Source organism: Phascolarctobacterium succinatutens YIT 12067, from assembly GCF_000188175.1.
Lineage (GTDB): Bacteria > Bacillota > Negativicutes > Acidaminococcales > Acidaminococcaceae > Phascolarctobacterium_A > Phascolarctobacterium_A succinatutens.
The window spans coordinates 26,211-70,845 of the sequence record NZ_GL830884.1 but is presented as its reverse complement, the minus strand read 5'-3'; the positions used below and the strand labels follow the sequence as shown (position 1 = coordinate 70,845).

Genomic DNA, 44,635 nt, shown 5'->3' with positions numbered 1-44,635 from the left:
TATTACTGATATATAAAATGCTTTCCTTTCCTTATTTTTTTTACTAAGCCTAGTTTTATTAGTCTGTTAATAGCAACAGATGCGCCAGACAATGTGTTTATTTTAGTTATACTCAAAATCTGCGCTGTAGTTATAAACCCATTTGTTTGAATATAATCATATATCAATTTATCTGTATCATTTTTCAACGTTATATTGCCGGAAGATCTATTTAAATCTATTTGTTCAGCAGGTATAGTATACTCTTGATTAATCATATAACTTGTCCATCTGCCATTTTTATTGATCAGCAACATTTTTTTCCGAACCAACTCTGCAAGCATATGCCCGACTTCTATACTATTTAAATGCAACATCGCCTGCATTCTACTATTACTAACGCATCTTTCCAAATAAGCTGTTCCTAAAATTATTTGTTCATATTTTCCTAAACGCATATAAACCCAGCCAAAATGTTTCTGTAAATACTCAGAACATTCTTGCGGCATCAGTGATACCATCCAAAGCTTTAATTCCACCTGATTTAAGTCATCATTTTCCTGCAAATCTGGCTTTCGCCAATTTTCTTCACTCCAAGCACTTAAAATAGTAGGAAAGCCAGAACCAATATTGTCGCCGTAACCTATCATTCTAAACATTGCCTGAATACGGGGATTCCTTGCAACTGAATGTCCACCATCATATATCGCTTGAATCGGTAACTTTAAGTTGCCAGGATTAGAAAATTCAAACCCTTCATCTGTTTTCACAACTTTAAGTACACCATTAACTAAGTAATCGCTATGTATAACCATATTAATTACAGCTTCACGAATAGCTTTATGTACAGGCGTGTCGTCAATCCTTACTAATCCTTCTAATTTAAACGGTCGTTTTATACCAAAAGCAAGTTTAGGCATTACTATACGCACGAAATTATATAAATTGTTTTCCCACATTCCATCATATGTAACACGATCACTCCATCTGCTACCTAATGTAAGGTTGCTTTTATCTATATAATCCATACGAATATTGCCAAACCGCTCAATTACCGCCGTTCCTTTACCAAACATTAATAATCCAGCAATAGTAAGACATTTTTCTTTAGTAGTTCTATCTGTACCATAGCAACTCATCTTCTCCAAAAAATCAGCATCATCAAGGCCATTCCACACATGAGTAGGATTTCTATGTTCAAACTCAATTCTATATGAACGTAAAGAATTAATATCTATATCATCTAAGGTAAAACCTGCCAAAAAACTCCCATCATTACCAGAATCGTTAGAATCTCTAAACATTGCCCTAACTTCATCTGCTGTACAATGATAGTCACCTTCGTGATTACGTTTAAAAGTTCCCTTCATAGGATTTTCGTTAATGTATACAGGTCTATATTTATATTCCGCACGAGGTACATGAATAAAAATAATATCCGCCCCTTTAACATTGCATACACCTACATCAGAATCCATTAAAATATTACTGCTAACTTTACAGCTGTTTATCGTATTCCAAAAATTTACTACTATTTGCTGTGGCTTCTTTATATTTACAAAACTAAATCTCTTGTTAAAGTCAAATTCTCTTATATTCTCCTCCACACCAAATAAAATTATGCCACCATTAGTATTTGCAAATGAAGAATAAGTTTCCCAAACAGATTTAGGCAACGTTGTTTCTGCTTTTTTACATTCAAGATTAATATGCTCTCCATATTTTAGCAAGTTAAGTATTTCAGTTGCATCCATTCCGCTAATCCTCCATTCTTCGCCATAGCCACTATTACTATTAAAATTCAATCAGCTCATTCAAAGCCATATATCACAATAATACTATTATACCATATCCCAACAGAAAAAAGCGCAGCACGCTTTCGCTTGCTGCGCTCAGATTGCATATTACACTGTTATAAATTATACGTTGAAGCGGAACTCGACAACATCGCCGTCCTGCATAACGTAATCCTTGCCTTCCAGACGAACCAGGCCTTTTTCACGTGCCGCAGCCTTACTGCCGCAGGCTACCAGATCATCAAAGGAAACGATTTCCGCACGGATAAAGCCACGCTCAAAGTCAGTATGGATTTTGCCTGCTGCCTGCGGAGCCTTAGTGTTCAGCTTAATAGTCCAGGCACGGGATTCCATTTCACCCGCAGTCAGGAAGGTCATCAGGCCAAGCAGCTTGAAGCCTGCTTTAATCAGGCGGTCCAGACCGGTTTCCTCCAGACCTGCCATTTCCAGATATTCCTTAGCCTCTTCTTCCGGAAGCTCGGCAACTTCGCTTTCCATCTTAGCGGAAACAACGATAACCTCAGCATTTTCTTCTGCAGCATATTTCTTTACAGCCTGCACATGCTCGTTACCGGACGGATCAGCAACCTCGCCCTCAGCAACGTTGGTGATGTACAGTACCGGCTTCATGGTCAGCAGATGCAGCTCGCCCAGGAGCTCCTGCTCTTCCTCGGTCAGACCAAGGCGGCGTGCAGGCACACCATCAGACAGGCCGGCCATAACCTTTTCCATTACAGCCTGCTCCAGCTTAACCTTTTTATCGCCGGTTTTTGCCAGCTTCACCAGGCGCTCCTGACGCTTTTCAACAGTTTCCATATCAGCTAGGCACAGCTCGGTGTTGATGATATCAATATCACGCAGAGGATCAATGCTGCCCTCAACGTGAGTGATGTTGCCATCCTCAAAGCAGCGTACAACCTCGGCAACAGCGTCTACCTCACGGATGTGGGACAGGAACTTATTGCCCAAGCCTTCGCCCTTGCTTGCGCCCTTTACCAGACCGGCAATATCTACAAAACGCATAGCTGCTGGAACAATCTTTTTGGATTTAAACATATCGCTCAGAACATCTAAGCGTTTATCAGGCACATCAACAACGCCTACATTAGGTTCGATTGTGCAGAAGGGATAGTTTGCTGCTTCTGCGCCAGCTTTGGTAATAGCATTAAACAGGGTACTTTTGCCTACGTTAGGCAGGCCAACGATACCTACTTCTAAATTTGTACTCACGTAAATCGCTCCTCGTCATATATATTTAGTGCGTTAAAAACTCTATATCTAATATATTTTACAATAATATGCTTTGATATGCAATGTTTAGACGCAAAAAGCGCCTTTCCGCAGCATAAAAAAGAGACAGTCCGCAGACTGCCTCTGATTTTTGACTTAAGCTTAGAAATATTCCAGCTCTCTCTTGGCAAATGCACCGGTTACCGGGTTCATGTCAGCATCTACTTTATATCTTGCAGTAACGAACTCTACATCATAATGTACATTGTTGCCTTCTTTTTCGGTTTTGATAACAATATTTCTTGCATCGGGATATGCTTCCAGAACGATTTGTCTGATATCCTCAGGAGTTTTTACCATCATCGTGCTGCCGGCAATATTGCTGCCTTTAATTTCTACTTCCTTAACTTTGGTAGTTGCCAGAACAACCTCTACCTCGTATTCCAGATAATTATCATTATCGCGGAAGTTCAGAACAGCTTCGCCGTCTTCTTCCTTGTAGCCATAAAATACAGCAGCAGCAGGAACCTCGGCGCGTGCAGCATCAATAACCATCTGCTGATGGCTTTTAGCCGGTGCAGCAAAAGCTACTGCGCTCATTGCCAGCGCAGCCAGCATAGAAAGCAAAACTAATAATTTTTTAAACATTGGTATTCCCCCTTTGAAAAAATATAATCAGCTTACAGGACTTATTGTCTATCCAAAAGTCTGTTAGCGTAAGCACGCATAGAAGGATTTGCCACAGCCTTGAAATCTGCAGGCGGCAAAGCAAAGGCAGTTGCCTCATCCACGGTGTTGGAAACCTCCAGTACCTTAAAGATAGGCAGATAGCTTACTTCGTATCCCTTCCAGTCGGCGGTATCCTTTGCATAATAGAAGTTCAGGCTGTTGGTGCCTTTAGTCATCTTATCATAATCATAGCCGGTAACTGCATCATTACCACCCTGCGGACGTACATTGAACCAGCTGATCAGGGTTTCGGCAAAGGGCATGCTCATGCCCGGCAGCTCGGGAACTCTGTCATAGTTTTTATTGAGATAGTCAATAGTATACCAATAACCGTTCTTCACAAAGGAAACGGTATCCTTGATTACCTTGCCGTCACCATCGGTAGTAGTGATACGCTCGGCGTTAATGCCATTGGCTTCATTGTATTCCGTACGGTTGGTGCGCTTTTGCTGTGCAGTCGGCAGCTTGGCATAGGCTTCGGCAGTCAGTACCTCACGCATATCAATGGTCTGAGTTACAACCAGATGTACAGGATGCTTATCACTGTTCAGGGTTTCACCCAACAGATGGATGGTACGCTGACCGGGATTATAGGCAAAAGCCATTGCTGTGCAAAGCATCGTAAAAACAAAGGTCAAAAATAAGGTTCTTAAAGATGTTTTCATGCAATTCACCTCGTATGTATAGTACTACTAACATTATATCATGTTAATGCCTGCGTAAATAAGTAAAATTTTTGTGATTTTTACATAAACGAAAACCCCGCAGCCTAACGGCTACGGGGTATAAGTTTCGTTTAAACCGCCGTGCGAATTATTCGCAGGTGAACGGCAGCAAAGCAACGCAGCGAGCGCGTTTGATTGCTACGGTCAATTGGCGTTGGTGCTTAGCGCAGGTACCGGAAATACGGCGCGGTAAAATCTTACCACGTTCGGTGATATAGCGTTTCAGCTTATTTGCATCCTTGTAATCGATTTCTTCAACTTTATCAACACAGAAGCTGCAAACTTTTCTTCTAGGTCTTCTGCCTCTTTCGCGTTTCATTGCATAACCTCCCTTAAATTAGAATGGAATTTCCTCATCAAAGGGAACCTGTTGTCCGAAACCACCCATACCGCCGTCTTGAGCCGGCGCAGCAGAGCGAGTCGGATTGCTATGAGCAGCAGCGGCATCGGCTTTGCGCTCAATGAACTCGAAGCGATCAGCGATTACTTCGGTTATCCAGCGTTTGTTGCCATCCTTGCCATCATAGCTACGGATTTGCAGGCGGCCTTCAACAAGCGCGCGCTGCCCTTTGGTGAGACTGTTACCGCATGTCTCAGCTTGTTTACCCCAGATTACTACCGGAATAAAATCAGCTTCTCTTTGGCCTTCCTGATTGGCAAAAGGTCTGTCTACTGCAAGAGTAAACTGACAAACAACTTTACCGGTCGGCGTATAACGCACTTCCGGATCTCTAGTAAGTCTGCCCAACAGAATAATCTTGTTCATTGATTATTCACCCTTTCTGATAATCATATGGCGCAGTACTTCATCGGTAATTTTCATAACACGATCAAGTTCCTTAACAGCAGCGGCGTCAGCCTGGAAGGTTACGAGAACATAGATACCTTCATTCAGGTCCTGGATCTCATAAGCAAGGCGTCTTTTGCCCCAACGATCGGTTTTTTCTACATTACCACCGTTTGCAGTGATGAGTTTCTCGAATTTAGCAACAACTGCTTCACAAGCCTCATCCTCAACAGGTTTAACGATGTACATGACTTCGTATGCGTTCACGAAATCACCTCCTCCTTTGGACTTTGGCCCCCGTCTCTCCGGGAGCAGAAGAAGTATATATAGTTATATACAAGCTTAATAATTATATCATTGCTTACGCTGCTTTGCAAGCTTTTTTGAAAAATTTTCCTGCTATTTCTGCTTGCGGCATTCAGGACAATAGCCATACCATTCCAGGTTATGTCCTACAATGGAAAATTCCGTTTTATCCGCCAGCTGTTCCTCGAAATCAGCAATCGGGCAATGGTCTACCTCCACAATCCGATGGCAGCGCAAGCAGATAAGGCGGTGACGGTGCCCCAATGCGTGCAGCACAAAGCCGTACTTGTGCGCATCCGCCAGAAAGCTCTTTTCCGTCAGTCCCTTTTGCGTAAAATTTTCCAGGATGCGGTAAACCGTAGAGAAATTTATCTCCGTGCCCTGCTCACACAGCTGCTGATAAATATCCTCAGCCGTCAGCACGCCCTCGCTCGCCAGCAGCAGCTGCAGAATAAGCTGTCTGTGACGGGTATTTTTTAATCCGTAGCGATGCAGATAATCGCGATAATCTGCCGCAGAACTTGTATCAGTCATCTTTCTACCCCTTCTTTATAAGACAGCACGTATTTCTTTATAAATGATAATCAGCAGCAGCAAAGCCACCGAAACCAAAGCGGTTACACCGCCCGGCGCCGCACCCAGCCAGTAGGAGGTCACAAGGCCTGTGATAATAGCGATAAAGCTCAGCACCATGGCTGCCAGCATCGTCACCTTAAAGCCCTTGCCCAACTGTAATGCCGCCGCTACCGGCAGCGCAATCAGCGAGCTGATAACCAGAATGCCTACCACGCGGATGGAAACAGCAACCATAGCTGCCACCAGCAGAGCAAAGATATAATTAATCAAGCGCGTTTTTACGCCGGCAATTTTGGTGCCGTCCTCATCAAAGGCCAGCATAACCAGCTGCGGATACAAAAAGTAAACAGCAGCCAGCGAAATTACGCACAGCACTGCTACCGCCAGCACATCGTCAGGCGTTACGGTCAGAATGCTGCCGAACAAAAAAGCTTCTACATTAGTATGTACCATACCGCTGCTGATAATTGTAATCGCAATACCGACAGACAGCGATAGAATAATCACCAGTATAAGCTCCGCATAGCGGCGGAAGCGCTGACGCAAAACCTCAATCAGCACGGCAAACACGGAGGTTACGGCAAAGGCGCTGATAATCGGGTTCACCTTCGCCAGCAGGCCAACCGCTACGCCGGCCAGCGATGCATGTGCCAGCGTATCGCCAATCATGGAATAGCGGCGCAGCACCAGGAACATACCAATCATCGGACACATTAAAGAAATCAGCACAGAAACCAGCAGTGCGTTCTGCATAAAAGCGTATTCCAGCATTATTCCGCACCTCCTACATTATCCTGCATATATTCCTGAACATATTCCTGCGGATTGCAGAAATGACCATGACCGTTCATGACATGATACATTTTATCGGCATTACGCGCCGCAAATTTCAGGTTATGCTCTACCGTGATAATGGTAATACCCTGCTCATGCAGCTCCTGCATAAATTTATACAGCTCCTGCTGGCTCTTGACATCAATGCCTGTAGAAGGCTCATCAAAAATCAGCAGCTGCGGACTGCCCAGCAGTGCTCTGGCAATGAGTACCTTCTGGCACTGGCCGCCGCTCAGCGTACCAATTAAACGGTCACGCAGGTCATAAACATGCATCTGCTCCAGACAGCGACGTACAGCCTGCTTATCCGCTACTTTTAATATCCTGCGATAATATTCCATTACCTCATATACGGTTATCGGGAACTGGCTGTTGAGAGTTTCAAAGCGCTGCGGCACGTAGCCGATGCTGCTAAAAGTATTCTTCAATTCACCTTTTGACGGCTCCAAGAGTCCCAAGAGCAGCTTTACCAGCGTACTTTTGCCGCTGCCGTTTTCGCCGACAATAGCAATATACTCGCCGTCATTTACCTGCATATTGATATCGCGCAGCAGCTCGCTGCCGGATTCATAGGCAAATTCTATATGCTTCAGTTCTATCATAGTGGCTCCTTCATTTACTCACGGCAGCCTACGCTGCCTTTTTGTTGTAGTAAATATTATAGCCCTCGCTCGGCAAATATGCAAGTCATTTGCATTTAGCTTGACAAGAAAGTTCACGGGTGTTATGATAAAATTCGTTATAATATGCAAATCATTTGCGTTTATTTGTGCTTAAATGAGGAGGAGAGCCTATGAAAAAGCTCAGTATTATTTTTTGTATTTGCACTCTGCTGCTCTGCAATCTGCTGGCAGGCTGCGGCAGCAAGGAGCCTGCACCTGCTGCGGACTATAAGCTGCGGGTTGTTGTAACCTTTAATGCTATGAAAGAATTTACCCAGGCAGTCGGCCAAGATAAAATTCATATAACTTCCCTGATTCCCGACGGCACAGAGCCGCATGATTTTCAGCCTACTACTAAAACTATGCAGGCGCTTAGCAAGGCAGACATCCTGATTTACAACAGCACAGGCATGGAGCGCTGGGTGGAGCAGGCAACGCAGGCCGCCGCCAATCCCAAGCTCGTCATTGTAGAAGCATCCAAGGACACCGACCGCATCAGCCTTACAGAAGCCGATGAAATCAGAGCGCATGGGCAGTATGACCCCCACACATGGCTGAGCCTGAGCTGCGCGCAGACAGAGGTAAAGAATATTGCCGAAGCACTGGCAGCCGCAGACAAAACCAATGCTGATTTCTACCGTAAGAATGCCGCAGAATACAATCAAAAGCTGCAGGCACTGCTTGCTGCCTATCAGAAAAAATTCAGCAAGCTGGAACAAAAGGACTTTGTCACCGGCCATGCTGCCTTTGCTTACCTATGCCGTGACTTCGGCCTGCAGCAGCAAAGCATCGAGGATGTTTTTGCCAGCGGCGAGCCGAGCGCACAAAATCTGGCCAAGCTGACAGCCTACTGCAAGGAGCACAATGTAAAAACTATCTTTGTTGAAGAAGCGGTAAGCCCCAAAACATCGGAAACACTGGCGCGTGAGGTTGGTGCCACAACGCAGGAAATATATACCATCGAAAGCAGCAACGGCGAGAAAACCTACCTTACCCGCATGGAAGAAAACCTGGACGCTATTTACAAGAGCCTGAAAAAGTAAAAAGGCTGCTATCTTAGCAGCAAAAAAAAATTATCTACGCACAGCAAAACGCCGCGGCTTACGCAGCAGGTTGATAGCCTGCCGCAGCCACGGCGTTTTTACGTACACATCGCTCCGTCGGCCGAGCCGGCAAAGCTGATTCACTTTTTATTTTTGGGCAGTACATCCTCATTCTTGGCCGAATAGGGATTGATATTTTTCAGCTGCTGATTGGGACGGAAATTATCGCGCGCCGACGAGCCCCAGATAATCATCCAGGTCAGAGTAAAGCCCATCAGGAGCCACAAAACAGCCATAGCCGCCGCCGGATACCACGAAAGATTGAACCAGTAGCTAAAGCCCCAGAGCAGCACCGCAATAAACCCCCATTCCCAGTTCACTATCAGGTTGGCAATAAAGCAGATAAAAAAGCCTGAATTTATAGTCGTTCTGCGCATAATAACCTCCCTTTTACAAAAAGCGGCCGCGATAAACAATCGCAGCCGCAAAAGTTTCAGCTCATTATAATATCAGTAGCTGCCACCGCCGCCGCCATGATCATCATCAGAAGAGCTTTCGCTTACAGAACCATCATCACTGCTACCACCGCTGGATTTAGACTTCGGAACAGCAGAAATGTTGGTGTACAGATAAGTATCATTGCTGTGCGTCAGCGCAAAGGTTTGCTTATCCAGATAAGCATTTGCTTCAACAGCCTCTTGGACATTGCTCATACCACTAATAAGCAGAGCACGGCAGCCATAGGCAACAGCACCGCCGATACCGGCCGCAATTACTAAAGCAAACCAGTTGAAGCCTGCATTAGGATCCCACGGCTCGCCTTCCTTTTCGTAATACTCAAGGAGCTCGCCTGCTTTTTGAGCATAGGTAATGTAGCCTTGGGCATAATCATTTTTCTTGAACTCTGCAACCATCGGCTTGCTCATATACTCAATGCCTTCATTGCCAACGATAACCTGCTTCAGCTGTTTATCGGTAGCAATGTACCATTTACGGGTATTGGTAACCTGCAGCAATACCATATTGCCCTTTTGACCGTCATTATAAACGTCATCGAGCAGCTTATTGGCATATTCGCCGGGAACGGCACCGCCAATTGTCTTCATGGTTACAACAGCAATGCGCACATTATGCGCCTGCTCCTGCTTGTGCAGCTCTGCCAGAACCTCCTGACGCTGCTGCGGCGTAAGAACCTTGGCGTTATCCACCAGGCTGGGCGCAGCAAAGGCTGTTACACTGGCTAACATAAGGGCTGCCAGCATGGTTAAGATTGCAAATAACTTTCTCATTCCGGCACCTCCTTATAACATGAACTTCACAATGAAGTAGCTGATAATTGTTACAATAATAAAGGTCAGGGCAGTGTAATTACGCAGCTTGCCATAGTCAATCGGCAGACTGCCGACAACCTTACCCGTCTGACCGTTCATCATAAAGGTATAGGGCTTACCCTCAAAGCGTGTGGACAGAATCCATACCGGCACCATTGCATAATGCACGGCATTTTCATCCTTGATAACTGCGCAGTCACCGTTGCTGGTTACACGGGTATAGCCTGTAACGGTATCTGCCAGGCAACCCTCGGCACTTTTGACAACGCGTGCGTCCGCGCGTGTTACAGCAGCCTCGGCATCCACATCATACTTATCTGCCAAAAAGCCTGTCAGATAAGCGGTGCTGAAGGGAACCATCTCTTTGTAATCGAATGGCTCGATGCTTTCCATAAAGGTATCGTCCATCTTCTCGCTGCCATCTACAGGGATGCGCTCAAAGGACATGGTGCCTTCACGCTCGCAGTTATAGACAACGGTAGTAGTGATAACCTCATCATCGGTTTCATAAACACTGTCGCTGGCACCTTGATAGCTGCCGCTGGCGCTAACCTTGGAGTCAAACAGCCAGAACGGTACATACATCGCCTGGATATCCTCCACACGATTGTTGGCCGTAAAGGAGTTAGGCAGCAGGGTTCTTCCCTTATAGAATTCCTTGAGGGCAGCAACAGCCTGCTCTTTGGTTTTCTTGAAGGGGATGATGAAGTCCGGCTTCAGCATACCTTCGAAACGGCTCGGCAGCATGGTCGGGCTGCCGCAATAGCAGCATTCTGTTGCCATGGTGTTGCCATCGCTCACAATCTGCGCACCGCAGCTGGAGCAGGTAAACGCCTTCATCTGCTCTGCTTCGTCAGCTTCCCATTCACTGCCGGCAGCAGAGGTATCCCACTTTGCCTCCTTGGCAGCCTGCGCTTTGGCAGCAGCGACTTCCTTGGCGGCATACATTTCTTCTATAGTCTTAACTTCCAGTTCGGTACCGCAGTATTCGCAGGTCACCTTATCATGACCGGGCAAAAACGTCAGCGGCGCGCTGCAGTTAGGGCACTTATAGCCTACAGAGGTTTCAGCCATAATATCACCTCGTTAAAATATAGTTATGCAATTTTGATTGCTCCCGCTCCCCCTTTAGTCGCCTATTTCGACATCTTGCCTTCCACTCATGAAAGGTGGTTGTACATCGCAATTAAATATCGTTCCATTCAGAAGCAATTTTCCCGTGCCTGAGGGCACAACGCAAATTTCGTGTGGAACCAGGACGAAGCTTCGGTAAAATTTGTCAGATAGTAACAATATGTTACGTCCCCTCGCTTAGCGGTTCGTGTCAAACCAATCAGCTGCGCTCTTTGAGCTTGCTTCTTGGGACACTATCGCATGGCGCACATGAGCCAATAAGCATCGTCCTGTGGACTCGCTTCTTGGATGCGCACGCATATGGTTCCGGACACTTATTTGCTAAAATTGCTATTCCTTGCACGATATGTTAATTGCTCTCTAAGGCTTTCGATTCACCCATTGTTTTTTTGCTAACCGTCTTGCCTTCCCCTCGGGGAAGGTGCCGAACGCAGTGAGGCGAAAGGGGGCAGCATAGGAGCATACATCATGCTTACATTCGCATCTGACGCAAGCTATTAATATATGAGGTTATTGTTTGTCGTTATCGTCGAAAATATCGCCGCACTCAGGGCAGAACTTAGGCGGATGGTGCGGATCTGGCGGCTCCCAGCCACACTTATCGCACTTGAACAGCGGTGCTCCCTCAGGCTTCTTGCTGCCGCATTCAGCGCAGAACTTGCCTTTGTTTACAGCGCCGCAGCTGCAGGTCCAGCCATCCTCTGCCGGTTTATCTTCCGGCTTCTTGCTGCCGCAGTTAGCGCAGAACTTACCGGTATTGTTAGTGCCACAGCTGCAGGTCCAGCTTCCCTCTGCCGGTTTCGGCTCAGGCTTCTTGCCGCCGCAGTTAGCGCAGAACTTACCGGTGTTGGTAGTGCCACAGCTGCAGGTCCAGGAATCTGCTGCCGGTGCTGCTGCCGCAGGGGCGGCAGGGGCGGCCGGCGGCGGAGTAGGAGGTTGCGGCTGTTGCGGATAAGGCGGTTGTCCGTAAGGAGGCTGTTGGCCGTAAGGATTCTGCTGAGCATACATCTGCTGCTGTTGTCCTTGGGCAAACAAGCCAGCCACATTTGCGCCACCGGCCATTCCGGCCATATTCATGCCAACAAAGCCGCCCATTGCACCCATGCCGCCTTCATTGCCAGCTGCAATACGCATAGCGTCTGCAGTAGCACCAGCCATAGCTGCTGCTGCACGGTTCGGATTGCTGAGCATCTGGATATCTTTCAGACGTTGAGCATCTTCCTCAGACATGGTTACGCTTGCCAGTGCGAAGGAATAAACCTCTACACCGCGGCGGTCACGCCATTGGTCGCTCAAATCTTCGTTCAAAGCGTTAGCGATTTCTTTGCCATGACGCGGCAGTGCGCTGTAACGCATACCGTTTTCTGTGAGCGTACCGAGGGCAACGCCCAGGCTCATCATGAGCTCGCTCTTCATCTGGCTGTCAATCTGGTCACGACGATATTCGTCAGTGATATTGGAGCATACATTGGTGTAGAACAGCAATGGATTGGTAATCTTGTAGCTGTATTCACCGAAGCAACGGATGCCAACTTCCCAATCAATGCCTAAGTTGTTATCAATCAGGCGTACAGGAATCGGCTGAGCGGTGCCAAACTTGTTGCCGTAAATTTCCTTCATATTGAAGTAATATACGCGCTGATCCTTGCCGGGGTCACCGCCGAAGGTGAAACGTTTACCGATCTGACCGAAAATTGCCTTTACATTATCCTTCAAATCGCCGGTAAAGATAGACGGTTCAGTAGAAGTATCATATACATATTCGCCGGGCTCGTTACACATATCTACAACCTTGCCTTGCTCAACGATAATCATGCACTGACCTTCGTTGACAGCAACAACGCTGCCATTACTGATGATGTTGTCTTCTGCAGAAGTGTTGGAGCTGCGTCCTTGGCTGGACGTACGCTTCATGCCCTTGGTTACCAGAACCTCGGGAGGCATGCTTTCGCAATAGAAAAACTCTTTCCATTGGTCGCCCAGTACGCCGCCTACAGCGCCCATTGCCGCTTTAATTAAACCCATAATACAACCTCCTTTTGTATCACTAAAAAATTAACAATTATATTTTATCAAAACCCGCTTAATATTAACAGGTCTTTGAATAAAACAGCTGTAAACTTATCAGCCAAGAAATTGTAAAATATTTATCTTATCCTTATCTGTAGTAAAAAACTATTCACTAATACTTTGATTTGTGATAAACTAATTGTTAGACAATCTTTGTAAATTATCTGTGCAGGTAAGCTGTTTTCCGCTTCCTTGCCTTAAGTTTAATATAAAAATTGCATTTCGTCACTACACTAAATGGCGATTTCGGGTAGGATAAGGGTAAATTTTCCTTATTTTTACCTTTTTTCTCTAAAAATACTCTTTCAGGAGGTTTTTTCATGTCCGTTGTATCAAAAAAATTTTCTGCTTCCTTATACAGTATGTTGGTGCTGTTACTGCTCTGTCTTGTTACCGCTTTCAGCAGTGGCTGCGGCAGTAAGGCATCACTCGACCCAGCCAAGCCGGTAACGCTCACCATCTGGCACGTTTACGGCAACCAGACCAATTCCCCATTTAATGATACAATCGAAAAATTTAATGCCTCTGAGGGTAAGGCCAAGGGCGTCATTGTCAAGGTTGCTTCCGTGAGCAGCTCCAATGTTATCGACAAAGCTTTATTCGCCTCTGCCAAACAGGATCCCGGCGCTGTGCCGCTGCCCGACCTTTTTACCGCCTATCCGCGTGTTATCCCCGCAATGCACGATAAGCTGCTGCATTGGGACAAATATCTTGATAAAGAAGATTTAGCTGTTTACCAGCCGGAATTTTTAGCCGAAGGCTATCAGGATAAGGAGCTGCTGATGCTGCCGGTAGCAAAATCCACCGAGCTGCTTTTTGTAAACCAGACATATTTTGACCGCTTTGCAGCGGCAACAGGTGCCAGCACCGAGGATTTTGCCGATTATGACAAGCTTTTTGAGCTCTGCCGCAAGTATTATACCTGGACCGGCGGCAAAAACATGTGCCAGCTGGACGATTTCTATAACTATTACCTGACGAGCATGGCTTCCTTAGGCGACCCGTTAATCAAGGACGGCAAGCCGGACCTTGCCAGCCCCAACTTCAAGCGCATCTTCCGTGCCGCAGCCGAGCCTGCTATCGCCGGTGGTCTGGGCATTGAAAAGGGTTATGCGGCCGATGCCTGGAAAACAGCCGATTTAATCAGCAACGTCGGCTCCACCGCCGCTATTCTTTATATGCGTGATTACGTCACCAATCCTGACAACACGCGTGAAACTATCGTTACCAACTATTATCCCTGCCCTGTTTTCAGCGGTGGTAAGGTAACACTGCTGCAGCGCGGTGTAGGATTATTAGCCATCAAAAGCACAGACGAACGCAAAAACCTTGGTGCCGTTGTTTTTGCAAAATGGCTGGCGCAGGAAAACAGCAATTTGAATTTTGCAATGCAAGCGGGCTACCTGCCAACCAATAAGGAAGCACTGCCCAAACTGCTTAATAATCCGCAAGATGTGCATAACTTCAACTATCGCAAGCTGTATACCTGCATGCAGCAGGTATACAAAAAAGGCACCTGGCTGCATCTGCCGCACAAGGCCGCCAAAATTCAGCAGAATCTGGAATACGGCAGCAAAAACATTCTGCGCGCTGCCCATCAGCAATATTTACAGGAAATTGCCGGTGGTGCCAACCCACAGCAAACGCTTGATAAATTAGTAGAAGAAAGCTATCAGAAGCTGCTGAATTACAAGCAATAAGCCAAAAAAATCCTACCAAGGAGGCTCTTAATGCTCAATAAGCTCACCAAAATAAAAAGATTGCTGCTTATAGGCAAGGAAATATGGCATAACAAACGCTCTATGCGCGGCCGTTTCATTATTTACCTGCTGTCACTGGTGCTGCTGGCAGGTTCTGCTATGCTGATCCTGTTAAACGTTATCGGCATAGTACAGCCGCCTAGCCATGATATCGACCGCTTTCTTGAATATGAGCTTAACACCCGTACCAACGATATCAAACGCCAGATGAACGCGCTGGCTGCGCACAATATCGATTTGTCGCAACAGCTGCAGAATGATATCGACCGCGTTATGCTGGAGCAGGGCATTTACAATAATTATGATGCCTTGAACAACAATCCCGAGGCTTTGACAGCGATTCAGCAAGCAACCTACCAGACTCTTGCTGCCAAGATGCAGCAGGCTCCGGCCAGCGGTGCCTTGTATCTGATTAACGCTAGCGTCAACACGAATCTGTTGGAACCAACCTATAACGGTCTTTTTCTCAAATTTACCAATATCTATTCCGAAAACACTCTTTTCAATGAAACATGTATGTTCCGCGGCAACCCTCAGGTTGCCCGCAATAACAACATCAGCCTTTACAGCACCTGGCAGCTGGAGCTTAATGTCCACGCTTATCCGCAGGCCGATAAGCTTTTGCATGCCAAGGAAAATAATATTTCCCAACAATATATCCTGACAGACGTTGCCCACCTCAAAGAAAGCTGGGAGCAGTCTCGCCTTTTCCTAATGCCTATTAACAGTAATAACGGCAGGATTATCGGTATCTGCGGCTTTGAAATCAGCAGCGTTTACTTCCAACAGCGCACCAAGCAGGCCAATTACAAGGGGTATCCGCTGATTACCGCTATTCTCGATAAAAAGGCGGACAACGAATACCAGGGACAGCTTTCCAATCCGGCCTCCTTCGTCAATGCTACTATAAAAATGAGCTCCTACGGAGAGCACGAATTCTTTACCGCAGGTCAGGAAAGCTTCATCGGCTACACCGCACCCCTGAAAGTCGGTGCCTCTGAGCACAAGGTAGCAGTCATGCTGCCTGCCGACAGCTATTATCATCTGCAGCAGCAGGCTAAAATGCGTCTGCTGATAATGCTGGGTATTATTCTGCTGCTTTCATTGCTGTCTGCCGGTTATTTCAGCAAAAGATATGTAGACCCGCTGGTAGCGGATTTGCAGCAGCTGCAGCAAAACCCCGACGCTCCTCCGCAAGCCAATGTGCTGGAGCTTAACCAGTTCTTTGAATTTCTGCAGAGTCATTCCGAGCAGCAGGCCGAAAAGCTGCGCCAGCTGCAAAGCGAAAATAATCAGGTACAAAAGCAGTACGGACTGGCTGCCATGCGTCTGCAGGAGGCACAGGAAAAGCAAAAGCAGACCGCCAACCAATATATTCATCTGGAGGAACAGCTTGCCGCCCTGCAGAATGAAATTCAACAGGTACGCCTGCAAATGGAGCAGACGCAGCAAGAAAAGCTGCAGGCTCAGCAGGAACGCGAACAAGCGCAGCAGCAGTTCAACTTTGCCCAGGCTGCTTTGGAAAAAGCCATTGAAAAGAAGCTGGAATCCGTCGATCCCGACAGTTATCAGATGTTTATCGGTAATCTTACTACGCTGACACCTAAGGAGGAGGACATCTTTAACCTTTATGTACAAGGCTGCTCTACCAAAGATATTATCAGCCAGCTTGGTATTACCGAAAACACCTTAAAATATCATAATAAAAATATCTACAGCAAGCTGGGTGTAAAAACCCGTAAGGAGCTGCTGCAGTATATCGAACTGATGCGCAACGCAGAGCATTGACGCACCAAAGCAAGCAAAAAGCCTCCGGCGAGTTTACTCGTCGGAGGCTTTCGTTATTTAGGGGTTACTATTACAATATTAACTTTATCGCTCATTTTATCGCTCATTTTTATTACATATATAGCCATACACACTGCTAAAACCAAATATCCAATTTAAGCTATAATTCAAACACCCTCAAAATATATCTTTCGGGGGTGTTCAAATCTTTATTTCTTAAATTTTACAGCTTCTGTAATGCCTTCTACCCTACATTACAGCTGCAGGATGAAGAATTCATCTTTAATATTTTTTCTGTCATTGCTGAGGGCAACCAGAACTCTGTTATCAGGCATATTTGCCAGGTTTACACATGCACCGATGCTGGTTTCCTTATTATCGGTCAAATCCTTATAACTTACGGTACCAACCAGAGTGCCGGTGTTCTTTCTGTAAATCTGCAGCTGCTGCTTGTCTACAGAGGAATCGCTGACTACCAGATATTCATCAGTCAAAGCTATATCGGTTAAGGAATTGATGGCATTGCTATCTTCACGTTTTTCCTTGCCGATGACGCGTTTTTGCTTGCCATTAAAGTCATAAACGCTTACCAAGCCTACATCCTGGGTGCCGATACGCGCATTGCCGCCAACATAGAAATCACCGTTTCTGTCTGCAACAACGCTCTGCGGAATATTGATTTTATCCTTGTCGGCAGCATCACGGCTTCTGGATTCCTTACGTACTGTGCCCAAATCCTTGCCTACTCTGTAGCCATTGCGAAGATCAACCTTTCTCATTTCGCCCTGGTTCATCCAGATCAAAGCCTTGTCAGCATTGCCCTTAGGAATTACAACAAGGTTATTGAAGCGTCCTTGTGCCTCTTCAATACGTTTGGTTTCACTATCGAAATAGTTGAGTCTCATCCTCTTATTGGTATAGAAAATGCCTCTGGTTCCGTCGGAAGAAATCTTAGCATTACCGGACATAGAATCAACATTATTGTCCAACATGCGCAGACCATCTTTATCCCACCGCATCTGAACGAGTCTGTCCTTAATATTGGCATAAATCATATCTCTGCCGACAACAGCCACCCTCATACCCTTGCTATAAGTATTTTGCAAATGCAGATTAGAATTATTCTTCAGAGTAAAGAGCTTAAAGGTTTTAATACCGACCTTAACATCCTTATTCGGCAGATCTTTCAAATCAGCAGCAATCGGTTTCGGTTTAGGGGGCTCGCTGGTGCCTTTGTCGCCCCCGCCGCAGCCGGCAATAAAGCTGCATGCCAGCAGTCCGGCCAAAATTCCCATCGCCATACGTTTCTTCAACATAACAATCATCTCCTCATTTTACTATGGAAAAGCTTTTTATTTGATTACAATACGGCCATCGCCGTAAGGATTAGCATATTGCTCGCCAACCTTGCCATTCAGATGATTCTGCAGATATTCCATAATCGTATCTGCGTCGCTCATCATTTCGTCCTGCACCAGATGCGCTCCCTTGAACATCGTCATGCCGTCACCGCCGGATTTCAGCATATAGGAGGTGCCGCCAACGGTGTATTTTTTCTTAACGTCTAACGGTTTGCCGTCAATTTTAACATCGCTTACGCGACGGGCACCGGCAACACGCACGAAGTTGCCCTTGGCATCAAGCTCGATAGAGGAAGGAACAGCGCTGTCAATCGTGTAGCTCAGTCCGGATACCTGCATAAAGCCGCCGCTTTCTTCAGGATAGCTGATAGCGCCCATCTCCAGAGCATCCAGAATCTGTTGGCCGTTTACCTCTAAAACTACGCACATGTTACCGAAGGGGAAGGCCTCCAGCAAATCGTTGTAGCTGATTACGCCGGTTTTGATTTCGTTGCGGATGCTGCCGCCGTTTACCAGAACTACGTCGCAATCAAGCACTGCTCGATAGGCATCGGCAACAAAGTCACCCAAGCTGCATTCACGGTTGCGCACGATGCGCCCACCGGTTGCAGGATCATTGCTGCGCAGCTGTACCAAGGCTTCGCCCACAGGCTGCTTCAGCAAAGGCTCATAGGTCTTTATTTCCTGGGCAATAACTCTTGCGATATTGGCGTCCTTGTCGTTGGATTCGGTAATCAGCTGACTCTTCAGCTTGCCGTTGGGAGTAATTACCAGCTCGCCTACAGTTTTCAACTTAGTACCGGTCTGTGCCAGCAGCACGTCCTTACCTACCTTATTTTTAACCATACGGGTGAAACGCTCGTGAGAGTGTCCGTCGATAACAGCGTCTACGCCCTGAGTGTTTTTAGCAACGCTTTCGCTGCTCCACTGCGGAGTAGTGCCGTCCATGCCCAAATGACCTACGATAAATACATAGTCCGCGCCGTCCTTGCGTGCCTTGTCGACATTCTTCTGCAGCTGCTTGTACAGTTTATTACCGGTTTTATCCTCGCAGAAGCTGTAAATATACTTGCCCTTCTCATTTTGGAAGAAGGTAGGCGTGGAGGTTGTCAGGCTTTCCGGTGTGCTCGCACCCACAAAGGCTACCTTGGTATCCTCATACTGCATAATTTTGTAGCCCGGCAGAACCTGCTTGTTGTTGCCTGCATAAACAAAATTTGCGCAATAATAGCCTGCACGCTGCAGCGGCACCAGCTCCAGGAAGCGGTCCATGCCGTAGTCAAATTCATGATTACCGGGAATACAGAAGTCATAGCCCAGATAATTCATAATATCGACAACTGCCAGACCACGGGACAGCTTGCCGATAGGTGCGCCCTGAATAGCATCGCCTGCATCCACCAGCGCTACGTTCGGCGTTCTTGCCAGGGCATCCTTTTTAATCTGCGCCAGACCGGCAAAGCCTATATTATCATTAATACCGCAATGGATATCATTAGTATGCAGAATAACAATGTCGTGCTCCAGCGCCCACGCCATCAGCGGAGCGGAAACAGTCATCGCTGCAGTCACCAAAAACAGCGATGTTTTTTTCCAGAACTTTTTCATATACACCACTTCCTTCCATCTTTTGTAATTATATTATAAGCAAGAAGCAGCAAAAGCGCCCCACCCCAAAGGCTGATTTCGGGTAGGGTGAGGCAAAAAAACAGGCTTTTCAGCGTATTTTCCGATTATTTCGGCCTTAGCATACAAAAACGCAGCCTACCGGAAGCACCGGAAGGCTGCTGGTTTTATTATGCTATTGTTTTTTCAGCTGAATTATTCTCAGGCCCACGGATCATCTGCTGCCGGAGTCTGGATACCGCTAAGCAGTCCCTTGTAATCCCACAGGAACCATTCGCCGGTAGAAGCCTTTTGGCGCACAGTCATCGGGCGCGGGCTGTCGGCACCGCCGCAGGAAATCAGGAAGCGTGCATAGCCTTCCTCCTGATAGGTATAGGCATTGGTTTTAATCTCTACGGTATACGGCATATCCGGCTGATAGTTATTCGCCGGAGTTGCACCCATAAAGTAGGAGCGCATCAGATACTGTCTGCCGCGGAAGCGGTCTGCGAGGAACTGTTCATCTCTTTTAGGTACCGGTCTTGGTCCCAGCAGCTTGTTGAGCATAGCAATAGCCTCTGCCGGATTGGTTTCGTAGCGAGCCAATGCTGCCACGGTATAAGCCGCTACCTGCTGAGCATCTGTTTCCGGTCCGATTTCAGCTGCCGATTGCGGCAGATTCTGGAAAATGACACGTCTGGTTTTTTCCTGTTTCTCCACTTTATTCACCGCCCTGTTAATAGTATTATCAATGGTTCTGTCGATCATTCTGTCTACGCCGATTCTTCTGTTCCAGTCAAGAGCTTCTGCAGATTGCAATTGTCCCGCCAAAAGCATTACGCAGCAAGCTAATACAATACCTTTCTTCATTTGTTGCACCTCCTCAGAATTATCCTACGCTGTTAGATACGCAGGCATGTTTCCTTACAAGCTCATTGTACAACGGAATGTGCTAAAGCACCCCACCCAAACTGCCGATTTCGGGTAGGATGAGTAAAATTTTTCTGTTTTTCAAGGAAATTTCTGCCTAAAGCAGCAGTTCAGCATTGTCATACACAGCAATCTCAGTAACCGCATAAGCGCCACCATCATTGCCAAAATCGTGCGCAAGCATCTGCGGCTTACTCATCAGCCAAATCGTAAATTTTCCTTACCGTGCCGTCATCGGCAACATTATAAATCAGCCTGCCGCTTTTCTCTACCAGATAGCGCGCATCCTTAAATTGCACCGGATTAGGAGCATCTGGATCTCCCGCCTTAGTCATAGTATGATAGCTGTAACGCTTGTCAACATCCGGATACAAAGCCTTTTCTTGTTCCCACTGATAATCCCAGAAGCTGAAATGGCAATTGTTTCTGTCCAGCAAATTAACATTCGGCTCCAACACCAGCTGCAAGAACAGCACCGCTACGTTCCAGGGCATTTCCGTTTCACCCTGCACAAAGCGAGTACCTCTTTTGTTGCTTCTTTCATAGGTACCGGCCAGGGACGGCAGCACCCGATTATTACCCTCAGGCTCACCCAAAATCCAGGCACCGTACAGCTTGCTCTGCGCCTGATAGCCCTGCGGATTACTCAAAGCATACTTTTCATAAAGCGGCATACTATATCTGTACCGAGAAGGATAACCCATACCATTTTCATAGCTTGCAAGATTCGGCACATGCAGATAACCGATAAAACGCTCACCGTCATGCGCAAAACGCACCACACCGCTCGCCTCGGTCTCAAAGCGGTAATGGTCATCCTGCCATTCAACGCTGTGCACCTTCAAATCCATTAAAACGCCGCGCGTAGTTTCATACTCCATAGCACCACCCTCAACATGAGTAGCAGGATTATACATCTCATAATAATCAGCCCGCGCAACCGACATCCCCCCGCACAACAGCAGCGCACCGCACGCCAAAGCACATAAAAGCTTCTTCATAAGCTCGCCTCCAAACAACAAGCAAGCACCCGCAAGAAAGGTAACACACTACACTAACGCACACAACCCCCTTCCGCCTCACTACGTTCGGCACCTTCCCCGAGGGGGCAGGCAAGAAGGTTAGCAGAACACCAGCACGAGCAATTAACATATCGTGTAAGGAATAGCAATTTTAGCAAATGAGTGCTTGGAACCATAGAAGCAAGGGTACGTAACATTCTTTTACCGTCTGACAAATTGTACCGATGCTTCGTCCTGGTTCCGCACGAAATTTGCGTTATGCCCTAAGTCATAGGAAAATTGCTACTGACTGAAACGATATTTAATTGCGACGCACAAGCAACCCATTTTTCAACATCAAAAAGACCCCTGCTCCGCAATATTAACTTACGTTGCAAGGACCTCAAACTCAACTCACAGCCTCAACCCATAGCATCATTGCTGCACAACATCTTAATCTCACCATCAACCGTCACACGATACGCATCCCACAAATTCGGATGCACATAATAAGTCATAACCAGCTCATCATTCTTATTATAAACATAAACCCCAAAATAATCGCCGGCATCCTGCGGCAGATACGAATTAAAAACGCTGTTCGGATCCTCGGCAAAACGACTGCCATAGCCAAACCAATAATCCTTACTGCTCAAATCCAAACCGGTATTCTTCACATTCAGCTTACGCAGAAAATACATCGCCATAGTATAATCCTCTTCCGCCTGCATTCCCTCAAACCTATAAGTACCGCCGATATCAGGCTCACTCACCTTAGTAATACCCATCTCGCGTGCATCAATCGTCGGCAGCAGCACAACCTGCTTACCATCTTGCACTCTGGCCTCGCAAACAAGCGGCTGAGAGCCATAACCAAAATAACGTGTATCCTCACCATGACGGCCCACATCAAAAGAATAATCCTCTAATACCAGCGAACCGTTCTCCAGCATACCCACGCCCTTAAACATCGGCGCATTACCGTCCTGCAAATCATAAGTAACAACAGAAGCAAAAATGCCGGACTGCGTATAAATCAGATGCAAAGAAGCATTATCCCTGCCATTCGCACCATAACGCATATACGGATATGCACCATAAGATGCTGCCATCGCTGTTGCGCTGACAAGCAGCAGCAGGCAGAACATCAGCAAGCTAAATAATCTCTTCATCGCCGCACCTCTATCTCTCAACCTCACTCAGCAGCAGGCTTCCGTCCTCACCACTGATAGCAATACCGAAAACACGCTCCCTGCCCAAAGAATCGCGCACCGCAATACCGTTGCGCGGGAAGGACTCGGAATCACGCATCACAATAATAATCGGCTCCGTCGCACGCAGGAAATCCTTATAATAAATAGACTGCACGTTAAAAACAGGATAGCCCTCAGCGCTCACCTCACGCAAATCCAGCGCCACAACCTGAAAATCAGGGAAATCCACCGAACTCGTCACTACAGCCTTCGCCGGCTCAAAAGCATCCGGCATTCTCACAACCTCGCAGGCCGCAGGATTAACATGAGCATCCTTCAGCCAGCACACATGCAGCATGCTTTGAGTAGACTCCGGCGCACTGTTGGCCTGAGCACTGCCCCAACCGCCAAACAAACCAATACCAAGCGCCAATAACATTGCACCTAAAAATCTTTTACACATAAAAAACACCTCCAAAGTTTTTTACATCAAATATTAAATTCCTTCAGGAAATACACCTTACTCAATCTCCTGCAGATAAATACTGCCGTCCTTACCGCTTTGCAGAATCGCAAACCTGCGCTCCCTGCCTGCATCATCCTTAAAGCTGATACCGTTCTTGGGAATAGTTTCCAGGCTCTCCAGATGCAGCACCAGCTTTTCATCAGCCATCAGCAAATCCTTGCTGTAAACGCTCTTGCCGGAAGCAAGCTCCAGCAGGCGGAACTCTTCCAGATTTCTCATACTGCGGAAAATTACATCCGCACCCTTAAATGGATTAGGCACGGAAACCTGCTCGTACTTGGAAAGATCAAACTTTGCATCCTGCAGCTCATGTACGCCCATGCATTCCAGATACTGCATCGCCAGGCCCTTAAAGCCTCTCTGCTTGCATTCCTTCAACGGCAACAGCTCAAGCTTCACGCTGTCACCGGCCATCTCTGCGCCCATATCAAAGAAATCATCCGCAGTCATATTCGTCTTTTGCGAAGCAGCCACATCATCTCTGCCCACATCGTTACGGTAGACATCAAGGCCGTTGACAGCCGCATTACCGTTCTTTGAACGGGTAAAATACATATCAACGCATCTTTTATTACCGTTCGGCAGCAAATCCTCCAGCACCAGCACATAGTCTGTATTACTGCTGTTGCCACGCATCAGCAGCATATTGTTCGGCAACAGCTGCAGATTGCTGCGTGCCCAGCCCTCATCAACAAATTTTATCTTACCGTCAACAAAGGTATAGACAGCATAGATATCCTTGCCATAATAGCCCTTGCCCTGCTTTTCGTTATCCAAGATAGCAAAAATCAGCTCCGGCACCTTGTCATTATTGATATCCTGCAGCGTATAGCCAAGCATGTTCAACGCATCAACGTAACCCATACGATCCCGCAGCTCATAAATTCCGGTCATGCCCTGCTGCGGCACTTTACCCATATCGCCATCATTCACAAAATTATAGATCCCCTCCACCAGCTTGCCGTATTCGCGCTCATAGGCAGGCACCTTCGCTACAGCTGTTGCAGCTTCCTCCACCTTCGTGGCCTTGGGCTGCGTTGCTGCAGCCTGCTTATCCGAACCGCAGCCATTCAGCAGCATTGCCAATGAAGCCAGCAGCATTGCTCCAACTAAAACATTTTTACAGCTTTTCTTCAACATCTCCATCCCTCCGCTTCCCACTTTGCAGCTAATCTTTTATACCTATATTGTACTCTAAAAAAAACTAAAGCGCCCTACCCGAAAGTACAAATTCGGGTAGGGCGCGAGCTTTAAATCACAAAATTATTGCTTACAGCTTGTTGAATACATCCTCAACCATCTTCCAAATTTTAGCGCGGTCTACAGCGTAAACAATCTTCGCATTCTGAGCACCCTCAGGAGCAGCGCCACGGAAGCCCATAGTCTGACCGTAGCCATAGCCGTATTGGTCATCAACATCAATCGGCAGAGTTTCGGATTCCAGAATTACGGACGGATCAATAGCAACTGCTGCTGCCAGAACGTCCCAAATGTAGTTTTTGAAGGACGGATCCTTGCGGAACATCGGGGTAGCATAATGGCTTTCCCACATAGCCTTGAAGCGGTCGCTCTTAATGCGGCTTTCCAGATCCTTAAAATCATTGTGGCTCATCAGTTCCTTGCTGCAAACATCCAGCGGCAGGAAGATTTGCTCCTTCCAAGGAGCGCGGTAAGCCTTTTTAGCGGTTTCCGGATCAATCCAAACGTTGAATTCGGAGGTCGGCATTACGTTGCCTTCGCAGAAGAAAGCGCCTGCCATATAAACAACGCGTTTAGCCAGCGGAGCAATTTCCGGAGCCTTGTCTAAAGCAGCTGCCAGATTAGCACCGCTGCCGATAGCAACGATGGTTACTTCGCCAGGATGCTTTTTGATAGTATCAATGATGAAATCAGCAGCATGTTCCTTTTGCGGGTTCATAACAGGCTCATCATTATAATTCTTGCGGTATTCAGCCTGCCAGGATGCCGGCTGAGGATAGCCTGCAGCGCCCAGATGGGAGTCATGGCCACGGCCGTAAATGCGTTTTTCTTCCTTCATGTTAGCGAAACGGTCCTTGCGGACGGTTTCATTAACGCCCATATATACAGGGATATCGGTGCGGCCGATGCCCTCCAGCTGACGGATAGCGGAAGCGGTACCGGTTTCAACCCAGGTATTGCCTATAACGATGGTAACACCCTTCAGGTCCATTTTGGGAGATTCGGCAAGCATCATCATAGCGATGCCGTCATCAAACAAATCTACCATATCTGCGTCCAGAATAACCTTTTCGCGTGCTGCAGCCTCAGCAGACAGCGGAGCAGTCATAGCGCCAACGCCCATGCACATGGAAAGCAGCAGGCAACCACATAAGCTGGTTAATTTTTTCATTTTCATATTCATTACCTCCTAAAATCTCTAATTCTATAAATTTCCGCACAGAATGCAGATTTTACCTTAATCAATCTCCTCCAGATAAACACTGCCGTCCATAACCTTCGCCCGAATCGCAAACTTGCGCAGGCTGCCGGTGTCGTCCCTGAAGCAGATACCGTTCTTGATAACATTTTCATAGTCAAGCTCAGGATCAGTTTCAAAGCTTTCCAGATGCAGCACCAGCTTTTCTTCCGGTTTCAGCAGTCCTTTGCTGTAGATAACTCTGCTGCTGTCACTCTGCAAATCCAGCACTTCAAAGCTCGCCAGAGAAGTATTACTGCTAAACAACACTTCTGCTCCCTGGGAGGGATTATCCACATAAACATGCTCATATGCGGAAAGATCTACCCTATTATCCTGCAGCTCATGCAAGCCCATACAGTTAAGATGCTGCATTACCAGTCCCTTAAAGCCACGGCTGCTGTATTCCGCAAGCGGTAAAAGCTCGAGCTTTTGGGCACCAAGGTCAATATTCATCATATCGTCAAAGTGCATGGAGGTTTTTTGGGTAACAAAGGTATCATTTAAATCTAAATATTTTCGGTAAACATTACATCTGCCATCCTCAACCTTTGTATAGAAGGTTTGTCCCTGACGCAAACTGCCGTCCCGCAGCAAATCCTTCATTTCCAGCATCCATTCCATATCGTTATCGTCGATACAGGTGCGCTTGCTCAGCATATCTTGAGGAAGCAGACGCAGTCGGCTGCGCGACCAGCCCTCGTCAACAAATTTTATCTTACCATCAACAAAGGTATAGACAGCATATATATCCCGGCCATAATAGCCCTTGCCCTCAGGATAATCAATCAGGCCAAAAATCAGCTCCGGCACCTTATCATTATTGATATCCTGCAGCGTATAGCCGACACTGCTTACGCCCTGACCAGGATCATTATGACCCTCCAGCTCCTCAAAGCCTATCAATCCCTGCGCCGGCAGTCCGGCAGTATTACCCGTGGTCAAATAATCGCAGACACCCTCCACAATTTTCATATATTCCTGCTCGTAGGCAGGCATAGCAGCGGCTTCTGCCTTAGGCATAGCGAGCAGCGAGTCTGCTTTTTTGTCGGAGCTGTCACTGCCCAGGAGCATTGTCAATCCGGTAAGCAGTAATGCTCCCAGCAAAATGTTTTTCCAGCTTTCTTTCAGCATATCAATCCCTCCGCTTCCTGCTGCCTGCTTTACAGCTGATTGTTTACAACTATAGTGTAGCCTAAAAAGAGTAAAAGCGCCCCACCCGAAAGGGTGATTTCGGGTAGGAGGAGGGGGGATTTTTGGGATATTTTTGAGATTTTGGAAGGTTGAGAGAAAAATGACATGTTTTTCTTCGTCCTTTTGGTATACTTCTTTCGTCCCCGAAAGAAGTAACAAGAAAGGGGCGCGCTTTGCGAAAGCGCGGGAAACAGTCGCTTTTTGCATCGCCGCAAAAAGCTTAGCAAAAAAGGCTTTGCCATATCCTCTTTGGTTTGCAGTACACCAAGTTCTGCGTACTGACGCAAGCAATTATATATCGCAGTGAAAACATAAAACTCCAGTAATAATATTTTGTACAAAAACCTACGCTATTAGTCTTGCCTGCCCCTTGCACTCTTCGAGTATAACACGACCAACATTTTTCATTACATGAAAAATGGGTCTTAGTATAGGTAAGGTGCCGAACGTAGTGAGGCGGAAAGGAGCTACGAGCAGACGGAAGGTTTGTGTAAGCTATGACTTTGGGAAGAAAGGTAATCCTCTCCTTGGGGAAAGGTGGCATCGCGTAGCGATGACGAAGAGGGGTCCATCATACATATGCTATTAGTAAGTTTATAAACAACAATCCCCTCTCAGTCGCCCCACCACCCAAACGCAAAAGAACCGCCTTGCGGCGGTTCTCTGCCGACAGCGCTGACGCTGCCAATTTTAGGAAGTTTTTGTATGAAGGTTTATCAGAAAGTGAAGGTTACGTCAGTCCAGAAGCGATGATCTTTAGAACGATCAATATAGTCAGCAACACCAAGTGCTTTAGCCAGCTTAGATTCGGTGTTGTAGTATGCAACATTAGCTACAATGTTTTTAGCAAGGGTGTAGTTAGCGCCAACACCAAAGCCCTTGAAGCCAGTCATACCAAAGGTGTTAGCATCAGTAGTGTGTGCAACATAGGTTTGTGCGCCTTGGTCATAGTATTTAGCCCATGCGCCCCAGCTGCCTGCATCCTCAGCCTTAGCACCCTTATAGGACAGGCCGATTACATAGCCGTCGTCATCAAGATATTGATCAATAGCTTTGCTAATATCGATGTTACCAATATTATTATATTTGTCAGCAGACAAATCGCCCTTCAGATACATAGCGGACAGATTGAAATGACCGATGTCATAGCTCAGGCCTGCATGCCAGATGCCGTTATCAATATCGGTTTTACCATAAAAAACAGGGGGAGCATCGAGAGATTCTGCAAAACCGGTACCCATATCTTTAAATTGAGTATAGCCGGCAGTAGCCTTCAAGCCCTTAGCCAGCTCGCCTTCAACAGCCAAGCCCCAATACTTGCCACCGTTAGTAACATCACCAGTGAACACTTTGTCGTCATAAGTAGTAATCGTAACAGGAACTACAGTAATATCATCAGTTGCCTTGCCTGCAAAGCCTTTTAATTTAAGCTTGTTGCCATAAGACAGCTCCAGACCATCAGCACGGGTATCATAGATATTGCCATCAGCAATTACCAAATTGTAACGGCCTGCACGTACTGCCATGCCACCCAGCTTACCGTCTACATAAGCGCGTTGGAAGCTTGTATTTTCATCACCAGTGTTATTATTCAGGTTCTGCACATTCTGCAGCATGCCGGTATATGTCCAGTCATCATTAATCATGCCGTTAATCCAGATGCGGGAACGGATATCTGCTGTATGGTTAGATTTATTGCCCCAAACTTCATAATACTCACCATGATCCGCTTTTGCCATTGCACCGTCTTGGTTAACATAACGGAAGCGAACTTCACCGGTAATCTTAACGTTATCAGCCTTTTTCTCCAGGTTAGCTACGCGCACGCCCAAATTGTCCAGCTCGTCAGCAAATTCTGCTGCCAGCTTGTCAACGTTAGCGCCTTTTGCCATTGCTTTAGCAACGATTTGCGCCATTTCATAGCGAGTCATCAGCTTGTCACCGCCGAAGGTGCCGTCGCCATAGCCATCGATTACGCCTGCAGCTGCCAGCTTGCTGATGCTGTCATATGCCCAATGGCCGGCAGGAACATCGCTGAACGGGTTAGCAGCGTAAGCAGAAGCGGTTACACCAAGAGCCATTGCCATTGCGAGTACTAAAGATTTTTTCATGAGAAATTCCTCCTCTTTAAGTAAAGTATTCTTTTACCTTGCGGAGGCTTGCGCTGCCTGTTGCCAAAATTTGCCTTGTTTCATTTTGGTTTTTGCATTGCTCGCTCCGTTCGGTAAAGCCGGAAAAGCAAGAAGGATTAGTTGTTTTTCCTTTGCTTCTGGCTGTAGTATATCGAATTTTTAGTAACTTGTCCCTACCCGAAATGGCAAATTCGGGTAGGATGAGGGGAAATTTTGGGGAATTTTTGGGGTTTTAGGGCAGTTTTTTGTAATTTCTGTGAAATCGTCAGAAATTAGCACTCAATGCTTGACAGTGCTAACAAATAGTGGTATAACATAATCAACAAAGGAAATGAGCTACAGGAGCTGCAAGGGCAGCACCCGCAAAGCGCAAATCCCGCGTTGGCAAATCAAATCAATACTTGCTGCATCAACATTAAAATGACTACAACAAGCGCAATAAAATTGGAGGAATGACTTATGATGATGCCTAGTGTATTTGGTGAAAGCTTATTTGATGATTTAATGGATTTCCCGTTTGAGAAAGAGTTCTTCGGTCATCGCAATCCGTTGTACGGCAAACATGCCCAGAACGTTATGAAAACCGATATCAAGGAATCGGATACCGCTTATGAAATGGATATCGACCTGCCGGGCTTCAAAAAAGAGGACGTCAGCGCCAAACTGGAAAACGGTTATCTGACCATTACCGCCGCTAAAGGCCTCGACAAGGACGAAAAGAACGATAAAGGCGTTTATATCCGCCGTGAACGTTACAGCGGTCAATGTGCAAGAACCTTCTATGTCGGTGAAGCAGTTACCCAGGAGGATATCAAGGCTAAATTCGAAGACGGTATCCTGAAGGTTACTATTCCTAAGGTTGAGCCTAAAAAAGTCGAAGACAAAAAATATATTGCCATTGAAGGCTAATACATAAAAACCACATCATCCTTTCAAAATGAAACAGCCGCCGGAGCACAAGCTTCGGCGGCCGTTTTGTTGTTATGTTAAATTAAATGTTGTTTCTCGGAACCAGGTCTTCGGACTTCAGAGTGCCTTCCTTCGCGCGCTCTGCAAATTCGGCAGTTGCGGTAAAGAGAACGTCACTGGAGCTGTTGAGCGCAGTTTCGCAAGCATCCTCCAGTACGGAGATGATAAAGCCAACACCAACAACCTGCATAGCGATATCATTGCTGATGCCGAAGGAAGCGCAGGCAACCGGAATCAGCAGCAGAGAGCCGCCGGCAACACCGGAAGCACCGCAGGCACCAACGGTAGAAACGATGCACAGCAAGAGAGCTGTCGGCATATCAACATGAATACCCAGAGTATTGGCAGCAGCAAGTGCCAGTACGGAAATGGTGATGGAAGCACCGGCCATGTTGATGGTTGCGCCTAACGGAATGGAAATTGCGTAGGTATCAGGATTCAGGCCCAAACGTTTGCACAGAGCCATGTTAACCGGAATGTTAGCAGCGGAGCTGCGGGTAAAGAAAGCATACACGCCGGATTCGCGGATGGTTGCCCAAACCAGCGGATACGGATTGCGGCGGATGTTGAAGTAAACAATCAACGGGTTCATAACCAGCGCTACCAGGAAGTAGGAGCTGATGAGCACTGCCAGCAGATGTATATAGCTGGAAATTGCGGACAGACCGCTGTCGCTGATGGAGGTTGCCACCAGGCCCATAATGCCCAGAGGAGCGAAATGGATAACCCATTTAACAACCAGGGTGATTGCCTTTGCAACATCATCCAGAGCATTTTTAGTAGTTTCGTTGGCAGCCATATTCATAGCAATACCGAATACTACAGCCCATGCCAGAATGCCGATGTAGTTGGCATGCAGCAAAGCAGCAATCGGGTTATCTACAACACTCAGAATCAGGTTATGCAGAACCTCAACAATGCCGCTGGGCGGGTTGAGCTTAGCATCCGCAACCTGCAGGTGCAGAGTGGTAGGTGCCAGGAAGGACAGGCTTACACCAACTAAAGATGCAAAGAAGGTGCCGATAACATATAAGCCGATAATAGGCTTCATATTTGCTTCGCCGCCGCTTTTCTTTTTGGCCATAGCGTTCATAACCAAGAAGAAAACCAGCACCGGAGCAACGCCCTTTAATGCTTTTACAAACAGGTCACCGAAGATAGTAACAACAGGTACCACTTTCGGTACATAAAGTGCCAGCAGAATGCCGATGACAAGACCAACGGCAATTTGCTTGATGAGTGCTACTTCATTGATAATCGCAGCAAATTTTCTAAACATAATGAATTCCCCCTAATTTATACTCCCGTATACAACGATGTTCATAGTATATAACATAAGTTAAACAATGTCAAGTCTACAATGAGTATTGTGTTTGCAGAGTAGACACAGAATTTATCCGTACTCATAATAGGGACTATTACCCTTAAAATATAAGTAAGTGTTAAGCTTGTTACAAAAGTACGCAGGCCGAAAAAAATTTTTGCGTACTATTGTGTAATGAGAGAATATCTTTACCGGCAGTTGACATGCATATGATTATAAACTATGCTATAAATATAAAAATTTTACTCTGTTTCTGCTTTTTGACAGCAGAATTTAATAGAAAGGAGCTGCTTACATGTCGGTAAGAGCTGATTTACATATACATACTACGGCCTCGGACGGCACCTGGACACCAGCGGAGCTGATTGCGGAAGCGCAAAAGCAACAGCTGGGGCTGATTGCCGTAACGGACCATGACAGCGTAGCCAACGTTGCAGAAGCGATGACGTTGGCAGCGGCAGCAGGCATTACGCTGCTGCCGGCGGCGGAAATCTGCTCCACCAAGGAGGATTTGTCGTTTCATATTCTTGGCTATGGCATTGATATCCATAATAAACAGCTGCTGGAATTAATGCAGCATAACGAAGCACTGCTGGAGCAGAAGGATGTGGACAGCATTCATCTGCTGGCACGCGACGGCTGGCCTGTCGATGAAGCGGAGTTCGCCCGTTATACCTATGACAGACACCGCGGCGGCTGGCGTGCCCTCGCCTATTTGATTGACAAGGGACTGTGCACAGGCGTGAGCGATTTCTTTCAGCGCATCTTTACGCCGGAGCATGACCTGGGCTTTCCGGAATTTCCTGCCATCAGCGAGGTAATCACAGCAATTCACGCTGCCGGCGGAGCAGCACTGTGCGCACATGCTGCCAGCGGCTTTCACGGCCCCGGCTTGGAGCATGTGCTCGACATCCTGCGGACGGAGAAATTCGACGGCTTTGAATGCTACCACTCCAACCATTCGGAAGAAGGAACACAGCGCCTGTTGCAGCATTGCAAAAAGCACGGTCTGCTTATCAGCGGTGGCAGCGACTGCCATGGTACATTTGTGCCGGGGAGACGTTTGGGACAGCCTTTGGTCACTGCCGATATGCTGCGCTTGGACGGCCTTTTGCCGCAGGATGTAAAATAATCCGAAAAATATTTGTTAAAACACGAAAAACGTTCGACTTTTTCGTTGGACTGTGCTATGATATTACCATAAAATATAACAAACTTAACACTGACAAGAAATTCCGGCACTGAGCCTGCATTTACTTGTTGAGAAATTTTTAGGAGGCATTAAAATGCAAGAGTACAAACCGTTTAAATCCGGCAAGGTTCGTGAGATGTATGATGTTGGTGACAGCATTATTATGGTTGCCACTGACCGTATTTCCGCATTTGACCATATTCTGAAAAACATGATTGTGAAAAAAGGCACTGTGCTGACTCAGATCTCCAAATTCTGGTTCGATCTGACTAAAGACATTGTTCCTAACCATATGATTTCCGTTGATACCAAAGATATGCCCGAATTCTTCCAGAAACCCGAATTCACAGGCAACAGCATGAAATGCAAAAAGCTGAACATGCTGCCTATCGAATGCATCGTTCGCGGCTACATCACCGGCAGCGGTTGGGACAGCTACAAGAAAACCGGCGAAATCTGCGGCATTAAGCTGCCCGAAGGCCTGCAGGAATCCCAAAAGCTGGCTGAGCCTATCTTCACCCCCAGCACCAAAGCTGAAATCGGTGACCATGACGAAAACATCAGCGTAGAGCAAAGCATCGAAATCCTGGAAAAACTGTATCCGGGCCGTGGCAAAGAATATGCTCTGAAGCTGCGTGACTACACTATCGCTATCTACAAAAAATGTGCTGCTTATGCTCTGGAGCGCGGCATCATCATTGCCGATACCAAATTTGAATTTGGTCTGGACGAGAACGGCGAGGTTGTACTGGGTGACGAAATGATTACCCCGGACTGCTCCCGCTTCTGGCCGCTGGAAGGCTACAAAGTTGGCCAAGGCCAGCCATCCTATGACAAACAGTTTGTCCGCGATTGGCTGAGTGCTAACCCGGATGCAGGTTACGAGCTGCCGCAGGATGTTATCGACAAAACCATCGGCAAATACATCGAAGCATATGAACTGCTGACAGGTCAAAAGTTTGACTTTTAATTCTGAAAATGCTTTAAAACTGTAACTTTTGTTGCAGTAGCAACAGGCTCAGGAAAAATTTAACGCTCTTTACAAAAAAATTGTTTACAACCATGGACATTGGTTGTATAATTTCACCATAAACAACAACGGAGTTGGAACAGCGCAAGCTGTCTGTTTCCGTTGTTGTTTTTTGTTTCTCCGATCACTGCAGATACAATACATTAGTGTAAGAGAATCCGTAAATAAAATAGTGCTTAATCGCGTAACGCATCACCACCGTAAAAACAGAGAAGGTGGTTCGTGGAAGCGGCCAATTGAGGGGACTTTTGGAAATGCTAAAAGCACAAAGCACTGACGGCTGAGGGGCCGGACAGCAGTTACGCGAAATAAAAACGCCCGCGGCGAGCGGGTTTTTTATTTTGTCACGAAAAGTAAAATTCCGGCTGATAAAACATGTAAACTTCACTAGCAATTATCCGCATAAAAAGGTATAATAAATGTAATAAATGTACGAAAAAAATTCCTATTTAGGATAGTTGGAGGTTTCATAGTGGCAATAGACACGTCATTACCTAAGGATATAAGGATTTTGCAGGCAGCGGAAGAAGTTTTTTCGCAGCATGGCTATGAAAAGGCTACGCTCGATGAAATAATAGCCCTAGCTGACGTAGGCAAAGGAACTGTCTATAAATATTTCGGCAATAAAGAGCACCTTTTCTACAAGCTGGTTGCCGATAAAAATGCACCTTTTTTAGAAAAGCTGCACCAGGCTGTCAACAGCGTAGACAGCTTTGAGGAAAAGCTCAAAAAATATTTTGAGGTAATGGTGCATTTTTACGTTGCCAACAGTACTCTGTGGCAGATTATCTGCTTTGAAATGCTCGGCGGCACCAATGGCTGCAGAGTTAATTCTGACGGTGACGGCTTTAAGGTTGTTCCCCGCTATAATTCTGTAAAATTGAGTGAGGAAACGATTGAACGCATCCTGCGCTATCACAAAATCCTGCATGATGAATATGATATTTTAGCTCAGCTGATTACTAAGGCAATGCAGGACAACCTGCTGAAGGAGGATACCGTGCCGGAGATTACCACTAAGTTTGTTTTCTTCGGTGTAGCCATGAGCATTTTTAACCAAAGCGACGATATTGCTGCCGATATGACGGACGAAGAAGCAGCAAGAATAATTACCGACCACTTTTTACGCGGCAACGCACGTTGACGCGCACTACTAAAAACAGCTGCCGCTAAGCGGCAGCTGTTTTTGCGTTTGTTACAGTTCTTCGCCTGTTATTCCTCTACATAAGCGGCAGTAATGATACCGGTATAGCATGTGTGCCAGTCCTTGTTGGCATACCATTTTTCGCACAGCTCCTTGTCGAACTTGTCCTCCGCCATGGTGTAGTGTTCTACAATTTTGCATTCCAGATGCAGGCCGCAGCCCTTAATAACAGGAACGCTGACGGTCTCGCCTGCTTTCGTAGTTAAGCCTGCAGCTGCAAACTTGTCCAGATCACGGCCGGACTTGCTGCCGCACAGACCGAGTGCTTGGGCAAAGCCTTCTTTTACCGGGAAGCTGACGGTAAATTCCGGATTAGCGTCAATCAGCTCCTTGGTATAACGGCTTTGGCGCACCATAACGGTGAAGGTCGGCTGTCCCCACTTAAAGCCCAGGCTGCCCCAGCCGATTGTCATCGTGTTCTGCTTGCCGTCGGCAGCAGTAGTAAGAAAGGCACCCTTGGACAGAGTCTTTAAAATTGCTTCGCCTTGCTCAAAGGCGTTGATTTTTTTCATAGTCATAACAAAAACCTCCTCATTTGCTTTACATAAATATTATACAGCGTTTGCGCAAGCTATGTGTAAATTTTTGAGGAACTCATCGTGCCGGCACCCAAAAAGGCTCCCCCTCCTGAACGTTGCCGTTCAGACGGGGAGCCTTAAAATTACGCATACAGCTCATGCCATTATACACATCAGGTTCGCACTCAGCGAAGCAGGTGGTGCTTTATGGACAGGCGTGCCTTATTGCATTTTTTCTTTGAGCATTTTGGTAACCATGCCCGGGTTAGCCTTGCCGCGAGATTTTTTCATAATCTGGCCAACGAGGAAGCCGATAGCTTTATCCTTACCAGCCTTGTAGTCAGCAACGGATTGCGGGTTCTCAGCAATGGTTTCTTCAACCAGCTTAAGGATAGCGCCTTCATCACTAACCTGCTCCAGACCGAGCTTCTTAACGAGAGCCTTCGGAGCTTCGTCCTCTTTGAGCATTTCGGCAAATACCTTTTTAGCCAGCTTGCTGGACAGCACTCCGTCTTTAATCAGGTTAACTAGCTCTGCCAAATGTGCAGGGGTTACCTTGAAATCGGCAATGGTAATGCCTTCATTGTTCATGTAAGCAGAAACATCGCCCAGCAGCCAGTTAGAAACTGCTTTACTGTCCTTAGCGGTCTTAACTGCTTCATCAAAGTATTCAGCCATAGCCTTGGTGGAAACGATCTGGGAAGCGTCATATTCCGGCAGACCATGCTCGCTCATCAGGCGTGCCTGACGTTGAGCCGGCAGCTCCGGCAGAGTTTCACGGATACGCTCAATCCAGGCATCGTCCAGCTGTACCGGAACGAGGTCAGGCTCAGGGAAGTAACGATAGTCATGTGCTTCTTCCTTAGAACGCATGGACAGGGTTACGCCGTTAGCTTCATCCCAGGTACGGGTTTCCTGAACAACGTGGCCGCCATCTTCCAGAACCTCTTTTTGGCGCTCAACTTCATAGTTGATAGCGCGCTCCAGAGCACGGAAGGAGTTCAGATTTTTGATTTCGGCACGGGTACCGAATTCCTTAGCGCCTTCGGGCATGATGGAGATGTTAGCGTCGCAGCGCAGGCTGCCTTCCTGCATTTTGCAGTCGCAGACATCGGTATATTCCAGAATTGCTTTCAAGTTTTCCATGTAAGCACGAGCTTCGGCAGCACTGCGCATATCCGGCTCGGATACAATCTCAATCAGCGGTACGCCTGCACGGTTGTAGTCAACTGCAGAGGAATCGGAGGTGCTGATGGTTGCGCCGCTGTGGTTCAGCTTGCCTGCATCCTCTTCCATGTGGATACGGGTAACGCCGATGCGTTTATGCTCGCCGTCAACAACGATGTCGATATGACCGCCCAGGCAGATAGGTTTATCAAATTGGGAAATCTGATAGTTCTTGGACAGGTCAGGATAGAAGTAGTTTTTACGGTCGAATTTGTTGTATTTCTGGATATCGCAGTTCAGCGCCAGGCCAGCCTTGATAGCGAAATCAACAACCTGCTTGTTCAGCACAGGCAGTGCACCGGGCATACCCAGGCAAACCGGGCATACATGGGTGTTAGGCAGGCTGCCGAAGGCAGTGGAGCAGCTGCAGAATGCTTTAGTTTTGGTTTTCAGCTCGGCATGAACTTCCAGGCCGATAACGGTAATATATTTAGTCATTATTTGTTACCTCCCAGCGGTGCGAATACTTTATGATATTCGGTTGCCTGTTCAAAGGTATAAGCAGCACGCAGAATGGTTGCTTCGTCCAGAACCTTGCCGATCAGCTGCATACCGATAGGCATGCCGTCATCAGCAAAGCCGCAAGGAATGGAAATACCCGGCAGACCGGCCATATTTACCGGAATAGTGGTTACGTCCAACATGTACATGGTCAGCGGATCCATCTCGTCGTTGATGCCGTAAGCAGGAACCGGAGAGGTCGGGGTCAACAGCACGTCGCATTTTTCAAACGCAGCTTCAAAGTCGCGGCGGATAAGGGTACGAACCTGCATAGCCTTGTTGTAGTATGCATCATAGTAACCGCTGCTCAGTACGTAGGTGCCCAGCATAATACGGCGGCGTACTTCCTGGCCGAAGCCTTCGGTGCGGCTCATAGTGGTCATTTCCGGTGCGGAGGTTGCATCTACATTGCGGTAACCGTAGCGAACACCGTCGAAGCGTGCCAGGTTAGCGGAAGCTTCAGCCGGAGCAATGATGTAATAGGTGATTACAGCATATTCGGTATGCGGCAGGGAAACCTCAACGATTTCAGCGCCCAGCTCTTTATATTTTTCAACGGCCTTCATGATTTCAGCCTTAACCTTAGCATCAACGCCTTCACCGAAGTATTCCTTCGGCAGACCGATGCGCAGGCCTTTAACGTCATTTACCAGTGCTTTGGTGAAGTCGGGAACCTCTACGTCAAGAGAGGTGGAGTCCATCTCGTCCTTACCGCAGATAGTGTTGAGTACCAGAGCAGCGTCGGTTACGTCTTTAGTGATAGGTCCGATCTGGTCCAGAGAGGATGCGAATGCTACGCAGCCATAACGGGATACACGGCCGTAGGTCGGTTTAATACCAACGCAGCCGTTGAAGGATGCCGGCTGACGGATAGAGCCGCCGGTATCGGAGCCCAGAGTCCAGATAGCTTCGCCTGCAGCGATAGCAGCAGCGCTGCCGCCGGAGGAGCCGCCGGGAACGCGGTCCAGGTTCCATGGGTTGTGGGTTACACCGAAATGAGAGGTTTTGGTGGTAGAGCCCATAGCAAATTCATCCAGGTTGGTTTTGCCCAAGAAAATGGTTTCATCAGCGCGCAGGTTTTTGATAACATGTGCGTCATATACGGGAATGAAGTTCTCCAGCATTTTGGAGGAACAGGTAGTGCGCAGGCCTTTAGTAGAGATATTATCTTTGATTGCGCCCGGAATACCTGCCAGCGGAGCGATTTTCTCGCCTGCGGCAATCTTAGCATCAACCTTGGCAGCCTGTGCCAGAGCGTTTTCTTTATCCAGGGTTACATAAGAGTTAACCTGGTCTTCAACTGCGTCGACACGCGCAATAACAGCGTTAGTTAATTCGACGGAGCTTACTTCTTTGTTGACGAGCTTTTCATGCAGCTCGTGCGCAGTAAGTTTATACAAATCCACAGCGTTTGCCTCCTTCTTATTCGATTACGCGCGGTACCTTAAAGCCGTCATTGTGAACAGCAGGAGCGTTCTTCAATGCTTCCTCGTGGGATACGCCTTCTTTGACAACGTCCTCACGCAGTACGTTGCTTACCGGCAGTACATACGGGGTAGGTTCGATACCTGCGGTATCAATTTTTTCAAGAATGTCGGCATAGTTAAGAATCTGGTTGAACTGCTCGGTGAATACTTCCATTTCGGAAGCAGGAACAGTCAAACGGGAAAGCTGTGCGATATGCTTTACGTCTTCAGCAGAAACTTTCATTTTTTCACCATCCTATAAAAACTCGTTTTATTTTTACAAATAACCTGTTTTATTATAACACATTTACTGAGCAAAGTACACTGAGTAAGGCACTTCGGCAGTGCTTGCGGGGATATTTTTAGGAAAAAGCAGCTTTTAAAATATTAGACAGCAAAACAATAAGGACTCTCCTTAGGGAGAGGTGGCATCGCGCAGCAATGACGGAGATGGGTTACAGCAAAATAAGACATATACATAACCCCAACCCCTCTCAGTCGCCCTACAGGTGACAGCTCTCCCCAAGGAAAGCCTTTCTCTTCGTATAGCATCCATACACATAAACACAAAAAGAACCGCCTCACGGCGGTTCTCTAAACTCCAAGTATCTGGCGCTATTTCCCTTCTCGCTTGCTCACCTTAACATACAGCCTTTTTAAAATATCCATTGCCTCATCCTGCTGCATACTGCTTAGCTGTGGCCTTACCTTGCGTCTGTTTTTATTTTTATAGCTGCCAAGAGTAATATAAAACTCCGTGGTCGTCGCATCGTGCGCAAACAGCATATCCGTCTGCTTTTGCTCCTGCTCCGTAAGCGGCAGCTTTTGGATAAAAGCATCCAGCTCTGCCAAATCCTCACTTGTCACCTCTGCCGACGACAGCAGGCAATTTTCGCCCTTTTTATCGACAAAAAAGCAGCTGAAGGTACCCTGCCCTTTCTTAAAAGGATCATAATTAGCCTCAAACCTGTAGCACAGGGTGCGGAACTGATGGTTCCGGCTCATATAAAAAGTGGACCATTCTACGTGTGTCATCTTATCTTCTCCTTGTACCGGCGCACAACCTATATTAACTGTCAGCAGTACAAGCACCGCTAGCAGTATTTTGGTGATTTTCCATAATTTACTGTGCATACCGTTCACCGCCTTTGTTAAGGCTTAATTGCGAAGCGGAGCTCTGTCCTTAGCCTTCAGGTAAAGCTGCAGAAACTGCTTTTGCAGCTCCGCTCTTTGCTCCCCGCTCAAAGGCGCCGTCAGCTTCTTGACGCTTCTATCCTTATAGTTGGCGATACACACATCAAAAATCTCCATGGTTTCATCACAGACAAGCAAATCATCATCTACCGGCTCAGGTTCCTTGGGCGGTGCCAGCGGCAGTCCTTGGATAAGCGCATCAAGAGGCACAAGCTCCTCACGCGTCACAGGCACGCTCTCCAGCTCACAGCGCCAGATTTCGTCATTGAGATTTGCCGGAGCCTTAAAGCTGCAGTCATAGAGCATCTGCCCGCTTTTAGCGTCCAAACGCAGCGCATAATTATAGCTATAATCATAATTCGAGCCGTTTCTGTATAATTGCATACCCGTCCATTCTATACGTCCCATGCTATCGCCTCCCCGCACCTGGGCATAAATCAGCTTTGCTGTCAGCAGCAGAAGCGCTGCCAATAACAGCAGATGAATAATTCTCAGCTTATTGCTTTTTTGTTTGCGCATGCTGCTCACCGCCTTTTGCTATTCTTCTGATGATAGCATAGCGTATTTTTAGCAGCTTGTCCCCACCCGAAAGGCTGATTTAGAGTAGGAAGGGAGGAAAACTTTAAATAAAAAGGCCGATAATAATATAACTTGCTGCACTTCATCCTCAGGCTTATATAAAGCAAAACAGTACTTATACGGTTTGAAAAACAAGCTGTCCGCTAATAACTCTCAATATATTTCAAGAAATATCTGAATATTGAAAATCTGTATAAATTTTTCCTGTAATCCGAAAATTATCATCCAAGGATAATATTTCACCCCAACCTACCCAAAATTCCCCTTTCGGGTGGGGCGCTGACACTCTTTTTGCGCTATAATGAAGGCAAGATAAGGAAGGGAGATGTTCCTATGTTTAAAGAAAACGACGAATGTTGTGCTATACAATGCGAAAAATGCGGCGGCACCATGTATTCCGACGCTGCCAGCACCAGCTTCATCTGCTCCTTCTGCGGCAACAAGGAGCCTTGGCCGAACAGCGAAAATATTCTTGATAGCGAAATCAAGTATCGCCATAAGCCTGTAGAGGTTATCAACGGACTGGTGAAGCTGGGACACGTATACTTCATGGAGCCCTTGCCGGAGATGCTCAAAAACAACACCCAAAGCATCGAAGATAAGCTGGGCGTTTTCAGCGCCCTCAGCACCAAGGTTTACGAAGAAAGCCACACCATCAAGCTGCCCTGCCCGCTCTGCGGTGCCGATGTTACCGGCGAATCCACGCAGACTATTTTTACCTGCGAATACTGCGGTCACCGTCTGACGCAGGAGGAGCTGAAGGCCGGCGGCTACAACAAGGACCAGCTCATAGGCGCAGGCTCCCGCAGCTACCCATCCATCGCCCTGCCCTTCAAGCTCACTAAGGAGCAAGCCTTCGGCAGAGCGCAGCTGCTGATGAAGCGCGAGCCGATGTCCTTTAAGGGTGCGGAAAAGGCCATTAAGGAAAAATTTACCGCCTTCTATACTCCCTATACGCTGGCAGACCTGCGCGTCAAAGCGCAAATCTCCAGCAACAAGGGTGACTGCGAAATTTATCAGGAGGTTTTAAACTGGGTATATCCGCAAACCTATGTCTTTGACGAAAACGCCGTCGATATGGTTGCTCCCTGGAACTTTGATGAATTCGCCCCCTTCGACCCTGTATTTTTGGAGGGTGACGTGCATATCACCACCCGCAGCAATCTTTTCCCGGTACAAAAATATCTTGACCGCATGATCAACGAGCAGCTTTGCAACAGGCTCAGCGAAAATTACGGCTTACAAAATGTTAAGATTGAAAAATGGGCACGCAATCTCCGCAAGCATTCAGCTGACATCATGTTGCCGATTTATTATGTTGACTATACCGACAACAGCGCCGGCGAACGCTTCGTCATCGTTGTCAACGGCCAGACCGGCGCTGCCAGCGCCCGCTTCGTCAACAGCAAGGACAAGGTACGCAGCCTGCAGCTGCCTGCCAGCAGCAAGCTGCCGCGCTTTGCCGAAACAACGCTGCGCACACCGCCAATGATTGTACGTTATGTAAAGCCAAAATTCCTGCATGAGGTAATCCCAGCGGAAAAGGGCTTCAAAAAGAGTATCTTCCAAATGCTCAAATTCTGGTAGAAAACGGGTTATTTTGTGTATAATTGTTGTAAAGCATAGAGTGTCTGGTCTCCTTTGTAGATTATGTTGTTTTGGTCGATAATATTTTACTACAATTCCAACACTTATTTATAGAACCTAAAAATCCCCTGACGCCAGCTTCATAGCAAGCATCAGGGGAAATTCCGGCAGCTCAGAAGAAACCGAGCTAACATCCGCTCTTAATAATTTATCGTATGAATTTCAAAATAAGCCTGCGGGTTTTTACAAATCGGGCAAACCTCCGGAGCCTTCGTACCTACAACGATATGTCCGCACTTGCGACACTCCCAAATTCTTACCTCGCTCTTAGCAAATACCTGCTGTGCCTCTACGTTGTGCAGCAACGCACGATAACGCTCCTCATGACGCTTCTCAATAGCTGCTACGCCACGGAACTGCTCTGCCAGCTCATAGAAGCCTTCGGCATCTGCCTCTTGGGCCATACGCACATACATATCCGTCCATTCGTGGTTCTCTCCCTCAGCAGCGTGCAGCAGATTTGCCGCAGTATCGCCAAGCTCGCCCAAAGCCTTAAACCATAGCTGTGCATGCTCCTTTTCGTTCTCTGCTGTCTGCAAGAACAAAGCAGCAATCTGCTCAAAGCCTGCTTCCTGCGCTACTTTAGCAAAATAAGTATACTTATTACGAGCCATAGACTCGCCAGCAAAGGCCTCTAACAGATTCTTCTCCGACTTTGTGCCAGCATAAGGATTCTTTGCCTTGTCGCCAGGAGTATCCTCGATTTTTACAAACTTATCTGCACCCTGCTTACAGATTGGGCAGACAAAATCAGCTGGCAGCTCCTCGCCTTCATAGATATAACCACAAATTAAACATTTCCACTTCATCATTTTCTTTTTCGCTCCTTTTGTTAAATCTGCGCTGCGGTCCTGATAAGCAGTATGCAACATTGCTTCAGCCATGTCACTCAAGGGCGTATCATAAAACTCCTGGTAAAGCTGCTGAATTTCTTTATTTTCGTGAGACAGATGCAACTCCATCTCTGCGTCCCGCTCATAAAGACCCTCGATACGTGCCTTGCGTGCTGCGTCAGCATCATAAGCAAAATCCTTGGGCTGCCCGCCGCCGCCAATACAGCCGCCAGGACAGGTCATAACCTCTATAAAATGATATTTTTCAATGCCACCAGCTATGAGCTTTCGGACATTTTCCGTTCCGTGAACCACTGCTACATTGATAACCCTGCCTGCTATCTCCACGCTGGCCTCACGCAATCCATCATAACCACGCACTGGCTCGAGCTTGAGTATTTCCTTAGGTGGCTGCTCACCCGTAAGATAAGCATAAGCAGTCCTGAGAGCTGCCTCCATCACGCCGCCTGTATTGCCAAAAATAACACCTGCACCAGAGGCCTCGCCCATAAATTTATCAAAATCGCTGTCCTCCAGGCTGGTAAAATCAATGCCTGCTTCCTTCGCCCACAGTGCCAGCTCCCTCGTCGTGATGACATTATCCATATCCCGCAATTCAGCTATACCCAACTTCTGCCCGGCAGCGTTCATTTCCTCACGGCGAATCTCAAATTTTTTCGCCGTGCAGGGAGTTAAGGCGACATTAACAATCTTCCTCGGATCAATGCCCATTTTCTGTGCGAAATAGGTTTTAATCGTCGGTCCCTGCATCCCTATCGGACTTTTAGCTGTAGAAACATGCGGCAGGAGCTCAGGGTAATAGGTTTCTGCAAACTTCACCCACGCCGGACAGCAGCTTGTAAACTGCGGCAGCGGCTTGTCAGTTTCACCTTTAATACGGGCAAGAAGCTCGCTTGCTTCCTCAACAATTGTTAAATCAGCCGCAAAGTTCGTATCCAGCACATAATCAACGCCCAGAGCACGCAAAAGCGCAACCATCTTCCCCTGCACGAACGCCCCCTTAGGCATGCCGAATTCCTCGCCCAAAGCCACGCGTACAGAAGGTGACGTACTGACAATGACGATTTTGTCCTTATCCTGCACGGCAGCCTTAACCTCTGGATATTCATATACCTCGGTGATGCTGCCAACAGGGCAGACATTAGCACACTGACCGCAGTGAATACAGATAGCTCTGTCTCCGGTCTGCTCCAGTGCATAGGTTCCCAACACACCAACAGGACTTGTGCAGACATTCCTGCACTGACCGCATTTGATGCACAATGACTCATTACGGACAATACTGGGATTATCCGCTTCAATAGGCACCCTCACGGAAGTTGATAAATGCTTGCTCACAATATCATCTCCTCCAATATGAAATTTTAACAGCGCTCCCTTGACCTTTTATAAAGCACTATTATATCGCTTATATTATAACTCATTCCCAGGGTCTGTCAACAACTTATATTAATAAAAATAATTTTACTTTAAAGGAGACTTTTCTCTAAAGCTCACTTCACCAGCCCCATCAGCGCCTAGAAAACCTGCGGCATGACCAGCGCTGGCAGCATATTCAGCAACTTGCATTCACGCAACTGCCAAACACCTAAGCCTGAGCTCATGAGAAAAATGCATACTTGTCCATTCTATACGTCCCACGCTATCGCCTCCCCGTAACTAGGCATAAATCAGCTTTGCTGTCAGCAGCAAAAGCGCTGCCTGCCAACAGCAAGCTGCCGCGCTTTGCCGAAACAACACTGCGCACACCGCCAATGATTGTACGTTACGTAAAGCCAAAATTCCTGCATGAGGTAATCCC

Annotated in this window: 40 protein-coding genes; 8 read left to right on the top strand and 32 right to left on the bottom strand. The window is 47.1% G+C overall.

The window, feature by feature from the left end:
- Positions 1-2: 2 nt before the first annotated feature.
- The 10 genes from HMPREF9443_RS05370 to HMPREF9443_RS05325 all read right to left on the bottom strand — a co-directional run bounded on the left by HMPREF9443_RS05370 (position 3) and on the right by HMPREF9443_RS05325 (position 7,564).
- Entirely contained in the window at positions 3-1,733 is a 1,731-nt protein-coding gene (locus tag HMPREF9443_RS05370; protein WP_009145520.1) for an RNA-binding domain-containing protein, read from the bottom strand.
- 165 nt (positions 1,734-1,898) lie between these two features.
- Positions 1,899-3,005, bottom strand: a complete 1,107-nt coding sequence (ychF, locus tag HMPREF9443_RS05365; RefSeq protein WP_009145519.1) for a redox-regulated ATPase YchF — start codon at positions 3,003-3,005, stop codon at positions 1,899-1,901.
- 162 nt (positions 3,006-3,167) lie between these two features.
- Positions 3,168-3,653 carry a PepSY domain-containing protein gene (locus HMPREF9443_RS05360; protein ID WP_009145518.1) on the bottom strand — a complete coding sequence of 162 codons (486 nt, stop codon included), beginning with the start codon at positions 3,651-3,653 and terminating at the stop codon, positions 3,168-3,170.
- A gap of 41 nt (positions 3,654-3,694) precedes the next feature.
- Positions 3,695-4,399 carry a hypothetical protein gene (locus tag HMPREF9443_RS05355; protein WP_040565081.1) on the bottom strand — a complete coding sequence of 235 codons (705 nt, stop codon included), beginning with the start codon at positions 4,397-4,399 and terminating at the stop codon, positions 3,695-3,697.
- 148 nt (positions 4,400-4,547) lie between these two features.
- A complete protein-coding gene (rpsR, locus tag HMPREF9443_RS05350; protein ID WP_009145516.1) occupies positions 4,548-4,778 on the bottom strand; it encodes a 30S ribosomal protein S18 in 231 nt (76 codons plus the stop codon).
- Positions 4,779-4,796: 18 nt separating this feature from the next.
- The gene (locus HMPREF9443_RS05345; protein WP_009145515.1) at positions 4,797-5,225 is read right to left on the bottom strand and encodes a single-stranded DNA-binding protein; all 429 of its coding nucleotides are present in this window, start codon (positions 5,223-5,225) and stop codon (positions 4,797-4,799) included.
- Between the two features lie 3 nt (positions 5,226-5,228).
- On the bottom strand, positions 5,229-5,513 hold the full coding sequence (rpsF, locus tag HMPREF9443_RS05340; protein WP_009145514.1) for a 30S ribosomal protein S6: 285 nt from the start codon (positions 5,511-5,513) through the stop codon (positions 5,229-5,231).
- 132 nt (positions 5,514-5,645) lie between these two features.
- Positions 5,646-6,086 carry a Fur family transcriptional regulator gene (locus HMPREF9443_RS05335; RefSeq protein ID WP_009145512.1) on the bottom strand — a complete coding sequence of 147 codons (441 nt, stop codon included), beginning with the start codon at positions 6,084-6,086 and terminating at the stop codon, positions 5,646-5,648.
- Between the two features lie 15 nt (positions 6,087-6,101).
- Positions 6,102-6,899 carry a metal ABC transporter permease gene (locus HMPREF9443_RS05330; RefSeq protein ID WP_009145511.1) on the bottom strand — a complete coding sequence of 266 codons (798 nt, stop codon included), beginning with the start codon at positions 6,897-6,899 and terminating at the stop codon, positions 6,102-6,104.
- On the bottom strand, positions 6,899-7,564 hold the full coding sequence (locus tag HMPREF9443_RS05325; RefSeq protein WP_009145510.1) for a metal ABC transporter ATP-binding protein: 666 nt from the start codon (positions 7,562-7,564) through the stop codon (positions 6,899-6,901). The genes HMPREF9443_RS05330 and HMPREF9443_RS05325 overlap by 1 nt, the downstream gene beginning before the upstream one ends.
- 191 nt (positions 7,565-7,755) lie before the next feature.
- Here HMPREF9443_RS05325 and HMPREF9443_RS05320 point away from each other — a divergent pair, with 191 nt between their 5' ends.
- Complete coding sequence (locus HMPREF9443_RS05320; RefSeq protein ID WP_009145509.1) at positions 7,756-8,667, top strand: metal ABC transporter substrate-binding protein; 912 nt, start codon at positions 7,756-7,758, stop codon at positions 8,665-8,667.
- A gap of 140 nt (positions 8,668-8,807) precedes the next feature.
- On the opposite strand, the gene HMPREF9443_RS05315 is transcribed toward HMPREF9443_RS05320, so the two are convergent.
- The 4 genes from HMPREF9443_RS05315 to HMPREF9443_RS05300 all read right to left on the bottom strand — a co-directional run bounded on the left by HMPREF9443_RS05315 (position 8,808) and on the right by HMPREF9443_RS05300 (position 13,157).
- The gene (locus HMPREF9443_RS05315) at positions 8,808-9,104 is read right to left on the bottom strand and encodes a hypothetical protein (protein ID WP_040565080.1); all 297 of its coding nucleotides are present in this window, start codon (positions 9,102-9,104) and stop codon (positions 8,808-8,810) included.
- Between the two features lie 72 nt (positions 9,105-9,176).
- Positions 9,177-9,956 carry a TPM domain-containing protein gene (locus HMPREF9443_RS05310; protein WP_009145507.1) on the bottom strand — a complete coding sequence of 260 codons (780 nt, stop codon included), beginning with the start codon at positions 9,954-9,956 and terminating at the stop codon, positions 9,177-9,179.
- A gap of 12 nt (positions 9,957-9,968) precedes the next feature.
- The gene (locus tag HMPREF9443_RS05305) at positions 9,969-11,072 is read right to left on the bottom strand and encodes a TFIIB-type zinc ribbon-containing protein (protein ID WP_009145506.1); all 1,104 of its coding nucleotides are present in this window, start codon (positions 11,070-11,072) and stop codon (positions 9,969-9,971) included.
- Positions 11,073-11,642: 570 nt separating this feature from the next.
- The gene (locus HMPREF9443_RS05300) at positions 11,643-13,157 is read right to left on the bottom strand and encodes an SPFH domain-containing protein (protein WP_009145505.1); all 1,515 of its coding nucleotides are present in this window, start codon (positions 13,155-13,157) and stop codon (positions 11,643-11,645) included.
- Positions 13,158-13,564: 407 nt separating this feature from the next.
- On the opposite strand from HMPREF9443_RS05300, the gene HMPREF9443_RS05295 reads away from it, so the two are divergent.
- Positions 13,565-14,902: an ABC transporter substrate-binding protein gene (locus HMPREF9443_RS05295; RefSeq protein WP_009145503.1), complete on the top strand. Its 1,338-nt coding sequence runs from the start codon at positions 13,565-13,567 to the stop codon at positions 14,900-14,902.
- A 30-nt stretch (positions 14,903-14,932) separates the two neighbouring features.
- Complete coding sequence (locus HMPREF9443_RS05290; protein ID WP_009145502.1) at positions 14,933-16,750, top strand: response regulator transcription factor; 1,818 nt, start codon at positions 14,933-14,935, stop codon at positions 16,748-16,750.
- Between the two features lie 254 nt (positions 16,751-17,004).
- Here HMPREF9443_RS05290 and HMPREF9443_RS05285 read toward each other — a convergent pair whose 3' ends face one another.
- From HMPREF9443_RS05285 to HMPREF9443_RS05240, 10 genes are all read right to left on the bottom strand, one after another.
- A complete protein-coding gene (locus HMPREF9443_RS05285) occupies positions 17,005-18,066 on the bottom strand; it encodes an NHL repeat-containing protein (protein ID WP_040565079.1) in 1,062 nt (353 codons plus the stop codon).
- 36 nt (positions 18,067-18,102) lie between these two features.
- Positions 18,103-19,719 carry a bifunctional metallophosphatase/5'-nucleotidase gene (locus tag HMPREF9443_RS05280; RefSeq protein ID WP_009145500.1) on the bottom strand — a complete coding sequence of 539 codons (1,617 nt, stop codon included), beginning with the start codon at positions 19,717-19,719 and terminating at the stop codon, positions 18,103-18,105.
- 219 nt (positions 19,720-19,938) lie between these two features.
- The gene (locus tag HMPREF9443_RS05275; RefSeq protein WP_009145499.1) at positions 19,939-20,586 is read right to left on the bottom strand and encodes a DUF6935 domain-containing protein; all 648 of its coding nucleotides are present in this window, start codon (positions 20,584-20,586) and stop codon (positions 19,939-19,941) included.
- 251 nt (positions 20,587-20,837) lie between these two features.
- The gene (locus tag HMPREF9443_RS05270) at positions 20,838-21,647 is read right to left on the bottom strand and encodes a hypothetical protein (protein WP_009145498.1); all 810 of its coding nucleotides are present in this window, start codon (positions 21,645-21,647) and stop codon (positions 20,838-20,840) included.
- 422 nt (positions 21,648-22,069) lie between these two features.
- Positions 22,070-22,819, bottom strand: coding sequence for a hypothetical protein (locus tag HMPREF9443_RS05265; protein ID WP_009145497.1), 750 nt, complete (start codon positions 22,817-22,819; stop codon positions 22,070-22,072).
- A gap of 10 nt (positions 22,820-22,829) precedes the next feature.
- Complete coding sequence (locus HMPREF9443_RS05260) at positions 22,830-23,303, bottom strand: hypothetical protein (protein WP_009145496.1); 474 nt, start codon at positions 23,301-23,303, stop codon at positions 22,830-22,832.
- A 57-nt stretch (positions 23,304-23,360) separates the two neighbouring features.
- Positions 23,361-24,506 carry a hypothetical protein gene (locus HMPREF9443_RS05255; protein WP_040565078.1) on the bottom strand — a complete coding sequence of 382 codons (1,146 nt, stop codon included), beginning with the start codon at positions 24,504-24,506 and terminating at the stop codon, positions 23,361-23,363.
- A 130-nt stretch (positions 24,507-24,636) separates the two neighbouring features.
- Positions 24,637-25,743, bottom strand: coding sequence for a nucleoside hydrolase (locus tag HMPREF9443_RS05250; RefSeq protein WP_230197154.1), 1,107 nt, complete (start codon positions 25,741-25,743; stop codon positions 24,637-24,639).
- Positions 25,744-25,803: 60 nt separating this feature from the next.
- The gene (locus tag HMPREF9443_RS05245) at positions 25,804-26,937 is read right to left on the bottom strand and encodes a hypothetical protein (protein WP_040565077.1); all 1,134 of its coding nucleotides are present in this window, start codon (positions 26,935-26,937) and stop codon (positions 25,804-25,806) included.
- Between the two features lie 776 nt (positions 26,938-27,713).
- Complete coding sequence (locus HMPREF9443_RS05240) at positions 27,714-29,108, bottom strand: S-layer homology domain-containing protein (RefSeq protein WP_009145491.1); 1,395 nt, start codon at positions 29,106-29,108, stop codon at positions 27,714-27,716.
- A 480-nt stretch (positions 29,109-29,588) separates the two neighbouring features.
- Here HMPREF9443_RS05240 and HMPREF9443_RS05235 point away from each other — a divergent pair, with 480 nt between their 5' ends.
- Positions 29,589-30,038 (top strand): Hsp20/alpha crystallin family protein, encoded by a 450-nt coding sequence (locus HMPREF9443_RS05235; RefSeq protein ID WP_009145490.1) that lies wholly within the window; start codon positions 29,589-29,591, stop codon positions 30,036-30,038.
- Positions 30,039-30,120: 82 nt separating this feature from the next.
- Here HMPREF9443_RS05235 and sstT read toward each other — a convergent pair whose 3' ends face one another.
- On the bottom strand, positions 30,121-31,377 hold the full coding sequence (gene sstT, locus HMPREF9443_RS05230) for a serine/threonine transporter SstT (RefSeq protein WP_009145489.1): 1,257 nt from the start codon (positions 31,375-31,377) through the stop codon (positions 30,121-30,123).
- A 340-nt stretch (positions 31,378-31,717) separates the two neighbouring features.
- Between sstT and HMPREF9443_RS05225 the strand changes: the two genes are divergently transcribed.
- The 3 genes from HMPREF9443_RS05225 to HMPREF9443_RS10330 all read left to right on the top strand — a co-directional run bounded on the left by HMPREF9443_RS05225 (position 31,718) and on the right by HMPREF9443_RS10330 (position 34,788).
- Positions 31,718-32,554, top strand: a complete 837-nt coding sequence (locus HMPREF9443_RS05225; RefSeq protein WP_009145488.1) for a PHP domain-containing protein — start codon at positions 31,718-31,720, stop codon at positions 32,552-32,554.
- 154 nt (positions 32,555-32,708) lie between these two features.
- Entirely contained in the window at positions 32,709-33,584 is an 876-nt protein-coding gene (locus HMPREF9443_RS05220; protein WP_009145487.1) for a phosphoribosylaminoimidazolesuccinocarboxamide synthase, read from the top strand.
- A 532-nt stretch (positions 33,585-34,116) separates the two neighbouring features.
- A complete protein-coding gene (locus HMPREF9443_RS10330) occupies positions 34,117-34,788 on the top strand; it encodes a TetR/AcrR family transcriptional regulator (protein ID WP_009145485.1) in 672 nt (223 codons plus the stop codon).
- 68 nt (positions 34,789-34,856) lie between these two features.
- Here the strand turns inward: HMPREF9443_RS10330 and HMPREF9443_RS05210 are convergent, their stop codons facing one another.
- The 6 genes from HMPREF9443_RS05210 to HMPREF9443_RS05185 all read right to left on the bottom strand — a co-directional run bounded on the left by HMPREF9443_RS05210 (position 34,857) and on the right by HMPREF9443_RS05185 (position 40,273).
- Positions 34,857-35,366, bottom strand: coding sequence for a flavin reductase family protein (locus HMPREF9443_RS05210; protein WP_009145484.1), 510 nt, complete (start codon positions 35,364-35,366; stop codon positions 34,857-34,859).
- Positions 35,367-35,588: 222 nt separating this feature from the next.
- Positions 35,589-37,031 carry an Asp-tRNA(Asn)/Glu-tRNA(Gln) amidotransferase subunit GatB gene (gene gatB, locus HMPREF9443_RS05205; protein WP_009145483.1) on the bottom strand — a complete coding sequence of 481 codons (1,443 nt, stop codon included), beginning with the start codon at positions 37,029-37,031 and terminating at the stop codon, positions 35,589-35,591.
- Complete coding sequence (gatA, locus tag HMPREF9443_RS05200; protein WP_009145482.1) at positions 37,031-38,500, bottom strand: Asp-tRNA(Asn)/Glu-tRNA(Gln) amidotransferase subunit GatA; 1,470 nt, start codon at positions 38,498-38,500, stop codon at positions 37,031-37,033. The genes gatB and gatA overlap by 1 nt, the downstream gene beginning before the upstream one ends.
- Before the next feature lie 16 nt (positions 38,501-38,516).
- Positions 38,517-38,804 carry an Asp-tRNA(Asn)/Glu-tRNA(Gln) amidotransferase subunit GatC gene (gene gatC, locus HMPREF9443_RS05195; protein ID WP_009145481.1) on the bottom strand — a complete coding sequence of 96 codons (288 nt, stop codon included), beginning with the start codon at positions 38,802-38,804 and terminating at the stop codon, positions 38,517-38,519.
- Positions 38,805-39,175: 371 nt separating this feature from the next.
- Positions 39,176-39,694, bottom strand: coding sequence for a hypothetical protein (locus tag HMPREF9443_RS05190; protein WP_009145480.1), 519 nt, complete (start codon positions 39,692-39,694; stop codon positions 39,176-39,178).
- A gap of 24 nt (positions 39,695-39,718) precedes the next feature.
- Positions 39,719-40,273: a hypothetical protein gene (locus HMPREF9443_RS05185; protein ID WP_009145479.1), complete on the bottom strand. Its 555-nt coding sequence runs from the start codon at positions 40,271-40,273 to the stop codon at positions 39,719-39,721.
- 393 nt (positions 40,274-40,666) lie between these two features.
- Between HMPREF9443_RS05185 and HMPREF9443_RS05180 the strand changes: the two genes are divergently transcribed.
- Positions 40,667-41,920, top strand: coding sequence for a TFIIB-type zinc ribbon-containing protein (locus HMPREF9443_RS05180; RefSeq protein ID WP_040565075.1), 1,254 nt, complete (start codon positions 40,667-40,669; stop codon positions 41,918-41,920).
- Between the two features lie 200 nt (positions 41,921-42,120).
- On the opposite strand, the gene rbr is transcribed toward HMPREF9443_RS05180, so the two are convergent.
- Positions 42,121-44,172: a rubrerythrin gene (gene rbr / locus HMPREF9443_RS11130; protein ID WP_040565074.1), complete on the bottom strand. Its 2,052-nt coding sequence runs from the start codon at positions 44,170-44,172 to the stop codon at positions 42,121-42,123.
- Positions 44,173-44,635 lie beyond the last annotated feature (463 nt).

Bases quoted from the DNA above. Each gene is read 5' to 3' on its own strand.
- gatB (WP_009145483.1), bottom strand. From the start codon at position 37,031: ATGACTAAATATATTACCGTTATCGGCCTGGAAGTTCATGCCGAGCTG.
- HMPREF9443_RS05310 (WP_009145507.1), bottom strand. From the start codon at position 9,956: ATGAGAAAGTTATTTGCAATCTTAACCATGCTGGCAGCCCTTATGTTA.
- HMPREF9443_RS05185 (WP_009145479.1), bottom strand. From the start codon at position 40,273: ATGCGCAAACAAAAAAGCAATAAGCTGAGAATTATTCATCTGCTGTTA.
- sstT (WP_009145489.1), bottom strand. From the start codon at position 31,377: ATGTTTAGAAAATTTGCTGCGATTATCAATGAAGTAGCACTCATCAAG.
- HMPREF9443_RS05335 (WP_009145512.1), bottom strand. From the start codon at position 6,086: ATGACTGATACAAGTTCTGCGGCAGATTATCGCGATTATCTGCATCGC.
- HMPREF9443_RS05275 (WP_009145499.1), bottom strand. From the start codon at position 20,586: ATGAAGAAAGGTATTGTATTAGCTTGCTGCGTAATGCTTTTGGCGGGA.
- HMPREF9443_RS05285 (WP_040565079.1), bottom strand. From the start codon at position 18,066: ATGTTGAAGAAACGTATGGCGATGGGAATTTTGGCCGGACTGCTGGCA.
- HMPREF9443_RS05240 (WP_009145491.1), bottom strand. From the start codon at position 29,108: ATGAAAAAATCTTTAGTACTCGCAATGGCAATGGCTCTTGGTGTAACC.
- HMPREF9443_RS05315 (WP_040565080.1), bottom strand. From the start codon at position 9,104: ATGCGCAGAACGACTATAAATTCAGGCTTTTTTATCTGCTTTATTGCC.
- HMPREF9443_RS05295 (WP_009145503.1), top strand. From the start codon at position 13,565: ATGTTGGTGCTGTTACTGCTCTGTCTTGTTACCGCTTTCAGCAGTGGC.
- HMPREF9443_RS05280 (WP_009145500.1), bottom strand. From the start codon at position 19,719: ATGAAAAAGTTCTGGAAAAAAACATCGCTGTTTTTGGTGACTGCAGCG.
- HMPREF9443_RS05330 (WP_009145511.1), bottom strand. From the start codon at position 6,899: ATGCTGGAATACGCTTTTATGCAGAACGCACTGCTGGTTTCTGTGCTG.
- HMPREF9443_RS05220 (WP_009145487.1), top strand. From the start codon at position 32,709: ATGCAAGAGTACAAACCGTTTAAATCCGGCAAGGTTCGTGAGATGTAT.
- HMPREF9443_RS05210 (WP_009145484.1), bottom strand. From the start codon at position 35,366: ATGACTATGAAAAAAATCAACGCCTTTGAGCAAGGCGAAGCAATTTTA.
- HMPREF9443_RS05360 (WP_009145518.1), bottom strand. From the start codon at position 3,653: ATGTTTAAAAAATTATTAGTTTTGCTTTCTATGCTGGCTGCGCTGGCA.
- HMPREF9443_RS05265 (WP_009145497.1), bottom strand. From the start codon at position 22,819: ATGAAGAGATTATTTAGCTTGCTGATGTTCTGCCTGCTGCTGCTTGTC.
- HMPREF9443_RS05260 (WP_009145496.1), bottom strand. From the start codon at position 23,303: ATGTGTAAAAGATTTTTAGGTGCAATGTTATTGGCGCTTGGTATTGGT.
- HMPREF9443_RS05270 (WP_009145498.1), bottom strand. From the start codon at position 21,647: ATGAAGAAGCTTTTATGTGCTTTGGCGTGCGGTGCGCTGCTGTTGTGC.
- HMPREF9443_RS05345 (WP_009145515.1), bottom strand. From the start codon at position 5,225: ATGAACAAGATTATTCTGTTGGGCAGACTTACTAGAGATCCGGAAGTG.
- HMPREF9443_RS05180 (WP_040565075.1), top strand. From the start codon at position 40,667: ATGTTTAAAGAAAACGACGAATGTTGTGCTATACAATGCGAAAAATGC.
- HMPREF9443_RS05325 (WP_009145510.1), bottom strand. From the start codon at position 7,564: ATGATAGAACTGAAGCATATAGAATTTGCCTATGAATCCGGCAGCGAG.
- HMPREF9443_RS05190 (WP_009145480.1), bottom strand. From the start codon at position 39,694: ATGCACAGTAAATTATGGAAAATCACCAAAATACTGCTAGCGGTGCTT.
- HMPREF9443_RS05305 (WP_009145506.1), bottom strand. From the start codon at position 11,072: ATGGCTGAAACCTCTGTAGGCTATAAGTGCCCTAACTGCAGCGCGCCG.
- HMPREF9443_RS05245 (WP_040565077.1), bottom strand. From the start codon at position 26,937: ATGCTGAAAGAAAGCTGGAAAAACATTTTGCTGGGAGCATTACTGCTT.
- HMPREF9443_RS05290 (WP_009145502.1), top strand. From the start codon at position 14,933: ATGCTCAATAAGCTCACCAAAATAAAAAGATTGCTGCTTATAGGCAAG.
- HMPREF9443_RS05320 (WP_009145509.1), top strand. From the start codon at position 7,756: ATGAAAAAGCTCAGTATTATTTTTTGTATTTGCACTCTGCTGCTCTGC.
- HMPREF9443_RS05300 (WP_009145505.1), bottom strand. From the start codon at position 13,157: ATGGGTTTAATTAAAGCGGCAATGGGCGCTGTAGGCGGCGTACTGGGC.
- HMPREF9443_RS05370 (WP_009145520.1), bottom strand. From the start codon at position 1,733: ATGGATGCAACTGAAATACTTAACTTGCTAAAATATGGAGAGCATATT.
- HMPREF9443_RS05355 (WP_040565081.1), bottom strand. From the start codon at position 4,399: ATGAAAACATCTTTAAGAACCTTATTTTTGACCTTTGTTTTTACGATG.
- gatC (WP_009145481.1), bottom strand. From the start codon at position 38,804: ATGAAAGTTTCTGCTGAAGACGTAAAGCATATCGCACAGCTTTCCCGT.
- HMPREF9443_RS05250 (WP_230197154.1), bottom strand. From the start codon at position 25,743: ATGAAAATGAAAAAATTAACCAGCTTATGTGGTTGCCTGCTGCTTTCC.
- HMPREF9443_RS05235 (WP_009145490.1), top strand. From the start codon at position 29,589: ATGATGATGCCTAGTGTATTTGGTGAAAGCTTATTTGATGATTTAATG.
- HMPREF9443_RS05225 (WP_009145488.1), top strand. From the start codon at position 31,718: ATGTCGGTAAGAGCTGATTTACATATACATACTACGGCCTCGGACGGC.
- rpsR (WP_009145516.1), bottom strand. From the start codon at position 4,778: ATGAAACGCGAAAGAGGCAGAAGACCTAGAAGAAAAGTTTGCAGCTTC.
- HMPREF9443_RS05255 (WP_040565078.1), bottom strand. From the start codon at position 24,506: ATGTTGAAGAAAAGCTGTAAAAATGTTTTAGTTGGAGCAATGCTGCTG.